At 50.0% G+C, this 57671-nt stretch carries 51 protein-coding genes and 1 other RNA gene (2 of these 52 cut by a window edge); 43 read left to right on the top strand and 9 right to left on the bottom strand.

Features of this window, described 5'->3' with window-relative positions; all coding sequences use genetic code 11:
* A protein-coding gene (locus QQL65_RS16325; RefSeq protein WP_284366188.1) for a carbon-nitrogen hydrolase family protein crosses the window boundary here: on the bottom strand, positions 1 to 475 show its 5' portion. It extends 311 nt beyond the left edge of the window; only the first 475 of its 786 coding nucleotides appear in the window; its start codon is at positions 473 to 475; its stop codon lies off the left edge, out of view.
* A 131-nt stretch (positions 476 to 606) separates the two neighbouring features.
* On the opposite strand from QQL65_RS16325, the gene QQL65_RS16320 reads away from it, so the two are divergent.
* Both QQL65_RS16320 and QQL65_RS16315 read left to right on the top strand, forming a co-directional pair.
* Entirely contained in the window at positions 607 to 1770 is a 1164-nt protein-coding gene (locus tag QQL65_RS16320; protein WP_284366186.1) for a winged helix-turn-helix domain-containing protein, read from the top strand.
* A 99-nt stretch (positions 1771 to 1869) separates the two neighbouring features.
* Entirely contained in the window at positions 1870 to 2820 is a 951-nt protein-coding gene (locus tag QQL65_RS16315; protein WP_284366185.1) for a sugar kinase, read from the top strand.
* 12 nt (positions 2821 to 2832) lie between these two features.
* Here the strand turns inward: QQL65_RS16315 and QQL65_RS16310 are convergent, their stop codons facing one another.
* Positions 2833 to 3288 (bottom strand): Lrp/AsnC family transcriptional regulator, encoded by a 456-nt coding sequence (locus tag QQL65_RS16310; RefSeq protein WP_284366183.1) that lies wholly within the window; start codon positions 3286 to 3288, stop codon positions 2833 to 2835.
* A gap of 140 nt (positions 3289 to 3428) precedes the next feature.
* Here QQL65_RS16310 and QQL65_RS16305 point away from each other — a divergent pair, with 140 nt between their 5' ends.
* Together QQL65_RS16305 and QQL65_RS16300 are read left to right on the top strand one after the other, a co-directional pair.
* Positions 3429 to 4643: a methionine gamma-lyase gene (locus tag QQL65_RS16305; RefSeq protein WP_284366182.1), complete on the top strand. Its 1215-nt coding sequence runs from the start codon at positions 3429 to 3431 to the stop codon at positions 4641 to 4643.
* A 197-nt stretch (positions 4644 to 4840) separates the two neighbouring features.
* Positions 4841 to 7228: a 1-deoxy-D-xylulose-5-phosphate synthase N-terminal domain-containing protein gene (locus QQL65_RS16300; protein ID WP_284366181.1), complete on the top strand. Its 2388-nt coding sequence runs from the start codon at positions 4841 to 4843 to the stop codon at positions 7226 to 7228.
* 35 nt (positions 7229 to 7263) lie between these two features.
* Here the strand turns inward: QQL65_RS16300 and QQL65_RS16295 are convergent, their stop codons facing one another.
* Positions 7264 to 7980: a FadR/GntR family transcriptional regulator gene (locus tag QQL65_RS16295; protein ID WP_284366180.1), complete on the bottom strand. Its 717-nt coding sequence runs from the start codon at positions 7978 to 7980 to the stop codon at positions 7264 to 7266.
* 218 nt (positions 7981 to 8198) lie between these two features.
* Here QQL65_RS16295 and QQL65_RS16290 point away from each other — a divergent pair, with 218 nt between their 5' ends.
* The 10 genes from QQL65_RS16290 to fdhD all read left to right on the top strand — a co-directional run bounded on the left by QQL65_RS16290 (position 8199) and on the right by fdhD (position 21320).
* Complete coding sequence (locus QQL65_RS16290; protein WP_284366179.1) at positions 8199 to 10007, top strand: gamma-glutamyltransferase family protein; 1809 nt, start codon at positions 8199 to 8201, stop codon at positions 10005 to 10007.
* A gap of 131 nt (positions 10008 to 10138) precedes the next feature.
* Entirely contained in the window at positions 10139 to 11257 is a 1119-nt protein-coding gene (locus QQL65_RS16285; protein WP_284366177.1) for an NAD(P)/FAD-dependent oxidoreductase, read from the top strand.
* Positions 11258 to 11266: 9 nt separating this feature from the next.
* A complete protein-coding gene (locus QQL65_RS16280) occupies positions 11267 to 11614 on the top strand; it encodes a RidA family protein (RefSeq protein ID WP_284366175.1) in 348 nt (115 codons plus the stop codon).
* A gap of 153 nt (positions 11615 to 11767) precedes the next feature.
* Complete coding sequence (locus QQL65_RS16275; RefSeq protein WP_284366173.1) at positions 11768 to 13426, top strand: electron transfer flavoprotein-ubiquinone oxidoreductase; 1659 nt, start codon at positions 11768 to 11770, stop codon at positions 13424 to 13426.
* 71 nt (positions 13427 to 13497) lie between these two features.
* A complete protein-coding gene (locus tag QQL65_RS16270; protein WP_284366171.1) occupies positions 13498 to 13878 on the top strand; it encodes a GFA family protein in 381 nt (126 codons plus the stop codon).
* 212 nt (positions 13879 to 14090) lie between these two features.
* Entirely contained in the window at positions 14091 to 15503 is a 1413-nt protein-coding gene (locus QQL65_RS16265; protein WP_284366169.1) for an MATE family efflux transporter, read from the top strand.
* Between the two features lie 166 nt (positions 15504 to 15669).
* Positions 15670 to 16113 (top strand): NAD(P)H-dependent oxidoreductase subunit E, encoded by a 444-nt coding sequence (locus tag QQL65_RS16260; RefSeq protein WP_284366167.1) that lies wholly within the window; start codon positions 15670 to 15672, stop codon positions 16111 to 16113.
* Positions 16110 to 17669, top strand: a complete 1560-nt coding sequence (locus QQL65_RS16255; protein WP_284366166.1) for a formate dehydrogenase beta subunit — start codon at positions 16110 to 16112, stop codon at positions 17667 to 17669. Before QQL65_RS16260 ends, QQL65_RS16255 begins: the two co-directional genes overlap by 4 nt.
* 10 nt (positions 17670 to 17679) lie before the next feature.
* Complete coding sequence (gene fdhF, locus QQL65_RS16250) at positions 17680 to 20532, top strand: formate dehydrogenase subunit alpha (protein ID WP_284366164.1); 2853 nt, start codon at positions 17680 to 17682, stop codon at positions 20530 to 20532.
* Positions 20532 to 21320, top strand: a complete 789-nt coding sequence (gene fdhD, locus QQL65_RS16245) for a formate dehydrogenase accessory sulfurtransferase FdhD (RefSeq protein WP_284366163.1) — start codon at positions 20532 to 20534, stop codon at positions 21318 to 21320. Before fdhF ends, fdhD begins: the two co-directional genes overlap by 1 nt.
* Here the strand turns inward: fdhD and QQL65_RS16240 are convergent.
* Positions 21317 to 21925 carry a carboxymuconolactone decarboxylase family protein gene (locus tag QQL65_RS16240; RefSeq protein ID WP_284366162.1) on the bottom strand — a complete coding sequence of 203 codons (609 nt, stop codon included), beginning with the start codon at positions 21923 to 21925 and terminating at the stop codon, positions 21317 to 21319. The genes fdhD and QQL65_RS16240 overlap by 4 nt on opposite strands.
* A gap of 173 nt (positions 21926 to 22098) precedes the next feature.
* On the opposite strand from QQL65_RS16240, the gene QQL65_RS16235 reads away from it, so the two are divergent.
* Positions 22099 to 22749 carry a GntR family transcriptional regulator gene (locus QQL65_RS16235; protein ID WP_284366161.1) on the top strand — a complete coding sequence of 217 codons (651 nt, stop codon included), beginning with the start codon at positions 22099 to 22101 and terminating at the stop codon, positions 22747 to 22749.
* Between the two features lie 95 nt (positions 22750 to 22844).
* Entirely contained in the window at positions 22845 to 23537 is a 693-nt protein-coding gene (locus QQL65_RS16230; protein ID WP_284366160.1) for a nitroreductase family protein, read from the top strand.
* Between the two features lie 106 nt (positions 23538 to 23643).
* Here QQL65_RS16230 and QQL65_RS16225 read toward each other — a convergent pair whose 3' ends face one another.
* Both QQL65_RS16225 and ald read right to left on the bottom strand, forming a co-directional pair.
* Positions 23644 to 24519 (bottom strand): LysR family transcriptional regulator, encoded by an 876-nt coding sequence (locus QQL65_RS16225; protein WP_284366159.1) that lies wholly within the window; start codon positions 24517 to 24519, stop codon positions 23644 to 23646.
* Between the two features lie 313 nt (positions 24520 to 24832).
* A complete protein-coding gene (gene ald, locus QQL65_RS16220; RefSeq protein WP_284366157.1) occupies positions 24833 to 25948 on the bottom strand; it encodes an alanine dehydrogenase in 1116 nt (371 codons plus the stop codon).
* A 130-nt stretch (positions 25949 to 26078) separates the two neighbouring features.
* On the opposite strand from ald, the gene QQL65_RS16215 reads away from it, so the two are divergent.
* Positions 26079 to 26534 (top strand): Lrp/AsnC family transcriptional regulator, encoded by a 456-nt coding sequence (locus QQL65_RS16215; RefSeq protein WP_348529151.1) that lies wholly within the window; start codon positions 26079 to 26081, stop codon positions 26532 to 26534.
* A 90-nt stretch (positions 26535 to 26624) separates the two neighbouring features.
* Complete coding sequence (gene ettA, locus QQL65_RS16210; RefSeq protein ID WP_284366155.1) at positions 26625 to 28280, top strand: energy-dependent translational throttle protein EttA; 1656 nt, start codon at positions 26625 to 26627, stop codon at positions 28278 to 28280.
* Between the two features lie 24 nt (positions 28281 to 28304).
* Here the strand turns inward: ettA and QQL65_RS16205 are convergent, their stop codons facing one another.
* Positions 28305 to 28754, bottom strand: a complete 450-nt coding sequence (locus QQL65_RS16205) for a host attachment protein (RefSeq protein ID WP_284366153.1) — start codon at positions 28752 to 28754, stop codon at positions 28305 to 28307.
* 176 nt (positions 28755 to 28930) lie between these two features.
* Between QQL65_RS16205 and QQL65_RS16200 the strand changes: the two genes are divergently transcribed.
* The 3 genes from QQL65_RS16200 (at position 28931) to QQL65_RS16190 (ending at position 31355) form a co-directional block, all read left to right on the top strand.
* The gene (locus QQL65_RS16200) at positions 28931 to 29734 is read left to right on the top strand and encodes an alpha/beta fold hydrolase (protein WP_284366151.1); all 804 of its coding nucleotides are present in this window, start codon (positions 28931 to 28933) and stop codon (positions 29732 to 29734) included.
* Positions 29735 to 29835: 101 nt separating this feature from the next.
* Positions 29836 to 30768, top strand: a complete 933-nt coding sequence (gene rarD, locus QQL65_RS16195) for an EamA family transporter RarD (RefSeq protein WP_284366149.1) — start codon at positions 29836 to 29838, stop codon at positions 30766 to 30768.
* Positions 30765 to 31355: an MOSC domain-containing protein gene (locus QQL65_RS16190; RefSeq protein WP_284366148.1), complete on the top strand. Its 591-nt coding sequence runs from the start codon at positions 30765 to 30767 to the stop codon at positions 31353 to 31355. Before rarD ends, QQL65_RS16190 begins: the two co-directional genes overlap by 4 nt.
* Here the strand turns inward: QQL65_RS16190 and QQL65_RS16185 are convergent.
* Entirely contained in the window at positions 31312 to 32256 is a 945-nt protein-coding gene (locus tag QQL65_RS16185) for a hydrogen peroxide-inducible genes activator (protein WP_284366146.1), read from the bottom strand. The genes QQL65_RS16190 and QQL65_RS16185 overlap by 44 nt on opposite strands.
* A gap of 96 nt (positions 32257 to 32352) precedes the next feature.
* Here QQL65_RS16185 and QQL65_RS16180 point away from each other — a divergent pair, with 96 nt between their 5' ends.
* Both QQL65_RS16180 and QQL65_RS16175 read left to right on the top strand, forming a co-directional pair.
* Positions 32353 to 33786, top strand: coding sequence for a catalase (locus tag QQL65_RS16180; protein WP_284366144.1), 1434 nt, complete (start codon positions 32353 to 32355; stop codon positions 33784 to 33786).
* A gap of 206 nt (positions 33787 to 33992) precedes the next feature.
* Entirely contained in the window at positions 33993 to 35126 is a 1134-nt protein-coding gene (locus QQL65_RS16175; RefSeq protein ID WP_284366142.1) for a DUF2336 domain-containing protein, read from the top strand.
* A 31-nt stretch (positions 35127 to 35157) separates the two neighbouring features.
* Here QQL65_RS16175 and QQL65_RS16170 read toward each other — a convergent pair whose 3' ends face one another.
* Positions 35158 to 35466, bottom strand: a complete 309-nt coding sequence (locus tag QQL65_RS16170; protein WP_284366140.1) for an ArsR/SmtB family transcription factor — start codon at positions 35464 to 35466, stop codon at positions 35158 to 35160.
* A 161-nt stretch (positions 35467 to 35627) separates the two neighbouring features.
* Here QQL65_RS16170 and QQL65_RS16165 point away from each other — a divergent pair, with 161 nt between their 5' ends.
* The 20 genes from QQL65_RS16165 to QQL65_RS16070 form a co-directional block, all read left to right on the top strand.
* Positions 35628 to 36578: a metalloregulator ArsR/SmtB family transcription factor gene (locus tag QQL65_RS16165; RefSeq protein ID WP_284366138.1), complete on the top strand. Its 951-nt coding sequence runs from the start codon at positions 35628 to 35630 to the stop codon at positions 36576 to 36578.
* Between the two features lie 19 nt (positions 36579 to 36597).
* Entirely contained in the window at positions 36598 to 37509 is a 912-nt protein-coding gene (metF, locus tag QQL65_RS16160) for a methylenetetrahydrofolate reductase [NAD(P)H] (RefSeq protein ID WP_284366136.1), read from the top strand.
* 99 nt (positions 37510 to 37608) lie between these two features.
* Complete coding sequence (locus tag QQL65_RS16155) at positions 37609 to 38328, top strand: molecular chaperone DjiA (protein ID WP_284366134.1); 720 nt, start codon at positions 37609 to 37611, stop codon at positions 38326 to 38328.
* A gap of 32 nt (positions 38329 to 38360) precedes the next feature.
* Positions 38361 to 38736, top strand: an RNA gene (gene rnpB, locus QQL65_RS16150) — RNase P RNA component class A.
* 164 nt (positions 38737 to 38900) lie between these two features.
* Positions 38901 to 39881 carry a 16S rRNA (cytosine(1402)-N(4))-methyltransferase RsmH gene (gene rsmH / locus QQL65_RS16145; RefSeq protein WP_284366132.1) on the top strand — a complete coding sequence of 327 codons (981 nt, stop codon included), beginning with the start codon at positions 38901 to 38903 and terminating at the stop codon, positions 39879 to 39881.
* On the top strand, positions 39881 to 40258 hold the full coding sequence (ftsL, locus tag QQL65_RS16140; protein WP_284366131.1) for a cell division protein FtsL: 378 nt from the start codon (positions 39881 to 39883) through the stop codon (positions 40256 to 40258). Before rsmH ends, ftsL begins: the two co-directional genes overlap by 1 nt.
* Positions 40251 to 41954, top strand: a complete 1704-nt coding sequence (locus QQL65_RS16135) for a peptidoglycan D,D-transpeptidase FtsI family protein (protein WP_284366130.1) — start codon at positions 40251 to 40253, stop codon at positions 41952 to 41954. Before ftsL ends, QQL65_RS16135 begins: the two co-directional genes overlap by 8 nt.
* Positions 41923 to 43407: a UDP-N-acetylmuramoyl-L-alanyl-D-glutamate--2,6-diaminopimelate ligase gene (locus tag QQL65_RS16130; RefSeq protein WP_284366129.1), complete on the top strand. Its 1485-nt coding sequence runs from the start codon at positions 41923 to 41925 to the stop codon at positions 43405 to 43407. The genes QQL65_RS16135 and QQL65_RS16130 overlap by 32 nt, the downstream gene beginning before the upstream one ends.
* A gap of 3 nt (positions 43408 to 43410) precedes the next feature.
* A complete protein-coding gene (locus QQL65_RS16125) occupies positions 43411 to 44805 on the top strand; it encodes a UDP-N-acetylmuramoyl-tripeptide--D-alanyl-D-alanine ligase (protein ID WP_284366128.1) in 1395 nt (464 codons plus the stop codon).
* 30 nt (positions 44806 to 44835) lie between these two features.
* Complete coding sequence (gene mraY, locus QQL65_RS16120) at positions 44836 to 45921, top strand: phospho-N-acetylmuramoyl-pentapeptide-transferase (protein WP_284366126.1); 1086 nt, start codon at positions 44836 to 44838, stop codon at positions 45919 to 45921.
* A 102-nt stretch (positions 45922 to 46023) separates the two neighbouring features.
* Positions 46024 to 47196 (top strand): FtsW/RodA/SpoVE family cell cycle protein, encoded by a 1173-nt coding sequence (locus QQL65_RS16115; protein WP_284366124.1) that lies wholly within the window; start codon positions 46024 to 46026, stop codon positions 47194 to 47196.
* A complete protein-coding gene (murG, locus tag QQL65_RS16110; RefSeq protein WP_284366122.1) occupies positions 47193 to 48287 on the top strand; it encodes an undecaprenyldiphospho-muramoylpentapeptide beta-N-acetylglucosaminyltransferase in 1095 nt (364 codons plus the stop codon). The genes QQL65_RS16115 and murG overlap by 4 nt, the downstream gene beginning before the upstream one ends.
* A 12-nt stretch (positions 48288 to 48299) precedes the next feature.
* Entirely contained in the window at positions 48300 to 49712 is a 1413-nt protein-coding gene (gene murC, locus QQL65_RS16105; protein WP_284366120.1) for a UDP-N-acetylmuramate--L-alanine ligase, read from the top strand.
* Entirely contained in the window at positions 49713 to 50690 is a 978-nt protein-coding gene (gene murB, locus QQL65_RS16100) for a UDP-N-acetylmuramate dehydrogenase (protein WP_284366117.1), read from the top strand.
* Positions 50690 to 51613 (top strand): D-alanine--D-alanine ligase, encoded by a 924-nt coding sequence (locus QQL65_RS16095; RefSeq protein WP_284366315.1) that lies wholly within the window; start codon positions 50690 to 50692, stop codon positions 51611 to 51613. The genes murB and QQL65_RS16095 overlap by 1 nt, the downstream gene beginning before the upstream one ends.
* On the top strand, positions 51580 to 52494 hold the full coding sequence (locus QQL65_RS16090) for a cell division protein FtsQ/DivIB (RefSeq protein ID WP_284366116.1): 915 nt from the start codon (positions 51580 to 51582) through the stop codon (positions 52492 to 52494). Before QQL65_RS16095 ends, QQL65_RS16090 begins: the two co-directional genes overlap by 34 nt.
* Entirely contained in the window at positions 52494 to 53807 is a 1314-nt protein-coding gene (gene ftsA / locus QQL65_RS16085; RefSeq protein ID WP_284366114.1) for a cell division protein FtsA, read from the top strand. The genes QQL65_RS16090 and ftsA overlap by 1 nt, the downstream gene beginning before the upstream one ends.
* Before the next feature lie 213 nt (positions 53808 to 54020).
* Entirely contained in the window at positions 54021 to 55676 is a 1656-nt protein-coding gene (gene ftsZ, locus QQL65_RS16080; protein ID WP_284366112.1) for a cell division protein FtsZ, read from the top strand.
* A 119-nt stretch (positions 55677 to 55795) separates the two neighbouring features.
* Positions 55796 to 56752, top strand: coding sequence for a UDP-3-O-acyl-N-acetylglucosamine deacetylase (gene lpxC, locus QQL65_RS16075; RefSeq protein WP_284366110.1), 957 nt, complete (start codon positions 55796 to 55798; stop codon positions 56750 to 56752).
* Between the two features lie 100 nt (positions 56753 to 56852).
* Positions 56853 to 57671, top strand: the 5' portion of a protein-coding gene (locus QQL65_RS16070; RefSeq protein WP_284366108.1) for an outer membrane protein assembly factor BamD. Its footprint extends 21 nt past the window's final position; the window shows 819 of its 840 coding nt (coding positions 1-819); the start codon lies at positions 56853 to 56855; the stop codon falls past the right edge of the window.

The raw sequence follows: 57671 nt of genomic DNA, 5'->3' as shown, positions 1-57671 counted from the left end.
ATTCCAGGAACCACATTTCGGTGCAGATTTGAACGCCGATGCGCATGTCGAGTGTTCGACATAGGTCGAAAGATTTTTCACCGCGATCATACCAAGTATGCTCATAATATCCTTCTTCATCAGGAAGATAGTATTTCTCATGAACCGGTGCTGGGATGTTGGATTCTTGCGTCCATAAATAAGCTAGGTTGCGACGCGAGCCGGCACTGTTGATAGAAGGGCGTGTGCCCATGATGGCCTTCGCGCCATATTGTGAAAGCGCTGCAATATGTTTGTTGTGGTCATCTACTGCAGTTGCCCATTTCGTCGCCGACGGTGTTTTTTCTGCTGCAACCCATTCGGCAAAGCACATTTCAGGTAAGAGCACAAAATCGCTTTTGTTTTGTGCGATATGCAGTTTCAATTCAGCAATGTAGTTTTCAATTTGAGATGCGCGCGGGTCAATTTGGCAAACGGTTACAATCATCTTTTTCATCCCTTTTTCCTATACAAAGCACCAATTGCTTTGATGTGAAAACGAATTATTTTGATGCCAAGCGTTGATTGCACTTGGATTTGTTCTTGTTTTGTACAAGACTCGCACTGTGTTCGGATCGGGGGGAATCGGTGCTCAGGATTGATAACAAACAAGCGCGTTGGCTCTGGCTGAACAAGAATTTGCTCGCCGAGCCGCCAGTCGGCAAATTTGATTTGCTACAAACGGTCAAGGATCTGGGGTTTGTGCAAATTGACACCATTCAAAACGTTGCCCGCGCGCACCACCATATTTTGTGGAGCCGAAACCATAAATATCGATCTAAAATGATCGATAAGCATCTGGGCCGTTCAGGGGATTTATTTGAGCATTTCACCCATGATGCGTCGATGATCCCGTCTGACTTTTTTCCAATGTGGCGCAGACAATTTAACAGCATGGGGGAGCGTGTTGCGCGGCATTGGTATCACGAAAAAATGCAGGGTAGTGATGAGCAACAACTCATCATTGACCGCATCAGACGAGAAGGGCCGCTTTCTACCGAGGCATTCGACACTAAAATCGAAGGTGAAAAACGGATGTGGGCGCGGCCGCCGCATAAGCAAACACTTGACTATCTTTGGTATGCGGGTGTGCTCACGACTTCACATCGGGAGAAATTTCGAAAGTATTACGATCTAATCGAAAACGTAATCCCATCCGAGACTCTCGCCATTGAGTTGGGAGAACAGGCACAGATTGATTGGCTCTGTCAGGCAGCGATTGAGCGGTTGGGTATCGCAAGTTTGAGCGAAATTAGGAAATTTTGGGAAGCTGTTAGTCCCCGCGAGACAAAAGCTTGGGCAGATAATGCTGATTTGACGACCGTTGAAGTGCAGTCGCGCGATGGAAGCTGGGTAGAGGCATTTGCCGAAGCAGACATTGAAAACAAGCTTGAGCTGATGACCAAGCCCACGTCTCGGCTTCGGATCATCAATCCATTCGACCCACTCATACGCGACCGCAATCGGTTGAAACGGTCGTTCGGGTTTGACTACACAATTGAGATCTTTGTTCCAGCTGCGAAGCGCCAGTGGGGATACTATGTCTATCCGTTGCTGCAGAATGATCGCTTTGTTGGTCGCATCGAATTAAAAGCCGACCGAAAAAAGTCATGCTTAAACGTTATCTCATTTTGGAAGGAACCTAAGGTGAAATGGGGAGATGCGCGTTTTGCCGCCCTTGAAAGAGAGTTGGTCCAATTCGCGAAATTTGGCGGCGTTGAAACTGTTAGTTGGCACTGCGACTCCATCTAGTATACTAGATTTGTAGGATCGTACCAAAATGCGTAATGTTGGCTGGTCGAGGCACTTAGACTGCGTTATCACTTCGTCTAGTTCAAAAGGGTGAAGTAGATGTCGAAATCAGTGGTCTGTGTAGGTGAAGTGATGCTCGAGCTGTCTGGTGTTCAACCGGACGGTTCTGCCAGATTTGGCTTTGGCGGTGACACTTGCAATACTGCGATCTATCTTTCCCGTTTGCTGAATCAGGATGGCGAAGTTGGCTATCTCACTCGCCTGGGGCAAGGTGCATTTTCAGACCAACTTGTTGCATCATTGAAAGATGAGGGGCTCAAGCTTTCTTCTAACACACAGTCCGAAGCCGGCACGCCGGGCCTTTATGCTATTTCAACCGATGAAGTAGGCGAGCGCTCTTTTACCTACTGGCGCAAAGACGCAGTCGCACGTGAATTGTTGACCGGTGTATCTGCCGGTAGCGAAGAAGAATTCTTGCGAGACTTTGATGCTTTGTATTTCTCTGGGATCACTCTTGCGGTGCTTTCTGATGAGGGGCGTCAGTGCCTGCTAAGAATTGCTCAACAATTTGTGGCAGAGGGCCGCACTGTAATGTTTGATGTCAATCACCGCGCTCATCTTTGGCAAAGCCATGCGCCAAACATAGATATTCAAGATATTGTGCAACAAGCCATTGCGATGGCGTCGATAGTAAAGGTCGGGCACGACGAGGCGCAGGACATTTTTGGTTGCAAAAGCCCGAACGACACGGTTCAAACACTGTCTCGATTTGGCGATGCTGCGCTGGTGGTTACTGATGGTGCCGGTCGTATTGTCTTGTATAAAGACGGCGAAATGCAGGACGTTCTGTTTGATGTTGTTGCAGACGTCATCGATAGCACCGCTGCTGGCGATAGTTTTAGCGCTGGTTTTTTGGCGGCGCAGTTATCGGGTGCTAGTTTTCGCGCGTCAGCCCTTGCGGGGCAGAGAGTGGCGGCACGCGTTATACAATTTCCAGGTGCGATCATCCCTAAACCTCAAACACCCAAGCTAAATGAAGTTCTCTCGTAATTTTTTGCCTAGCTAAACCGCGGGAAAGATGTTGACGCGCTTCACTTCACCGTAAGCAAAGCTCGTTTCAATCGCTGCAACGCCTGGGATCTTGTGGACTTTCTTGCGCGTGAAGCGCTCATAGTCTTCTAAGCTGGCAACAACCACACGCATTAGATAGTCCCAATCGCCTGTCATTAGGTGACACTCTAGAATTTCGTCGATATTTCTTATCGCGGTTTCGAAACCCATCACAGCGTCTTCCGTGTGGTGTTGCAGCTTGATTCTAACGAATACGGTTACCGGAAGCCCGTATTCGTTTTGATCAACGATGGCGCAGTAGCCCTTGATAATGCCTGCTTTTTCCAAGTTTTTGAGGCGGCGAAGGCAGGGCGATGGCGAGAGGTTTACGCGCTCAGCCAATTCTTGGTTCGTCAGCCTGCCATTCGCTTGAAGTTCTCGAATTATCTTCTGGTCTGTTTTGTCCATTTTGCGCCTACTGAAGCAATAATCTGCCAATTCACTACCCCATGTGGGTCATAAAAGCCAGAAAATGCCCGTCAAAAAGCAGTATTATGTATCCAAGAATGGCGAAGATGTCGCCAGGCAGCAAATTGGAGGTACGCGAAATGAAAGATGATGCAATGGGTCGCCCGCTAGGGTTTTCGACAAGAGCGATTCATCATGGTTATGATCCACTGGACGAAGAAGGTGCGCTTACGCCACCACTTCACCTAACCTCAACATTTGCGTTTGAGAGTGCGGAGCATGGCGGCGAGATTTTCGCCGGAGAACAACCAGGTCATGTTTATTCGCGTATCTCCAACCCCACATGTGATTTGCTGGAACGTCGAATTGCCATTCTAGAAGGCGCAGAAGCGGCGTTGGCCAACTCATCAGGTATGGGTTCGATTACCTCGGTTATGTGGACGTTTTTGTCCCCTGGGGATGAAGTCATTTGCGATGAGACGCTTTATGGTTGCACGTTTGCTTTCTTCACACACGGGTTGGCGAAATTTGGCATCAAGATCACTCATGTTGATATGACCAATCCTGAGAATGTTCGGGCCGCGATCAGCGATAAGACTAAGATTGTCTACTTTGAAACGGTTGCAAACCCGAACATGCGTTTGGTTGATGTGTCTGCAGTTTCTGATATCGCCCATGAGTATGGTGCAAAGGTTGTGGTCGACAATACATATACGACGCCATACCTGATGCGCCCCATTGAACTTGGCGCGGATATTGTTGTGCATTCAGCAACCAAATATTTGGGTGGCCATGGCGACGTGATCGCCGGAATGGTTGCTGGTTCGCTTGAAGATATCACGGAAATTCGCGTCGTTGGCATGAAGGATATGACCGGTGCGGTGATGGCGCCGTTTAATGCGATGCTGATCATGCGTGGATTGAAAACGCTAGAGCTGCGCATGGAGCGCCATTGCGCAAACGCAATGAAGGTTGCGCGGGCGCTTGAGGCTCATCCTATGGTCTCTGAAGTGTATTTCCCGGGCCTCGAGAGCTTTCCGCAACATGAGTTGGCGAAGCGCACCATGAAAGACTTTGGCGGCATGATTGCATTTGAGGTGATCGGTGGTATCGAGGCGGGCAAGGCAACGATGAATAACCTTAAAATGATCAAGCGGGCGGTTAGCCTGGGCGATGCTGAGACACTAATTCAGCACCCTGCCAGCATGACGCACTCCACTTATACGCCAGAAGAGCGTGCACAGCACTTGATCAGTGAAGGATTGGTGCGCATGTCCGTGGGGCTCGAAGATCCAGATGATATCATCGCTGATATCATGCAGGCGTTGCCGATGGCGGATCAAAAAGTCGCCTAATTGTCTTCTCCTCGAGGTGCGCTCTTTTTGTCTTTAAGATGGAAAGGGTGCGCCTCACTCCAAGGGAGAACGGAATAGGCGAGTTGCGGCTTGTCTGTCTTAGTTAATAATGTAAGATGTCTGACAACTTTATTGGTGGTCGCGGTTGTGGCTGCTTGGCAGATTGAACAGCAAAGTAACTCCGAAGGGAGATCGTCATGAAAAAAGATATTGAGCAATTAAAGCAATTGGAAAATCAAGTGCTGTGGTTGGCGTGTTGGATGATCCATAATGCCAACCATTTGCGCAAAAAAGAACATGGCGATGTCAAAGTAGGCGGCCACCAAGCGTCGTCAGCGTCAATTGTCTCGATTATGACCGCGCTGTACTTTCATATTCTCAAGCCGGAAGACCGGGTTGCAGTTAAGCCGCACGCATCGCCCGTTTTTCATGCCATTCAGTATTTGATGGGCAATCAAACGCGGGAAAAGATGGAGAATTTCCGCGGTTTTGGCGGTGTTCAGAGCTATCCAAGCCGAACCAAAGACATTGACGACGTTGATTTTTCGACCGGTTCGGTCGGCCTAGGGGTGGGCATTACGGCGTTCGCATCGATGATCCAAGACTATTTGCAAGCGAAAAAATGGGCAAAGGACAAGCCCATGGGCCGCATGATCTCATTGATCGGCGATGCAGAAATGGATGAGGGAAACATCTTTGAATGCCTTCAAGAGGGCTGGAAACACGACCTTCGCAACGTTTGGTGGATCATTGATTACAACCGTCAGAGCCTTGATGGTGTGATTAAAGAGGGCTTGTGGGAAAGGTTGGAGACAATCTTTAAGGCCTTTGGGTGGGAAGTCGTACGTATCAAGCACGGCTCGCTGCAACGTGCTGCATTTGCGGAACCTGGTGGCGATAAATTGCGCGATTGGATTGATAGCTGTCCGAACCAGCTATATTCCGCCCTCACGTTCCAAGGCGGCGCTGCATGGCGAAAGCGGTTGCTTGATGAGATTGGCGACCAAGGCGACGTAACGGCGCTGATTGAAAAGCGCACGGACGATGAGTTGTCCCAGCTAATGAACAATCTTGGTGGGCAGTGTATGGAAACATTGGTCGATGCATTTGAAAGCATCGATCATGATAAGCCAACCATGTTCCTATCCTATACTATTAAAGGTTGGGGGACGCCTCTTGCTGGCCACAAGGATAATCATGCGGGTTTGATGACACCTGCGCAGATGGAGATTTTCCGTACAAGCGTTGGCGTTGAAACTGGCAGCGAATGGGAAAAATTTGGCGCAATTGCGGATGAAAAGAAGACACAAGCATTTCTGGATAGGGTGCCATTCTTTGCGAAAGGAACCCGCCGGTACGAAGCCGAAGCGGTGCCTGTTGGTGAACAGGTCAAACTTACCGATCGTATGCAGTCTACGCAGGCTGGATTCGGCAAAATCCTTGATTCAATTGCAAAGCGTGACGACAAGCTGGCAGAGCGTATCATTACCACTTCGCCTGATGTGACAGTTTCGACAAATATTGGCGGTTGGGTAAACCGCAAAGGTTTGTTTGACCGCAAAGTTCTGCAAGACACATTCAAAGACGAGGCAATTCCATCAGCGCAAAAGTGGCAGTTCTCACCAGAAGGACAGCACATCGAACTGGGCATTGCAGAAATGAACCTGTTCCTGATGCTGGGTGCTGCTGGATTGTCGCACAGCATTTTTGGCGAACGTCTGTTACCCGTTGGCACTGTATACGATCCATTTGTGGCGCGTGGTTTGGATGCTCTCAACTATGCTTGTTATCAAGATAGTCGCTTCATGATTGTTGGCACGCCATCAGGCATAACTCTTGCTCCAGAAGGCGGCGCACACCAATCAATTGGATCTCAGTTGATCGGTATGAGCCAAGACGGGTTGGCTGCGTTTGAGCCAGCATATTTGGATGAGTTGTCTGTCGTGATGAATTGGGCATTTGATTACATGCAGCGCGATGGTGAAGGTGATCCGGATGAACGCACGTGGTTGCGCGATGAAACGGGTGGATCAGTCTATATGCGCCTGTCTACGCGTCCACTGGAACAGCCAGTTTGGCGGGAAGATGCTGAGTTTAAGCAAGGCGTGATTGACGGTGCTTATTGGTGGCGCAAGCCGGGTGCGAATTGCGATGTCGTAATTGCCTATCAAGGGGTGGTTGCGCCAGAGGCATTGGAAGCAGCTGGACGTATTGGCGAAGACCGTCGCGATATTGGCGTTTTGGCTTGTACCTCTGCAGACCGCCTAAACGCTGGCTGGACAGCGGCTCAACGTGCACGACGCCGGGGCAATGCCGAAGCGATGTCACATGTTGAACGTATGCTGGCGGAGTTGCCGCCACACTGCAAAATTATCACGGTAACTGACGGGCATCCGGCGACTTTGAGCTGGCTTGGTGCTGTGGCTGGACATGAAACCATTCCACTTGGCGTGGAGCACTTTGGTCAAACAGGAACAGTGGGTGACTTATATAGCCACTATGGAATTGACGCGGACACGATTGTGTCTGTTGCGCAAAATCTTGTGACCGGACGTCCAATTCGCAACTTGCGCGTGGTGGTCTAATCCAACTCAAATAGCCGCCGCGTGGGACGCGGTGGCTATATGACCTCTGATCTAATTTCTGAGATGTGCAGGCGCATTGCCTCCCTTGCAGCTTCGCTGTCTTGTGCCTCAAGCGCTGCGATGATGCGCCTGTGCCCTTCATTGGAAACTCTGTCTCGACGCTGCCGTTCTGTCGGCGTGGATGCAGTGGGTAGCATGCTTTTGTTTATTTCGCGCAAGACGTTATACAAGAGCTCATTCCCCGTTGCCGCGGCAATCGCTTCATGAAATGATTGATCTAGCTTTTGGCCCTCTTGGAAATCTTCCGTGGTCTCAACCTTTTCGGCAAAGTCTCTTATCGTGTTCAATTGCTCTGTGGTGGCCATTTCGGCGGCAAGGGCGCAAATTTGTGGTTCAAGCATTTCGCGAAGTTGAAACAGGTCAAATAGACGGCGTGTACTGCCTTTGCTGGTAAAGCCTAGTGCTCGAATAAGGTCTGCTTGGCTCGCAGCCTGGATGTAATTGCCGCTACCTTGTTTGGCTGAGAGGACGCCCTGTTCTTGTAGAACCCGAATTGCTTCACGCAATGAGTGTCGAGAGACCTTGAAGCGATCCGCCAGCTGGCGTTCTGGTGGCAACAAGTCACCAGGTCCTAGTTTTTCTTCTTCAATTAGCAAGCGAATTTTTGCCACAACAGATTCATAGGCGCGCACCGTATGGGTGTTTGGTGCTGCATTGTTCGAATTAGAACTCTTTGTTTTGTGCGTTTTCATCAATGTGAATGCTCAACCAATTTTGCTTTGACCCAATGTTAAAGCGTCAAAAATGCCGGAAAATCAACAGTTTTCTTTGTACTATCAGGTCTTCAATTGGTTGAGAATACTCAGTATTGCAACGCAATTTTGGATGAAATGTGGAATTGGTACAACCATTTCTTGTCAGTATTGTTTGTGTGCGTTAAGTCTGAGTTGAGTGGTATTTGGGAGGCAATATGCACAATTTCACTACGCGACCGGAGATTGTTGGCGACTTTGGCGTTGTGGCATCCACACATTGGATTGCTTCCGGTGTGGGCATGTCAGTGCTTGAGCGCGGTGGCAATGCGTTTGATGCGGCGGTGGCTGCTGGATTTACACTCCAAATTGTCGAGCCTCATCTAAACGGTCCGGGTGGGGAAGTGCCGATGCTTGTGGCAAACAAGGGCGAAGCGCCACGTGTGGTTTGCGGTCAGGGGGTGGCACCGCAATCTGCAACCTTAGAATACTATAAATCGCAGGGCCTAGGGGTTGTCCCTGGCAGTGGATTGCTTTCGGCAGTGGTTCCGGGCGCTTTCGATGCGTGGATGATGCTGTTGCGCGATTACGGGACGCTCCATTTGCGAGACGTTTTATCTTACGCTATTTCTTACGCTCAAAATGGCATTCCCGTATTGCCAAATATTGCGGGAACGATCCAGCGCGTTCAGGACTTGTTTGTGGATCACTGGCAAAGCTCGGCAAATGTCTATTTGCCTAACGGCCGGGTGCCGACAATTGGTGGTCGGTTTGCAAACCCGGCGATAGCGGACACCTATCTAAGAATTATCTCAGAGGCAGAATCCGTGGGCGGCGATCGCACGAAGCAGATCGACAAGGCGCGACAAGATTGGCGCGAGGGATTTGTTGCTGAAGCTATCGATCAATTCTTTGCACAAAATGAATTTATGGACACCACCGGCCGTCGTAATCGTGGTCTGCTATCTGGTGACGATATGGCGCGATGGAGTGCAAGCTACGAAGAGCCTTTGAGTTTCCACTACAAAGGCTACGATGTTCTCAAAACTGGACCTTGGGGGCAGGGGCCAGCATTTTTGCAGCAGCTCGCATTGCTCGATGGATTTGATTTGGACGCTTTGTCACCGACGGATCCTGAGTTTGTGCACTTGGTCATTGAGGCGACAAAACTCGCATTTGCAGATCGGGAAGCATTTTACGGTGACCCTTACTTTGTCGATGTTCCAATGGATCAGTTGTTGAGCGAAACGTACAATGTGGAACGGCGCAAGCTCATATCTGATGAAGCATCCATGAAATTGCAGCCGGGACAAATTGATGGTTTTGGCGGCCCTGTGGTAGATCGACCAAAAGGCGAAACGCCTGAAGGACGTGACAACAAAGATATTGGCGAGCCAACCGTTGCGCGATTTGACGATTTGGAGACTGCGGCAGACGGCGGCACCAAGGGTGATACCTGCCACCTCGATATTATCGATCAATGGGGAAATATGGTCACAGCGACGCCAAGTGGCGGCTGGCTGCAAAGCTCGCCAGTGGTTCCCGAGCTTGGTTTCTGCTTGACCAACAGAGCGCAGATGTTTTGGCTGGATGAGCGCTCGCCTTCGTGTATCGCGCCGGGCAAGCGCCCTAGAACAACTTTGTCGGTTTCAATGGCGGTGAAGGATGGTGATCCGGAAATGATATTTGGGACACCAGGCGGCGATCAGCAAGATCAGTGGTCTCTGCACCATTTCCTGCGCTATGTTCATTTCGGGCAAAATTTGCAAGAAGCCATTGACGCGCCAGGGTTCCACACCAACCATTTCCCAAGTTCTTTTTACCCTCGTGAAGCTGATGCAGGGCATCTTGTCGTGGAGGGGCGTTTTCCTGAGGCAACCGTTCAATCATTGCGCAAGAAGGGGCACCGCATTCAAGTTGATGGCGACTGGACCTTGGGTCGAATGACTGCTGCATCCAAAACCGGTGGTTATTTGCGGGCTGGGGCAAATGCACGGTTTATGCAAGGATATGCTGTAGGAAGATAGTTACAAAACAGTCGCTTACTGAGGATTGTCGAAAAACCGATTCAGCACCTTCATAAGCTGATTCAAGCTTGCAATTGTTGCGAAATGATGTGCACGTTGGGGCGTATTTACGTTTTTGTAGAGTGGCATTCATGGATCATCAAGTCGATATTTTGGTCATTGGCGCAGGCATCGCCGGGGCCGGTGTTGCAGCACAATTAGCAGCGGATAAATCTGTTGTCGTGCTCGATATGGAAGCGCGCCCAGGTTATCATTCCACTGGGCGATCCGCAGCGATGTTTGCTATGAATTATGGCAACGATCCAATCAAAAAACTTAATCGGGCGTCATGGCCCATGCTCAATGATTTGCCGCCAGAATACTTTCCACATCCGGTTCTGAGTGATCGTGGAGTATTGCATATTGCAGACGAAAACTCACTTGAAGAGTTTGAAGAATTAATGGCGGGAGCGGATGATATTGAGCGGATGTCGCCGCAAGAGGCTGCCGAAATTATTCCGATAATTGACCTTTCAAAATGTGTTGCCGCCGGGCTAGAGCGCGGGGCGAAGGATTTGGATGTTGCAGCGCTTCATCAAGGCTGGCTGAAACAAGCAAAACAGCTCGGAGCGAAAATAGTTTGTGATGCAAAAGTTGTTGGTGCTTCCCACATAGGTGGCTCTTGGCAGGTTGAAACCACCAATGGTGTTTACACGGCGAAAACGATCGTAAATGCGGCTGGTGCTTGGGCTGACGAGATGGCGGCGCTTTTTGGCGCGGATCAGGTCCGATTGGTGGCAAAGCGGCGAACCATCGCCACGCTGCCATCTTCTCATCCAGATATTTCACATAGTTGGCCGATGCTTTTGAGTGCGTCCGAAGATTGGTACATGAAGCCTGACGCGGGAAGCTTTTTGGTGTCACCAGCCGACGAAGACCCCGTTCCACCGCACGATGTTTTTGTGGATGACATGGTGCTTGCCGAAGGGTTGCATCGCTTTGCGGAAGCGACAGAATATGAAGTTTCTCATGTTGAAGGTAGTTGGGCCGGTTTGCGTGTTTTTGCGCCAGACAAGACACCAGTGTGCGGATTTGCACCTACGGTTGAGGGATTTTTCTGGTTGGCAGGCCAGGGCGGATATGGCATCCAAACGGCACCCGCACTTTCACTTCTTGCCGCGCAAATGGTGCAAGGCAAAGAATTGCCCACGTTTGCTGACCAACAGCTAATTGATGATTTGTCGCCAGATAGGGCGGCGCTAAAAAACTAGGAAGTAGTTATGAGCATTCAACGAATTAAACCCGGTCCGCGTATGAGCCAAGCGGTCGTGTTCGGCAATATGGTCTATCTTGCAGGTCAAGTGGGCAATGCCGGCGAGAACCCAGCTGATCAAACCAAAACAATTCTGGCAAACATTGATGCTCTTTTAGCTGAAGCCGGAACATCAAAATCAAACGTGTTGAAGGCCGAGATTTGGCTTTCGGACATGGCGTACTTTGCTGAAATGAATGAAATCTGGGATGCTTGGATTGATCCAGCTAATCCGCCCGCGCGTGCGTGTGGCGAAAGCAAGTTGGCAACCGCTGATTTTGATGTCGAAATCATGATTACAGCAGCAAAGCTTTAGCCATGAAATTGCGCGTTCATGCAGCATGATTGTTGTATGATGCGAAATGCTGATTTTGCATAAATCCATTTTGTGTTTAAAACATCGGCAAATAATACAATCGAACGGCCTGTTAGAAGCAGGCCGTTTTTGAGCATTTGAAAAGGAAACGGGATGACCGAAGTCGCGCGCGAATCCATGGAATATGATGTTGTGATTGTTGGTGCAGGGCCCGCGGGGCTATCTGCTGCAATTCGACTGAAGCAAATTGGTGGTGACGATATCTCGGTCGTGGTGCTGGAAAAAGGTTCAGAAGTCGGCGCTCATATCCTTTCTGGTGCAATTCTGGATCCATCCGGTTTGAATAAACTTATTCCGGATTGGAAGAAAAAGGGCGCGCCACTGAATACCGAAGTGACGAGCGACCACTTCAACGTATTCTCAGAGAAGGGCGGCTTTTCAATTCCGCACATTCTGATGCCACCGCTTTTGTCCAATAAGGGCTGCTATATTGTTTCAATGGGCAATGTGTGCCGCTGGTTGGCAGAGCAGGCAGAGGAAATTGGCGTTGAAGTTTTCCCCGGGTTTGCGGCGTCTGAATTGGTATACGGCGAAAATGGTGAGCTGGTTGGCGTCGTAGCTGGCGAATTTGGAAAAAATCCTGATGGTACACCTGGACCGGGATATGAGCCGGGTATGGAGTTGCGCGGGAAGTACGTGATGCTGAGCGAGGGTGCTCGCGGCTCGCTCGCAAAACAAGTAATCGCTAACTACAACCTAGACAAAGATGCTGATTACCCAAAGTTTGGTCTTGGGATGAAGGAGATTTGGGAAATCGATCCTTCTAAGCACAAACTAGGCCATGTGGAGCATTCGCTTGGTTGGCCGCTTGGCGGTGAAGCTGGCGGTGGTTCGTTTATCTATCACCTAGAAGACAATCAGGTATATGTCGGGTTCACGGTGCATTTGGATTACAAAAATCCGTATGTTTTCCCCTATATGGCGTTCCAGCAATTCAAGCATCACCCACAAGTGGCGAAGCTGCTTGAAGGTGGTCGTCGCACCGCATATGGCGCGCGCGTGATTGCGAGTGGCGGCATGCAGTCTTTGCCAAAAATGGTGTTCCCAGGCGGGGCTCTACTAGGATGTTCCGCTGGCCTGTTGAACTTTGCGCGCCTTAAGGGCAACCACAACGCGATGCTTTCGGGCATTGCGGCAGCCGATGCAGCGGCAGCGGCGTTGAAAGCTGGACGTCAGGGCGATGAGCTTACTGATTATGAAACTGAGGTGCGCACCGGTGAAATTTCAAATGACTTGAACAAGGTGCGAAACGTCAAACCAATGAGCTCAAAACTTGGGCCATTGTGGGGTACTCTGCTGTCTGGTGCCGATATGTGGTTTGCCTCTTTGTTCGGTTCGCCTTTGTTTGGCAAATGGGCGCATGGCAAGTCTGATGCCATGGCGACTGAGCCAGCAGCCAATCATCAAAAAATCGAATATCCTAAGCCTGATGGTACCTTGTCGTTTGACCGGCTGACCAATGTGTCGTTTAGCTTCACCAATCATGCTGAAGAGCAACCTTGCCACTTGAAATTAGCAGACCCAGATTTGCCGATTAACAAGAACTTGGCGGAGTTTGCAGAGCCTGCGCAGCGCTATTGCCCGGCAGGTGTTTATGAGGTGGTTGAACAAACTGATGGCTCTGGTCCAAAGTTCGTGATCAACGCTCAAAACTGCGTGCATTGTAAAACCTGTGACATCAAAGACCCGTCACAAAACATAACCTGGGCTACCCCGCAGGGCGGTGAAGGACCAAACTACCCCAACATGTAGGGCCGTTTGGAATTTGAAAGAATTCGCCCGCTCGGTAAACTACTGGGCGGGTTTTGCTATTGGAGAGAAAAATGCACAATGGAAGCTGCCAATGTGGCGCGGTTGAATTTGAAGTGACAGCCGAACTTGAGGCACCCGATGCCTGCCATTGCAATGAATGTCGCAAATCCACCGGACACTATTTGGTCTCCACGGACGTTAAAAAGGATAATCTCAAGATTAGCGGTGAAGAGAATATCAGCTGGTTCCAATCATCTGAAAAAGTCCGTCGTGGCTTTTGTTTGATGTGTGGTTCCACGCTTTTCTTTGATGCGATCTTTAAAGACTGGATCGGTGTTGCGATGGGTGCATTTGACAAACCGACAGACACCAAATTGGCCAAACATATATTCACCGCAGAAAAGGGCGATTATTACGAAATTACCGACGGTTTGCCCCAGAACGAGCATTGACCGAAGTGGTGACAAATTGGCGACACACCGGCGGCGTTTTTGATCGGATGATAAGAAGCGCTTGCCAAATTGTCGCGGCAGTGAAAATCTAACCCCAAGAATCGCGAATTCATCGCGCTGGTAATCGCATTGTTTGCGGTTGTCCTCTTGAACAGAAACGTTCAAAGACAACGATCTCGCTCTTGCCAGGATATAGCTTATTGGGGATTAAAATGTCTGACGCGACGAACGTGCAGGCTGGACGGGCCGATTGGCTGCGTGAAGCAAAAACGACTCTGATTTTGGCATGGCCGTTAATAGCGGCGCAATTGGCGCAAATCGGACTGGGTACAACCGACGTAATCATGATGAGCTGGCTTGGGCCGGAATATTTGGCTGCGGGCACGCTCTCCACATCCATCATGTTTCTGTTCCTTATTTTCGGCATCGGCATTGCAACCGCTGTTTCGCCTTTGATGGCGCAGGCGGTGGGTCGTGAGGACTATCGTTCTGTTCGACGGACCGTGCGACAAGGCTTTTGGGTGGCGATATTGTTTGCGACCATTCTTGTTCCCTTTATTTTGCAGATCGAGTGGATATTCAAGGTGTTGGGACAAGATCCCGCGCTTGGAAAGTTGGCGGATAGTTACATCCAGTTTGCAGCGTTCCAGTTCTATCCATTCTTGATGTTTACGGTGTTGCGTGGATTTTTGTCGGCGCATGAAGATACAACTGTTGTGCTCATCGCAACGCTAATTGGTATCGTTGTGAATGCGATTGGTAACTATGCGTTGATGTTCGGCAATTTTGGCTTCCCTCGCCTGGAGCTTGCGGGGGCAGGTATTTCAACGATTATTGTGCACAGCGTGACGTTCCTGTTTGGTCTTGGCTATGTCCTGACGCGCGAAAAATATCGCCACTATCAACTTCTGTTGCGGTTCTGGAAACCCGACTGGCAACGTTTCTTTGAAATCATCCGTGTAGGCACGCCGATTGGCTTTATGCTCACAGCGGAAGTAGGTTTGTTCAGCGTTGCCGCTGTGATGATGGGATGGCTAAGTACCTTAGAACTGGCGGCACACGCGGTTGCCATTCAGCTAGCATCAATTTCTTTCATGGTTCCTTTGGGGCTGTCACAGGCCACAACAATTCGAGTTGGGTTACAGTATGGTCGCAAAAATCAAGCTGGGATTGGCATAGCAGGCTGGACATCAATTGCACTTGGAACTGGCTTTATGGCGATTACATGTACGCTATTCATTTTGTTCCCGAACATGTTCGTATCTCTGTTTATTGACGCTTCGAAACCTGAAAACCTAGAGGTTTTTGCGCTCGCCGCCTCTTATTTGGCCGTCGCGGGGCTGTTCCAGCTTGTCGATGGGGCTCAGGCGATGGCCGCTGCGTCATTGCGTGGCTTGAGTGACACTAAAGTTCCCATGTATGGCGCGATATTTGGTTATTGGCTGATGGGATTGCCTATTGCGTACTATCTCGGCTTTCAAACTGAACTGCGCGGGGTCGGCGTATGGCTAGGGCTTGCTGGAGGCCTAGCTATTGTCGCTGTGATTCTGAACTGGCGGTTTGCTTTGCGGGAAAAGCTTGGGCTTGTTGATTTCTCATCGCAGGCTAAGGGCAATACAGCTTGATCTAATCCATCGGCGCGTTTAGATATTTTATGTTTAAAATAAATCTTGAATGCGGACCTTTGTTGGGCTTAGTGTTGCGCTAAGTCCAGCATGTTGGAAAATCGTGTGACTAAAGATTTATATAAACATGCTTGACCTTGATGCTTCATTGGGGGAACGATTGGGCATGGAAAAGATTATCGAGGAGGCTCTTTCCGGTCATGTTGGAGAAACAGGTGGGTTAATCACCGGCTTACGTCATGTGCAGGAAAGATGCGGGTTCGTGCCCGGCGAGACCGTTAGGATCGCGGCAGAACTATTTAACATAAGCCAGGCAGAAGTGCGTGGCGTGATTAGCTTCTATGCTGATTTTCGCGACGCAAAACCTGGTCAACATCATGTTCGCTTGTGCGTTGCAGAGGCGTGCCAATCTGTTGGTGCGCGCGCCATTGAGGCTGATTTGCAGGACCGTTTCGCCGTTAAAATGGGTGAAACGGACGCGGCAGAGTTCATTACCATCGAGCCGGTTTATTGTTTGGGACTTTGTTCCTGTGCGCCTGCTGCTGAAGTGGATGGAAAGCTTATTGCCCGTGTCGATGGTCAGCGTATTGCAGACGAGGTATCGTCATGAGCAAACAAAGGGTTTATGTGCCGCTCGACAGTGCTGCGGTAGCGCTGGGGGCGGATGATGTAGTTGATGCAATTCTCGCAGAAGCGCATTCGCGCAAAGTTGAGATTGAAATCGTGCGCAACGGCTCACGCGGTATGCATTGGCTTGAGCCGTTTGTGGAAGTTGAAGTCGACGGGAAGCGGTTGGGCTTTGGCCCCATCGAAGCCGCCGATGTCTCAAGCATGTTTGATGCTGATTTTTTGAATGGTGGTACGCATGAGAAATCAGTCGGTTTTGTGGATGATCACCCATTTATGGCCGACCAACAACGCCTGACTTTTGCGCGCTGTGGCCAAACAGATCCACTTTCATTTGAAGACTATATTGCCAATGGCGGCGTTGAAGGCGCGCGAAAGGCATCAGGGAAATCACAAGAAGAAATTGTCACTGAAATCAAGACCTCAGGCCTTCGTGGTCGCGGTGGCGCTGGCTTCCCGGCTGGGATCAAGTGGGACACGGTGCAAGGCGCATCGGGTGACCAGAAATATATCGTTTGCAATGCGGACGAAGGTGACAGCGGAACGTTTGCTGACCGCATGATTATGGAAGGCGATCCGCTGCTTTTAATAGAAGGCATGGTCATCGCCGGATTGGGTGTCGGTGCAACCAAGGGCTACATCTATTTACGATCAGAATATCCCATTGCAGGGCGCATTTTGAACGAAGCAATTGAAGTTGCGAAGGCCAACAATTTGCTTGGTGATGATGTGCTTGGTTCCGGAAAAGCTTTTGAATTGAGTGTATTCATTGGCGCAGGTGCCTATATTTGCGGTGAAGAAACATCGCTGTTGGAGAGTCTTGAAGGTAAGCGTGGCTTAGTGCGCGCGAAGCCGCCGCTGCCTGCGCTTGAGGGGCTGTTTGGCAAGCCGACATTGGTGCACAACGTGCTTTCTTTATGTGCTGTGCCATGGATATTGGCGAATGGCGGTGATGCCTACGCTCAGTATGGTCAAGGGCGTTCAAAAGGCACATTGGCATTCCAGTTTGCGGGCAACATCAAACAAGGCGGTTTGTTTGAAACTGCGTTTGGCGTTAAACTGGGGGATCTAATCAATAAATATGGCGGCGGCACGCGTTCGGGACGAGCGTTTAAGGCCGTTCAAATTGGTGGCCCTTTGGGAGCCTATTTGCCTGAAGCAATGCTAGAATTGCCTATGGATTATGAGGTGATGGCTCAAAATGGTGCCGGTGTAGGACACGGTGGTATCGTTGTATTTGATGATACAGCCGACCTTATGGCTCAAGCGCGCTATGCATTTGAGTTTTGCGCAGAAGAAAGCTGTGGCAAGTGCACCCCATGTCGCGTGGGCGCTGTACGTGGCGAAGAAGTGATCGACAAACTTGCTGCAGGCACAAACTATGACGAGAACATGGTTTTGCTGGAAGATTTGTGTGAGCTGATGGTCGATGGATCACTTTGTGCGATGGGGGGAATGACGCCGATCCCTGTCACGAGTGCATTAAAGCACTTCCCTGATGATTTTGCGCCGCGGCACGTCCGCGAAGCGGCAGAATAGGAGATAGACAATGGCTATCTTGAAAGAAAAAGACTTTGGTACGCCAAAACCCAAAGCAGATGAAACGGTAAAAGTCGAAATTGACGGTTTTGAAGTTGAGGTTGCTGCTGGCTCTAGCGTGATGCGTGCGGCTTCCGAGGTTGGTATCGATATTCCCAAGCTTTGTGCAACGGATAGTTTGAATCCGTTTGGGTCATGTCGATTGTGTTTGGTTGAGGTCGAGGGCCGAAAAGGTACGCCGGCAAGTTGCACGACACCGGTTGCCGAAGGCATGAAGATATTCACACAGACGCCAAGGCTTGAAAAACTGCGCCGCGGTGTGATGGAGCTCTACATCTCTGATCACCCGTTGGATTGTTTGACATGCGCCGCAAATGGTGACTGTGAGTTACAAGACATGGCGGGTTCTGTCGGGCTACGTGATGTCCGCTATGGATATGAGGGCGCAAATCACTTCGACGCTGAAAAAGACCAAAGCAATCCATACTTTACGTTTGATCCGACTAAATGCATTGTCTGCTCGCGCTGCGTTCGTGCTTGCGACGAGGTGCAAGGTACATTGGCTCTTACAATCGATGGTCGCGGCTTTGACAGCAAGGTGGCTGTTGGGGGGCAAGACTTCTTTTCTTCTGAATGTGTGTCATGTGGTGCTTGCGTGCAGGCGTGCCCCACTGCAACGTTGCAAGAAAACTCGGTTATTGAACACGGTACGCCCGATCGCACGGTTCTTACGACCTGCGCCTATTGTGGTGTTGGATGTTCGTTCAAAGCTGAGATGAAGGGCGATCAAGTCATTCGCATGGTGCCGTACAAAGATGGCAAAGCAAATCATGGCCATTCTTGCGTTAAGGGACGGTTTGCTTGGGGGTATGCAACCCACAATGACCGCATCACAAAGCCTATGATCCGTGAGAAAATCACTGATCCATGGCGTGAAGTCAGCTGGGAAGAAGCGATCTCATTCTCGGCGGAACGTTTGAAAAAGGCGCAGGCCGAGCATGGTGTGAAGGCAATTGGTGGTATCACATCGTCGCGTTGCACCGCTGAAGAAGTCTGGGTTGTCCAAAAGACCATCCGGGCAGCATTTGGCAACAACAATGTTGATACATGTGCCCGCGTTTGTCATTCACCAACTGGCTATGGGTTGAACCAAACTTTTGGTACATCTGCCGGCACACAAGACTTTGACAGCGTTGAAGAAGCCGATGTGATCATCGTTATCGGGGCAAACCCGACCGACGCACATCCAGTTTTTGCTTCGCAGATGAAACGCCGGCTACGCGAGGGTGCAAAACTGATCGTCGTTGATCCGCGCAAAATTGACTTGGTCAAATCGGCTCACATTGAAGCTGACCATCATTTGGCATTGAAGCCGGGAACCAATGTGGCCATCGTCAATGCGTTGGCGCATGTGATTGCTAAAGAGGGGTTGATTGACGAGGCCTTTGTTCAAGAACGTTGCGATTTGCAGAGCTTGAATGAATGGCGCAACTTCATACTCGATGAAGTGAATTCACCTGAGGCAATCGCGCAAGAAAGTGGCGTTGACGCTGATGCCATCCGGGCTGCAGCCAGACTTTACGCGACTGGCGGCAATGCGGCGATTTATTATGGTTTGGGCGTGACGGAACATAGCCAAGGCTCCACCATGGTGATGGGCATGGCCAACCTTGCAATGGCAACTGGCAACATTGGTCGACGCGGTGTGGGGGTGAACCCGCTGCGTGGCCAAAACAATGTTCAGGGTTCGTGCGACATGGGCTCATTCCCGCATGAGTTGCCGGGCTACAGGTCTGTTGCCGATGATGCGGTTCGGGGAACGTTTGAAACAGCTTGGCAACGTGAATTAGATTCTGTGCCGGGTTATCGCATTCCGAATATGTTCGATGAGGCTATCGCTGGCAAATATAAAGGCATGTATGTGCAGGGCGAGGATATTGCTCAGTCAGATCCAAACACACTTCATGTTGAGGAGGCGCTTAAAGCGCTTGATATTTTGATCGTGCAAGATCTGTTTTTGAACGAAACAGCTCGTTTTGCGCATGTGTTTTTGCCGGGTACTTCATTTTTGGAAAAAGATGGAACATTCATCAATGCTGAACGCCGCATTAACCGAGTTCGACCAGTGATGAAATCGGCCACCGGTTTGGAAGAATGGGAAGTTACCCAACGTCTTGCAAATGCAATGGGCTACACAGAGATGAACTATTCCAATGCCGCGCAAATTATGGACGAAATCGCTGCTCTGACACCTACATTTGCCGGGGTCAGTTTCAAGCGGCTAGATGAAACAGGTTCGGTTCAATGGCCATGTAATGATGCTGCGCCGGACGGTACCCCAATTATGCATGAAGAGCGATTTGTGCGAGGTAAGGGGGCATTCATCGTCACAGAATATGTGCCGACAACCGAGAAAACTAACCGCAAATTCCCGCTTATTCTCACAACAGGTCGAATTTTGAGTCAGTACAATGTTGGCGCGCAAACGCGGCGCACGGACAATGTGGATTGGTGGGAAGAGGACGTTTTGGAAATTCATCCCTCAGATGCAGAAGCAAAAGGCATTCGCGATGGGCATTGGGTTTCAATTCGGTCGCGCAAAGGGGAAACTACTTTGCGGGCGCAGATTTCTGAACGTATGGCACCTGGGGTTGTTTACACCACATTCCATCACCCTGAGAGTGGTGCGAATGTGATTACAACTGAAAATTCGGATTGGGCAACCAATTGTCCCGAATACAAGGTGACAGCAGTTGAAGTAACGCCTGCAAACCACAAGTCTGAGTGGCAGGAACACTATGCGCTTGAAACGCCTTCCTTGCGTAAGATTGCGCAAAAGGCACCCGTTGAGCCAGCCGAGTAATGGCTGCCTCTGACCGAAATGCAAAAGTCTCTCGCCAATCTAAAGTTTCAATTGGCGAGGGAACAATCCTCTGGCAAATTGCGGAAGAACGACCAATAGCGTTGGTCTATAATCAACGCAATTATGCAGTTATGCTTGCAACTCCGAGTGACTTGGAAGATTTTGCGATTGGTTTTTCAATCTCCGAGCGAATTGTCAACGCGCCAGAAGAAATTGCATCCATTGCAGTACAAGAAGTGTCATTGGGATATGACGTGAAGGTTGAAATTTCACCTGAGCGGCTGGAGCGGCTTGATGTAAGGCAGAAGCGCCGCAACATGGTTGGTTCTGCCAGCTGCGGGTTGTGTGGCTTAGAGAATGCGGACAGCTTCTTGGCTAGGCTGCCGCGCGTTGCTGAAACACAAATGACGCTTGAAGATCATGTGATTACGCGCGCTGTCGATGATCTGCCAAACCATCAAGTGTTAAATGCTGCAACTTATTCGGTGCATGCCGCCGCTTGGGTAAACCCATCGGGTGAAATTGATTTGGTGCGCGAAGATATTGGTCGTCACAATGCCGTTGATAAGCTGCTAGGTGCTCGTGTAAGGGCTGCAGGTAAAACAGATGGCTTTTTGTTGGTCAGCAGCCGATGCTCCTATGAGATTATTGAAAAGGCAGCACGCCACGGCGTCCGCGCCGTAGTGTCAATTTCAGCACCAACAGGTTTCGCGCTCGACAAAGCAAAGGAAGCCAACATTTCGCTTTATTGTTGGTCGACGGATGGTCCGGTTTCGCTTTTGACCTAGGCGTGGTTCCAGTCGTTTTCGTCATTGGAGTTGTTGGGTGATAGCCCAATAATATCTCCATCTAAAGAGCAGCCCAGGCCTAACACTGTGCGATTGGCATATGAAAAATAGGCTGTGACTTGGTTGATTTCTAAAATCTCGCCGTCGGTATAACCTACGGTTCGCAGCCTCTTTATGTCATTTTCGATCATTCGAGCAGGCGTGGTGGTCAATTTGCCGGCATATTCGAGCGCAGCCAGTTCTTTGACGTTTAACGGCGCGTTGGCAATTTGTTGGCTTGTGATCGCAGCTCTTATGCCGTCAGCTCGAATGTCATCTTTTAGGTTTCGTTTCAGCCCGACAAAATGATGTTCGAAACAATAGTCGCATTTGTTGAGGTAGCTCACATAGGTACCAATTGTTTCCAAAAACCATTTTGGGACCGTGTTGTCTCGATGATGCAGCACATATTTGTATATGGCCATGTGCCCTTCCATTGTGTGGGGACGTAGCGAATGCATCATCATGATATTGTCGACATTGTTGTCTGGTCCAGTTACGCGTTTGTACAGTTCTTTTAGCTTTCCAGTTGCACTCGCGAAGTCGATTGTGGTGATCCAAGCCATAGAAATCCATCCCCCATATTAGTTGACGGCAAGGTAGTGCATTATCAAAAACCGTGCAATGTTGTCTGACAAAGTTGTCAGTCGGGTCTGTTTTGGCTAGGTTGGACTTTGTCTAATGCGGATTTTTGCATACAACGACGAAGGTTCTTGTTGGACCGGAGGGGCAGGGCACAATGGCAGGATCAAACGTAGAGGCAGTCGTAAATATTATCACCGAGGCGGTTCGGAACGGCCGATTAGTGCCTGGGACTAGACTGGTTGAGGCAGACTACACACAAGGGCTGGGGTACAGTCGCAGTACCGTGCGGGAAGCTTTTCAACGTTTGATTTCTTCTGGTTTGTTGGCATTTGAGCGACATCGCGGTGTCTCTGTTTGCAAGCTTACAAGAAAACAAGCGATTGACGTCTATCGTGTGCGAGCAACGTTAGAAGGGTTGGCGGCACGCCTTGCAACTCCAGCAGCACATGAAAAAGCCCAACAGTTCATAGAGCTGCAGGAACGTTTAGATGCTGCCGTTGCGAAATCCGATTTGAGTTTGTTTTCCAAGCTCAATACTGAATTTCACAGCATGATTGCTGATGCAGCTGATAACGATTATTTGCTGCAAGCGATTAAGCGCTTTGAAACATCCATCTTCTGGCTGCAGTTTCGTGTGCTTGTTGGCCAAAATGCCGTTTTCACTACCAATGATGACCACCAAGAGATTGTACGGGCGTTTGTCGCTGGGGACGCGGCCGCGGCTGAAGCTGCTATGGTCCGGCATATCTTGAAGGCGAGCGATTTGGTTCAAGATTTGGACGACGACTACTTCCAATCTGACTAGCAGCACAGTAGTTCGCGTGCGGGCATTCATGCGCCAGTTGACTCTTTATTGAAAAGTTATATTGTCTGACAATCTAATCAGACAATAGGCGAATTATGAAAGATCAATTTGGTGAGGAGTTTGAAGCGGTTCCGCTCCCCGATTTTGTAGAGAAGTCGGTTGATGAGATGCGTGCTGCTGCTGATGCATTTTATCAACGCGTGAAAAAGCGGCACACTGTTCGTGACTTTTCAGATCGTGCTGTGCCACGCGATATAATTGAGAAATGCATTTTGGCCGCAGGGACTGCGCCAAATGGAGCAAACCATCAGCCTTGGCACTTTAGCGCGATTTCAAACCCAGAGATGAAGTCAAAGATCCGCGCTGCTGCTGAAGAGGAAGAGCGAACGTTTTATGAGGGGCGGGCAGGAGAAGAGTGGCTTAAGGCGCTTAAACCAATTGGTACCGATGCCGAAAAGCCGTTTCTGGAAACCGCGCCCTGGTTGATCAGTATATTTGGGCAAAGGCGCTCGATTGGCGCTGATGGACGTAAATACAAGAATTATTACGTCCCGGAATCTGTTTCCATTGCCACCGGTTTCCTATTGCTTGCATTGCACGAAGCAGGACTGTTGACGCTGACGCATACGCCAAATCCAATGAGCTTTTTGACAGAGATATGCGGTCGCCCTGCGACGGACAAGCCATATATTCTTTTGGTAGTTGGTTATCCTGCCGAAGGGGCAAAAATTCCCAAGCATGCACAAATCAAAAAACCTCTCCCTGAAATCTCGACGTTTTTTGAATAGAGCGCATTCAATGAATTGTTGGGATTGACGCGAAAAAGGTCAGCTCTGGACAGCTGACCTTTTTTGCATGATGCCTGTGGTCTTGGGGGAGAAGTGACCAGACAAGCTACATGTTCGAAAACTTTTGCACCATGAAGTCGATGAAAACGCGTGTTTTGAGCGCTAGCCGCCGACGATGTGGGTAAAGGATATAGAGCGGCGTAGACTCTTGCGCGATGCCCGGCAGTAACACCTTCAGTTTGCCCGCCTTGATCGAGTCTTCCATGATAAATGTCGGAATATACGCTAGTCCGACGCCGGCCTCAGCGAGCCGAAGGATTGCTTCGCCATTGTTGGATCGTGCGCGCTCGAGCTCAGGATTTACCCGTGATGATTGCCAAGACGGCGCCGCGGTGCGCAGGCTATAGGCGACAGTTGGCCAAGACTTTAAGTCTTCAACTGTTTTTGGCATGCCGCCCATCTTTTCGATGAGCTCCGGTGATGCTGCGACCTGATGTTGTGTTTCAGCGAACTTGCGCACAATGAGTGAATCTGAGCCGGTCGCGCCAATGCGAATGGCCAGGTCCATTCCCTGTTCGACGATGTCGACAAAGCGATCAGTCATTTGAATATCGACTTGAACTTTGGGATATTTGTCGATGAATTCAGGCAGCACAGGGGTAATGTGCTGTGTGCCAAAAGTCATGGGTGAGCTGATGCGCAAATGCCCCTGCGGTTCCAAGCCTTTTTCGGCAAAGCGGCTTTCAATCTCGGCGTTTTGCTCCAACATTGCGCGGCAATGCTCGAGATACTCGGTCCCAGCTTCTGTTAGTGAAACTTTACGTGTCGTTCGATTGAGGAGGCGGACGTCTAAACGTTCTTCCAGCAAGCTGAGTGTTCGTGACACAATTGCTTTCGAGCACCCTAGCTTATCTGCGGCGGCTGTAATGCCGCTGTTTTCAGCAACTGCGACGAAAGTTTGCATTGCATTGAGCATGTCCATTTTCTTACCCCTTCAAACAATTCTCCGCATCTAACAGTATTATCAACAAAATTATGAACGATCGTCAATTAGGTAGTTTGACCGATTCTCTTCGCGCTGAAGATTTTCTTAAATAATTATAATTGGTTGCGCGAAAAGCGTTCGTTTGTCGTTAAACTGAAGACGGTCTGTAACACTTTAAGTAAGTAGAATCCAATAGTTTATTTAACTGTCTGGTCAATTAATTTTAGTTATCTATTTCTTTAGTATACTACAAAAATGGCGCGCTGGATCACCAACGCGCCATTATTCGCAAATAAATTTGCGCTGCAGCCTAATTCAAGAAGCTGTCGGCTGCCACATATTCGTAGCCAAGGTCGTTTGCAACTGGCTCACATGTGATTTTGCCTTCACAAACGTTCAGGCCGTTTTTCAGGTGTGCGTCGTCTTTTAACGCCTGTTTCCAGCCTTTGTTGGCGATCTTTACGGCATGATGCAGTGTTGCATTGTTCAATGCGTATGTTGAGGTGCGTGCGACGGCGCCTGGCATGTTTGCCACGCAATAGTGCACGACTTCGTCAACGACGTATGTTGGGTCCGCATGAGTGGTTGCTTTTGATGTTTCAAAACATCCACCTTGGTCGATCGCAACATCAACCAGAACTGCGCCTGGTTGCATGGTTTTCAACATGTCGCGTGTGACCAGTTTCGGCGCTGCTGCACCAGGAACCAATACGGCACCCACGACCAGATCAGCTTCCGCGACCAAATCCGCAAGTGCTGCCTTTGTGGAGTACACAACCTTGGCGCTGGCTTCGAAGTGGTTTGAAAGTTTTTCAAGCGTAGCTGGATTACGATCAAGGATCGTCACATCAGCGTGCATACCTACCGCCATCTGCGCCGCGTTGAAACCAACAACACCACCGCCAACGACGACAACTTTGGCTGGTGCAACACCTGGCACGCCGCCCATAAGTACGCCACGGCCACCATGTGCTTTTTCAAGCGCGGTTGCGCCGGCTTGTACGGACATGCGTCCTGCGACTTGGCTCATTGGCTTGAGCAAGGGCAATCCGCCTTGGTCATCAGTCACTGTTTCGTATGCGATGCAAACAGCGCCACTATCTACCAAGTCTTTTGTTTGTTCTGGATCGGGAGCAAGGTGAAGATAAGTGTATAGGATCTGACCAGGCTTGAGCATGGCACGTTCAACAGCTTGTGGCTCTTTCACCTTTACGATCATCTCAGCCGTCTCGAAGACTTCTGAGGCAGTTGCCAGAATTTTGGCGCCCGCTGTTTCGTAAATGTCATCTGCAGCGCCAATACCAGCGCCCGCTTGTGTTTCAACAAACAGCTCATGACCATTTGCAACAAGTTCAGCCACGCTCTCTGGCGTTAGGCCGACACGATATTCGTGGTTTTTAATTTCTTTTGGAACACCAATACGCATTTTTGGACCTCCTCACGCGTTATTTGATCAAATTCTAGCGCAATCGCTGCTGGAGAAATTTGCAAATATCATGTACGTTGGTTCGATAATGGGATTAAATCCGACAAATTCGCAGAATTAAGGGATAAAAGTGCTTGATCAGTTGGATAAGCGAATCTTGCGAGCGTTGCAAAAGGATTGCCGCACGCCGATGCAGGAGCTCGGTGATCAGGTGGGATTGTCATCCTCTGCTTGCCATCGACGGGTTAAACTGTTGGAGGAACGTGGGTTGATCTCTGGATATCACGCGCATCTTAATCCTGATCGTTTGGGTTTCGGTATGGCGTTTTATGTGGAGATAAGTTTGACCGATCAGAGCGAGGCAACATTGAAAGAATTTGAGGGAGCCGTACGTGATGCACCCGAAATTTTGGAGTGCGCACTGGTTGCGGGTTCTGCGGATTATCTACTTCGGTTGGTTTGCGCAGATGCTGAAGATTTTGAACGCGTGCACCGGACTAGGCTTTCGAGATTGCCCCATGTAACGAAAATCCAATCAAACCTTGCCATTAGAATTGTGAAACCGCTTAGCGGATTGCCCGTATAGGCAAAATCTGGTGCTTGCGTTGCGGCGCACAGCTAGGTACATGAAGGGCTAAATTTTTATCACGCCTTTCCGACATTTGAAGGATCCCAAATGGCCCGTCAATTCATCTACCACATGCACGGCATGTCCAAGACCTATTCTGGTGGCAAGAAGGTATTGGATAATATTCACCTTAGCTTCTACCCCGACGCAAAAATTGGCGTATTGGGTCCAAACGGCGCTGGTAAGTCGACGCTGTTAAAAATCATGGCAGGTCTGGATACTGATTTCCAAGGCGAAGCGTGGGTGGCCGAAGGCGCAAAGGTTGGCTATCTACCACAGGAACCTCAGCTGGACCCAAGTCTTGACGTCAAAGGCAATGTGATGCTTGGCGTTAAAGAGAAGCAGGCCATCATAGATCGCTATAACGAACTAATGATGAACTACTCGGATGAAACCGCAGAAGAGGGTGCTGCGCTTCAAGATCAAATTGACGCGGAGAACCTTTGGGATCTCGACAGCAAAGTCGAAATGGCGATGGAAGCCCTTCGGTGCCCACCGGGCGATGCTTCAGTTGAAAACCTATCAGGTGGTGAAGCACGTCGCGTTGCTTTGTGTCAGCTACTATTGGCAGCTCCTGACTTGTTGTTGCTCGACGAACCGACCAACCATTTGGACGCCGAAACAACATCATGGCTGGAGAAGCACTTGCGTGAATATGCAGGCTCTGTGCTGATCATTACTCACGATCGTTATTTCTTGGACAACGTTACGGGCTGGATTTTGGAATTGGACCGTGGACGCGGCATTCCATATGAAGGCAACTACTCTGCCTACCTTGAGCAAAAAGCTAAACGATTTGCTCAAGAGGGTCGTGAAGATGCCGCGCGTGAGCGCGTGTTGAGACGTGAGCAAGAATGGATTGCAGCGTCGCCAAAAGCGCGTCAAACTAAATCAAAAGCACGTGTTAAAGCTTATGATGAGTTGGTGAAGATCAACGAAGCACGTACCCAATCAAATTCTGCCCAGATTATTATCCCGCCGGGTGAGCGTCTTGGAGATCAAGTAATTGATGTTGAAGGTCTGAATAAGGGCTTTGGCGATCGGTTGTTGATCGACGACTTGAATTTCAAGCTGCCTGCAGGTGGGATTGTTGGCATTATTGGTCCAAACGGTGCGGGTAAATCTACCTTGTTCAAAATGCTCACCGGGCAGGAACAACCTGATAGCGGCACGATAAAGATTGGCGACACTGTTAAGCTTGGCTACGTTGACCAAAGCCGTGACGCGCTTGATGCCAACAAAACCGTTTGGGAAGAAATCTCAGAAGGCAATGACATCATTACGTTGGGCAAGCGCGAAATGAACAGTCGCGCCTATACATCTGCGTTTAACTTTAAAGGCGGCGATCAACAGCAAAAAGTTGGCTCGCTTTCCGGCGGTCAGCGCAACCGCGTGCACCTCGCAAAAATGTTAAAGTCTGGTGCAAACGTGTTGCTACTCGATGAGCCGACAAACGATTTGGATACGGAAACACTTTCTGCACTTGAGGAAGCGCTCGAAGAGTTTGCGGGCTGCGCCGTGGTGATCTCTCACGATCGGATGTTCCTTGATCGACTTGCTACACACATGCTCGCCTTTGAAGGCGACAGCCATGTTGAGTGGTTTGAAGGTAACTTTGCGGAATACGAAGCGGACAAAATCCGACGTCTTGGGCCCGATGCGGTTAACCCAAAACGTGTGACCTACAAACCACTCACTCGATAAGCGTTTTTTTGTGGCACAAGGCAACTAGACGAAAATTACTTCGTCCAAATGTTTGCCAATTTCTGAAGGTGGAATGTGAGTTAGGTCTTTACTGATCTCATGCTCCACCTTTTTTGCGACTGCGTCGGGCATCGCTTTTCGCAAATCTCCCATTAGAGAGGGGGAGGCGACAATCACCAAACGCTGATATTCGTCGTTTTTTTCGTCTTTCTGCAATTGTGCGCATATGCTCGCAGCAAAATCAGCTTGTGCCTTTTCTGTTGGCTCTGTTCTTGGGGCCATGGCGCTGCGTCCATCACCCTGAGAAGCAAACGTTCGACCTGGGGCGTCACTTTGAATATCTTGCGCGCGCAAGTGTTCCCTCTCAAGCACTTTAGATTCGATTTCTGCGAGGGCCTTGCCTGTACCTTTGTGATCGAAGAAACGCGCTTTTGTGCCGCTTGCAACGAGTATGCGCCTATTTTGAGGTTTCATGAGCTGTCTCCTTTCAGAAGTGCAGGCTAACATGGTGTTCTGTCCAACGACTTGATGTGCGTCAGCTTGCCTGTACGGCGGTTGGCATCTAGCTTTTGAGCGTTGTGCCCTGATTATTTGAATGCAATTAGCGGCGACTCGCGTATCTTGGTTTGGAATTAGCGAGGGAGCGCAAAATGGCGGCTTTTGACATTCCAGTAGACGGTGGTTCACTGCACGGTATCGAGCAAGGTAATGGTTTGCCTGTGGTGTTTCTTCATGCAGGGGTGTGCGATCACCGTATGTGGTTGAGCCAATTTGAAGCATTGGATGAAAACATTCACGCCATCGCCTACGATCGCCGTGGCTTCGGCAAAACACAATCTGAGAATGTCGAATTTAGCGAGCTGGATGACCTAAGTATCGTTCTTGATCACTTTGGTATTCGTGCCGCCGTGCTTGTTGGCTGCTCTATGGGCGGCGCGCTTGCGATTGATTATGCGCTCGCCTATCCCGATCGTGTTGCTGGGATGGTTCTTGTGGGTAGTGCGCTAACTGGTGCGCCAGACTTTGAACTCCCTGAAGAAATGTCGCCAGTTTTGCAAGCAGCCGATGTTGCACGCGAAATGGGAGACCCAGATATGCTCAATTCCGTTCAGGCGCATCATTGGCTGGATGGGCCCCTTCAACAAAGTGGTCGCGTCGGTGGGGAAATACGCCAGCTGTTCTATGATATGAACATGATCGCGCTTAGGGCGCCTGAGCTGGAAAAGGAGATTGTTCCTCCACCGGCCCACGATAAGCTTTCATCTGTTACTCAGCCTGCCTTATTGATTTGTGGAAGTTTTGACTCGCCAGATATTCTTGAGATTCATCAGGTTTTAGAAGACGAATTGCCAAATGCTGTTTCCATCATGATTGAAGGCACAGCGCATTTGCCAAACTTTGAACGGCCAGATTTGTTCAACCCGTTTCTGTCGCAGTTTCTTGGCTCATACTAGAAATCAATCGATTTTGGTGATGCCATACATGACCAGCTTTTGTTGGTCGCGAATGCCAATTGCTGTTATGGTCATGGTCCAACCAATTTGACGAGTTCGACATGAGTGAAGATGATAACGCACGCGAAGCAAGGCTTGGCGGAATAAGTGCTATTTCAGCCTATATTTTGTGGGGTGTTTTTCCACTCTATTTCAAACTCGTTGGCGATATAAATGTCTATACCATCATTGCGCACCGCGTTGTTTGGTCTGCCTTGTTTGTTGCACTGTTTTTGTTGGTACTCGGGCGCTGGAACGAAATTGTACCGGTTTTCAAATCCAAAAAGTCGATGGGATGGCTTGTGCTTTCGACGCTAACAATCACTGTCAATTGGACATTGTTTGTTTGGGCGATCGACAACAACATGGTTCTCGCGGTTAGTTTTGGCTACTTCATTAATCCTTTGGTGAACGTCTTACTTGGGATGGTCTTGCTGGGCGAGCGTCAGAACAAACTTCAGGCGACAGCAATTGGCATTGCATTGGTGGCTGTTGCAATCCAAGCGTTTGGTTTGGGCGGGTTGCCATGGGTTTCGTTGGCCCTGGCATTTAGCTTCGCTTTCTACGGCTATTTCAGGAAAACGGTTGGTGTTGGCGCGGCACCTGGATTGTTGATTGAAACGACCTTATTGGTGCCATTCGCACTGGCCTTTTTGGTGTGGGCAGGGCCACTCAACCCGTTGCTCGCGTCTGATGCGAGTATCAACTATTGGTTATTGCTGATGCTGTGCGGGCCAATTACAGCGGTGCCTTTGATCTTATTCTCAATTGGCGCACGCCGCTTAAGGCTCACAACCATCGGCATATTTCAATATATCGCGCCATCAATTCAATTCGTTTTAGCTGTCTGGATGCTTGGCGAGCCGCTAAGTCAAACTAGACTAATTAGCTTTGTTTTGATTTGGGTTTCGTTGGCGGTTTTCACATATGATTCCCTGTCTTCGAACGCAAAAAACAGAAAAGCTGCGAAAGCACGAAAAGAGAAAATGGCATGAGCAATTCAATTGGTGCGCAGAAATTAGTCGGTGAATTGACACAACTTTTCTTGGCGGACGGAAACGACTTCGTTTCACGCCCAGTCGACAGCATTGAGTTAGACTTTGAAGGCATAATCGGCGACTACCATTACGGAGCGACGCGTAAATCGGGTGGACGAGAGCCGTGGTATAAGCGAGGCACTCAAATGCGCAACGAGCGTCATGTTTCGATTTTGTCCGAAGAAGAACTCGCGGGAATTGCAGACGCGCTCGACATTTCTGGACTAGATGCAGGTCGGATTGGGGCCAACTTTGTTACCAAAGGCATACCCCATCTTTCGCGGATCCCACCGCGAACTCAGTTCTTTTTTCCGTCGGGGGCAGTGGTGCGCATTGATGGGTACAATGCACCTTGCAAGATTTCAGGCAAAAGCCTGCAAGACGTGCATGATGGTCGTGACGACATTGAGTTTGGATTTGTTCAAGCCGCCAAGGAGACGCGTGGTCTTGTTGGTTGGGTAGAGCGCCCCGGTAAGATAAATGTTGGAGATGAGATTAAGGTTAGGATTTGGCCACAGGAATTGTATGTGGTTGATGGGCACTAGCATCTTCAATCAACAATCCTTTGCCAACCTGTTTGGCAATGTCGCTCACTCGTTCGAATAAATCATGCAAAGGCGATGAGCGCCGCCACACCATATATACTGTGCGTCCCGCGCCGGGGCTTTCAAGGCTTATGGTTCTGACACGCCCTGAGACGGTCTCCCGCCGTAAGCTGATCGCTGGAAGTAGCGTCATACCCATATTGTTGGCAACCAATTCAACAATTGTAGAAAGCGACGTCGCAGCAAAAGTTTTTTGTTTCAACTCGCTTCCAATGTGGCACGCATCCATTGTTTGATCGCGTAAGCAATGCCCTTCTGACAGAAGCAATAGTTTCTCTCGTTCAATTTTCGACAAATCCACCGGGCCCCAGATTTCATCATGTGCGCCGACCGCAAGAACAAATGGGTCAGCGAAAAGGGGCGTCGAAACAAGGCGTTCGTCGTTGGTATCGGTCGCCAAAATGCCGACATCGCATTTTCCGCTTCGAATTGAATCCACAAGCTCGTCCGTAGTGCGCTCGCCCACAGCAAATGAAACCGAGCTTAGTTGCTTGTTGAGCTCTGGTAGGAGGTTGGGCAAAAGATAAGGGGCAATAGTTGGAATCAATGCCATCGAGATTTGGACGTTGGTTTGTCGGTCTTTTTGCGCAAACTGTTCTTCGACGTCAGCCGTAGCTTGTACAATTTTGTCAATCTCGGCGAGAAAAGCTCTGCCGCGGGGCGTGGGGATCACGCTTTTTCCCATGCGCTCAAAAATCGACCAACCCAAATGCTCTTCGAGTAATGTCATTTGCTGGGAAAGTGCGGGCTGAGTTACGAACGATGCTTCCGCCGCTTTGCCAAAATGTTGGTGATGTTTGAGCGCGAGCGCGTAACGCATTTGTTTCAATGTGATAGCCATGATTAGTTTTTCTAATGGAAAATGAAAGTTTAATCAATTGGACTGTTTGGGATTGTGTGGGTACCCTTTCCTCAAAAATAAGGAAGGGACCACATCATGACCAAACCACCAAGAATGACGACAAGCGCTGGGGCGCCGATTTCAGACAATCAAAACTCGCAGACTGCCGGGGAGCGTGGACCGGTATTAATGCAGGACTATCAGTTGATTGAAAAGCTGGCGCATCAAAACCGAGAGCGTATTCCTGAGCGTGTGGTGCACGCAAAGGGCTGGGGTGCATATGGCACGCTCACGGTTACTGAAGATATTTCAAAATACACCCGTGCGGCCGCTCTTCAAAAGGGTAAGCAGACAGAAATGCTTGCGCGTTTTTCAACCGTGGCTGGCGAGCTGGGTGCTGCCGACGCGGAACGTGACGTGCGTGGTTTTGCGCTCAAATTCTACACCGAGGAAGGCAATTGGGATCTAGTTGGCAACAATACTCCGGTCTTCTTTGTTCGGGACCCGTTGAAGTTCCCAGACTTTATTCACACACAGAAGCGTCATCCAAAAACAAATCTTCGGTCTCCGACGGCGATGTGGGATTTTTGGTCTTTATCACCTGAGAGCCTTCATCAGGTTACGATATTGATGTCAGACCGTGGTTTGCCCACAGCACCAATGTTTATGAATGGCTACGGTTCACACACATATTCGATGTGGAACAGAGATGGTGAGCGCGTTTGGGTTAAGTTCCACTTCAAAACTATGCAGGGTCACAAGCATTTCACGAATGACGAGGCCGTGCAGGTGATCGGTGAAAGTCGAGAAACTTATCAAGAAGAGCTTTTTGGCACTATTGATAGGGGTGAATACCCAAAATGGCGCGTTTGCATTCAGGTGATGACGGAAGAGCAGGCTAAACAAACGCCCTACAATCCATTCGATCTGACGAAGGTATGGCCTCACGGCGACTTCCCATTGATTGACGTTGGGGTTATGGAGCTAAACCGGAACGCTGAGAACTATTTCGGTGAAATTGAGCAAGCCGCATTCTCACCTTCTAATGTGGTTCCCGGTATTGGTTATTCGCCAGACAAAATGCTGCAAGCACGTGTGTTCTCCTATGCGGACGCTCACCGTTATCGCTTGGGGACACATTATGAGGCTCTGCCGGTAAATCAGCCGAAATGTCCAGTTCATCACTATCACAAGGACGGGCAAATGAACTTCATGGGTGCGAAAACCGGAAATGTTGACGCCTATTATGAGCCGAATAGTTTTGGCGGTGCGCAGGAAGACCCGAATGTGGCTGAGCCGCCTTTGCCGGTAGAAGGTACGGCAGATCGACACAATCACCGCAACGGTAACGATGACTTTTCACAGCCTCGGGCATTGTTTGAGTTGTTCGATGAAGGAGAGAGACAACGCCTGTTTAGCAACATCGCGGCCGCAATGCAGGGCGTGCCGGCAGATATCGCTGAGCGTCAATTGGCACTGTTTGATCAAGTACACCCTGAATATGGGGCAGGGGTGCGTGCAGCGCTATAGGTGTTGTTCGATTTGTTGAAAATGGCTCTTGGGGCATTAGTGCTCCAAGGGCTTTTTTTGTGGCTACCTCTTGGTTAGCAAATCGTTGAGATTGTCGGTCGCCATTGAGGCAGTTTTGATTTAATTCGACTCTAAAAGTTTCAACTGGCTCGCACACTTGTTCGGCATACTCGGCGGTTAATAGCTCGGACTGTGGAGGTGAAGCTGTGGATAGTGTTACTGGTAAAGGGTCGGCGTTCTCGAGTTTCAATGCCTTGAATAACGATCCCGATAGCGCGGAATGCGCCGAACTTATGCGCAACATGGCGAAACTGTTCCGCCATGTGGTAGATCGCTGTGATGACGAACAAATCGCAAAGTATGACGAAGTGCTATGTCAACTCGCTGAGTTGGTGGAAGCAGAAGCGCGAGCGGATGTGGCTGAGCTTTTGGCGCCACTAAGCCGAGCGCCTGGTCATGTGGTGATTAAGCTTGCAAATGATGAGATTGAAGTGGCGGCTCCTTTATTGGAGTTTTCTTCTGTTTTGTCAGATGATGATTTGATTGAGATTGTGCAAGAACAATCAAACGACCATCGTTTTGCGATTGCGGGTCGAAGCCCGGTCACTGACCGCGTAGGTTCTGAACTCGTGAAGCGCGCTGACAGCCGCACAGTACTACGTCTGGTGAGCAACAAAGATGCGGTAATTGGACAGAATACCGGTACGGGTCTTTTGGCTCGCGCTGCTGGCGATAAGAATATTGCTGCTAGCCTCGGCAACCGTAAAGATGTGGATTGGCAACAAATTCATGCGCGGTTGTCCGAAGCGGGCAAGCGTGCCCTCAAGAGCCTTGCGGCTGCAAATGTGCCAGTTGATGAAGAAAAACTCGCGGATGCAAAAGCTGTTGTGTTGAACCGCGCGAAAAACGAGGCTGGCTTTAGCGCCACCGAATGGAAAGTCGCTTGGGGGCAAGTCAAAGCGCTTGCAGATCGTCGACAGTTTAATCTGTCATCAATCGAGCGGTTCTGTCGGTTTGGATACGGCCACCATGTGGCAAGTTCGCTTGCAATCTTGTTACGCATTAAGCCGGAAGTCTTGGTGAAGTGGCTGGCCACTCAGGATACCGGGGCGATGATCGTTGCTATTCGGGCGATGAACTTCAAGCCAGAATTGTTTCAACGGGTGTTTTCATCTTTGCCTTGGCGGGACAAGGTCGACGCCGAGGAAGCAGGCGTTGCAGTTAAGAAGTACGACAGTCTGTCGCAAAAAGATGCGCACGACATATTCGAACTATGGCGTTCCCATTCGTTCGCAAAAAAGGGCAATCCTGAGCGACAACAAACGGTCAACGTCGCTTAGGAAAACAATCAGGGCTAGGTCTTGCCGAGATCTAGCCGTTTTCACCCAGCCAATCTGAAACTCGTCCAAGCGCATCTTTGTTCAAGGAACAGATGCGCCATTGGCGATCTATGCGTCTTTCAATCAATCCAGCGGCTTCTAGAACCCGCAAATGTCGAGAGATTGCTGGAGCTGTAATCGCGTAAGGCTCACTAAGCGTGCCTACCGATAGCTCTCCGTGTGATGAAAGTTGCTCGACAATCGAAATCCTTACAGGATCAGAAAGTGCATTAAGGATGGCGCAAAGCTCAAGCTTGTTTGCCTCCCTTTCCTCCACCGTGGCGTGACCTTTTTTTGTCATCTTTTTTACGACTCTTGTTTAGTTCTTGATTTAATTGCGGTTTTGGAAAACCAGGTCGTCTGTTCGAACGGTGTAAGTGCTTTAACCTATTTCGTTGCTAAATTCTGTATTTTGGATATAAAGATAGCTTTATATCCTCCATTGTGTGATTTGAGGCTAGCGTGGCTGAATTAAGAGAGTTTGTAGACATATTGCGCGCCGCGGGTGAAATCACCCGGCTACGGCTGCTTTCGCTGCTGTCAGCAGGAGAACTTTCGGTAAAAGATCTTACCGAAATTCTTGACCAAAGTCAGCCCCGCGTGTCCCGACACTTACGTCTTTTGACCGAATCAGGGTTGGTCACTCGCCACGCAGAAGGCGCATGGGCTTTCTTTCGTCTGTCCGATGAATCAAGTGCTGCAACATTGGTGCAGCATCTGTTGGAACAATTGGACGAAAGCGATCCGGTTATGCAGGCTGACGTTGCACGATTAGAGGCTGTGCAACGTGATCATCAGATGCGTGCAGCCTCTTATTTCTCTAAAGTTGCTAAAGATTGGGATCGCGTGCGGTCTTTGCATGCGCCCGAGTCTGCGGTGGAGCAGGCCATTGTTGATATGATGGCGGGCATCGATGTTGATCTGTTTATCGATCTTGGCACTGGTACAGGCCGAATGCTTGAATTGTTAGATGGGCATTTCAAAAAAGGTGTTGGGATTGATTCTAGCCGAGAAATGATCTCGGTTGCGCGTTCAAAGTTTGAGCGCAGTGGCCAGAAGCATGTTTTCGTTCGGCTGGGGGATATTGGTCAGTTGGACGAATATCAATCGAGTGCCGATGTAACCATGTTGCACCAAGTGTTGCACCATTTTGTAGATCCGGGACAGGCACTTCAGAGCGCTCGACAAACTTTGAAACCTGGCGGTCGGATCGTCGTGGTCGACTTTATGCCGCACAAGCTAGAGTTTTTGCGAGAAGAACAAGCTCACAAGCGCCTTGGCCTTTCTCATGAACAAATGGACGCGTGGGCCAACGCGGCGGGACTGAAAGTCTCGAATGCTAAAGAAATTCCTCACAACAAGCCAAGTGGCGGTCTGACCGTTTGCATTTGGCACTTAACAGACCAATCCTGAAACGGACCGGAACAGAACCATGAGTGATACACCTATATCGAGCCAACCAGAGCGCTTGTCGCGTCAATCAGACTATGAGCTAGAAAAGCTACAATTGTCTTTTGAATTCTTCCCTCCGAAAAACGATAAAATGGAAGAACGCTTCTGGGTGGCCATGGACAAATTGGCGCCGATGAGTCCGCGCTTTGTTTCAGTTACCTACGGTGCCGGCGGCACAACGCGCGACAGAACAACCAAGATTGTGTCGCGTATTGAAAAAGATACTGGTGTGAATGCAGCAGCGCATTTGACATGCGTTGGTGCTTCGAAAGAAGAAGTTGGCGATGTTATTCGCGGCTATCAAGAGGCTGAAATATCACGCATTGTTGCCCTTCGCGGTGATCCACCGGAAGGTGTCGGGATGCCATTTCAACCCCATCCGCAAGGTTACAAAAATGCCGCGGAGTTGGTTGCAGGCATTCAGGAAATCGGCGATTTTGACATATCAGTAGCGTGCTACCCAGAAATGCATCCGCAAAGTCCTGATTGGCATGGCGACATCGAGAACCTGAAACGCAAAATCGACGCAGGTGCAAGTCGCGCCATTACGCAAATGTTCTTTGATAATAGCGATTACTTGCGGTTCGTCGATCGTGCGCGCAATGCGGGCATACATGCGCCGATTGTTGCAGGCATCCAGCCAATTCACAACTTTACCCAAGTTGCGAATTTTGCGAAACGTTGTGGCACATCAATTCCGGCGTGGTTGGCGGATCGCTTTGAAGGACTTGAAGATGATCCTGAAACCCATGCTCTGGTTGCTGCAGCGGTTGCAGCGGAACAGGTGACTGAACTAGTAGATCGCGGTGTCACGGAATTCCATTTCTACACAATGAACCGCTCGTCTTTGGTATTTGCTTTGGCGCGATTGCTTGGTCGGCGGCCCGCATAAAGTGACGCGGTTTTCACTTTCACCCTAGAAAGCGCACACTTTTGTTCTATATCTTAAGCCAATCCAGCCCGAATTGCTGGATTGGTGAGGGCGGTGCACATGTCGGTTTGGCAAATCATTTCGGAAAAAATAGGCTCATTTTCGCAAGGAACGGGCATCGCGGGTTCGCTTGCGCAACTTTTTGATCCGGAAAATTGGTTGCTTGGCGGCAAAGACGCAGCGTTTACGCTGTCACTGGTGGCGCTATCTGCAAAAATGGCTGCTGCCGATGGTGTTGTGACTGCCGATGAAATTCGGGCCTTTCGTCAGAATGTTCAAATTCCGGTTGGGGCTGAAGAACAAGTCGAGCGGATTTTTGATTTAGCGCAGCAGGATGTTGCTGGCTTTGAATCCTACGCCAAACGAATTGAGCGGCTGTTCCATGAAGATCGTGACGCGCTTGAGCACGTGTTAGATGGTTTGTTTCATATCGCTGAGGCCGATGGACTCGTACATGAGGACGAACTTGAGTACTTGCAGGTTGTAGGTGAGATATTTGGTCTCACAGATGAAGAGTTTGCCCGCTTGGCGGCGCGTCATGTGGTGATGGCAGACACAGATCCTTATTTTGTTCTGGGCGTTGATAGAAATGTTTCTGAAAAAGAGCTCAAGATTGCCTATCGCAAGCTGGTCAGCGAACATCATCCGGATCGCTTGATAGCCAAAGGCGTGCCAAGTGATTTGGTGCAGGTGACCTCGAAAAAAATGGCTGCCATCAATTCAGCATATGATGCGATTTTGGATGGTCGCAAACAGCATCAAGATAACTCACTCGCTTGACCTTTTACGCGCCACCGCATATGCCACATCTGCCAGTTGGTCGGGCAGCCGCTGCAGCGCAAGCTGGAGAGGAAAGTCCGGACTCCACGGAATGACGGTGCCGAGTAACGCTCGGCGGGGGCGACCCTAGGGAAAGTGCCACAGAAAGCAAACCGCCGCGCTTTGGCGTGGTAAGGGTGAAAGGGTGCGGTAAGAGCGCACCGCAAGGCCAGCAATGGCGTTGGCAAGGTAAACCCCACCGGGAGCAAAACCAAATAGGGATAACGTGGTCGCAAGACCGGCCATTTTCCAGGCTAGTTATCCGGGTAGGTTGCACGAGGCGTTTGGCAACAGACGCCCTAGATGAATGGTTGCCGCGTATAGCTCTGCTATGCCCTACAAAATCCGGCTTATAGACCAACTGGCTTTTTTCCTTACCGACTTCAAAAGCAACACAAAATTAAGCCTCATCATAGAAAATGCGGCTTGGAATTGTTCTGCGTTAAAGATCAGTTTCTTTGAGTAGCACCGCCTGAGTATTGGGCGCATAGGGAGTACAGCTAGTTGTGTTTTGGCACGCTGCGTAGAATTGTTTGACGCAAGAATCCCCCCACATTTCAGTGCTTTTGGACGAAGTCGTTCAAGCTGTGTCGCCCCTTGATGGGCGTCACGTGGTCGACGGCACGTTTGGTGCGGGTGGTTATACGCGGGCATTTTTGCGCGCAGGAGCGAAGGTCACTGGCATAGATCGAGATCCGAATGTGCAAGCCTTTGTCGAAGAAATCTCGAAAGAGTTTGGTGAAACCTTTAATTTCGTAAGGGGCCGCTTTTCCGATCTCGAAAAACTTGCTTCAAATAATGCGTTTGCGCCAATCGATGTTGTTGTACTCGATATTGGCGTCAGTTCAATGCAGCTAGATGAAGGCGAACGTGGCTTTTCATTTATGCGCGATGGACCGCTCGATATGCGCATGGAGCAAGCAGGTGAAAGCGCGGCCGATCTGGTGAATGAGCGTGAAGAACGTGAAATTTCCGACATTCTATTTGAACTAGGCGAAGAACGCCGTGCACGGCAAGTTGCCAGCGCTATTGTCGCTCGGCGCGCGGAAAAACCATTTGAGACAACTGCAGAATTGGCCGATTTGATTGAGGCAAAACTTGGTCGCAAGGCCGGGGCATCTCACCCTGCAACAAAGAGCTTTCAGGCGCTGCGCATTGCCGTAAATGCGGAATATGGGCAACTTGTGCGTGGTTTGTATGCTGCCGAAAAACTGTTGACCGAAGGTGGCGTTTTAGCAGTGGTTAGCTTTCATTCGGTTGAAGACCGGATCGTGAAACGTTTCTTTAAACCGCAAGTAAAAGGTTCGCGCCACGCGCCAATGCAACAAAAAGCTGCGTTGCCATGGGACGATGTCTCAAAACCAATTCGCGCAGGCAAAGAAGAATTGGAGCGCAATCCACGCGCTCGTTCTGCAACCTTGCGCTTTGCTACTCGAAATGCTGAACCTGCGCGCGAGTTGAGTATTGAAGGACTGGGTGTGCCTGGTTACGCAAGACGGGAGTTTGTTTCCTGATGCGCGCGTTCAATTTTTTCCTATTATGCACAAGCTTCTTAGCGCTGATCATGGTGTACGGACAAAAGTACCGAACCGAAGTTGTGCAATCCAATGTCATTGAATTGCAGCAAGAAATTGCTGGGCAAAAGCAGATACTTAGTGCGTTAGATGCCGAATGGGCCTTCCTAAATCAGCCTGCACGATTGCAAGCGATTGTAGAGCGACATGCTGAGGCATTGAATATCGCGCCGTTGGTTGTGGAACAATATGGTTCATTAGATGATGTGCCGATGCGGCCAAAAGAGCCAGATGTTGATGGTTTGGACGCGCTTTTGATGTCACTTGGCGCCGGTGTTGATCCAAGTAATTTAGATGGGTTGTCGGCAAATGAGTGATGTGATGCACGAAAACACGCCAAGCATTGCCATTGATGGCGCGCGTAAGTCGCGTGGACATATGACCAAAAGCCGTATTCGGCTAACGATCGCAATTGCTATGGTCGTTTTTGCGGTTGTTGCCATTCGCCTTGTGATGCTGGCGACCGTTCAAGTCGATGACGTGACGCTTGGGCAGGCGCGTCCGGCGCTGACGGCGACTCGTCCTGCGCTGCTGGATCGAAATGGCAGTCCATTGGCGATTGATATTCAAGTGCCATCATTGTTCGCAGAACCTCGTCGGATCATCGACGTTGATGAGGCGGTTGAAGCACTTTCTGCTGAATTTCCCACCATGGATCGCAAATGGCTTCGCGAGCGCCTGGATGGCGATGAGGGTTTTGTTTGGCTCAAACGCGAACTTACGCCACAGCAAAAAGAGCGCATATTACGCTTGGGCATTCCTGGCATCGATTTTGTTTCAGAATCTCGGCGCTTCTATCCAGGCGGAAATGTTGCTGCGCACATCCTTGGTGCGGTGAACGTCGACAATGTCGGAATTGCAGGGTTGGAGCGCCACTTGGATCAACGTGAGGTTGCATTGCTGCAAGATTTGGGGTTTGCCCGTGACAGGTCGCTACAACCTGTTGAATTATCTATTGATTTGCGTGTTCAGCACGCAATGCACCGCGAGCTTGAAGATGCGCTGACCCGGTACCAAGCAATTGCTGCTGCTGGTGTTATGATGAATGTGCAGACCGGCGAAATTGTTGCGTTGGTTTCGCTGCCTGATTTTGATCCAAACATGCCTGCAGGCGCGCTGGAAGAGGGGCGGATCAATCGTATTACGGCAGGCAAATTTGAACTTGGTTCGACTTTGAAGCCAATTACCGCCGCTGCTGCGCTCGATTCCGGTTTGGTGCAAATAACTGATGAGTTTGATGCAACGAAACCGGTGCAATTTGGCCGCTTTAGAATTGGCGATTTTCATGCCAAAAAACGTGTTCTTAGTTTGCCGGAAGTGATCAAATACTCATCAAACATCGGCACCATCAAAATGATGCAGGCGATGGGCAAAGAGCGTTTTCGTGCGTTTCTAACCAACGTTGGAATGGATGGCTCACCGGTCATCGAATTGCCTGAAAAGACACAAAGCCAAATCAAAGATAAGTTCTCTGAGGTCGGGGCCGCCACCGCCTCTTTTGGGCATGGGCTTTCAATTACGCCACTGCAACTTCTTACTGCATATGCAGCACTTGTAAATGGTGGTGATTTGATTGCGCCGACATTGCTGCCACGCGACAGAATTGCCGCGCTTGCGAACAGCAAAAAGGTTATAAATGAACGCACTAGCGATCAAATTCGCTATTTGCTGCGTCTTAATGCGATTGAGGGGTCTGGCCGCAAAGCTGCGCCGGATGGCTATCGTGTTGGTGGCAAAACCGGAACCGCCGAGAAGGTGGTAGATGGCAAGTATTCTGATGACAAACTACTAAATGTTTTTGCCTCGGCATTTCCGATGGATGCACCTCAATATGCGATGGTCATCTTGGTGGATGAGCCGAAAAAAGAAGATGAACGCAGTGGTCATACTGCTGCTTGGAACGCCGGTGCTGTGACGGGCCGGATCATTGAAAGGGTTGCACCAATGCTAGGAATTGTGCCTAATCTTGATCCAGAACTCGATGCACAACTGGTACCAGTTGAATTACGATAAGGGGCACAATATGGGCTTTTCCCTCAAAATGCTTTTGGAAGGCGCGAGCGACGCTCAAGAGATCCGCGACATGGACGTTGCAGGTATCACTTCGCATTCGCAAAAGGTATCGAGCGGGTTTGCATTTTTTGCTTTACCCGGTGCCAAGGCACACGGAAACGAATTTGTGCGGGATGTCATACGGCTAGGTGCTGCCGCGATCATTACAGATCGGGGATTGGACTTTGATGCGGGCGTGCCTGTGTATCTTGTGAATGATGTACGCGCGTGCTTTGCCCGCGCTGCACGTCGAGTATGTGAGCCGCAACCAGAAGTTGCAGTTGCGGTAACAGGCACCAATGGCAAAACATCTGTCGTTTCGTTTATTCGGCAAATCTGGGAGTTGAACAATGTGCGCGGTGCCAGCGTTGGCACGCTTGGTGTTACCGTTGATGGTCACACAACTGGTGGCGAATTGACGACACCGGGCGCCATGAGTTTGCATCAGACGTTGCAGCAACTCAAAAGCGCGAACATCGACCACGTTGCGATGGAAGCGTCTAGCCATGGTCTGGATCAACGCCGTTTGGATGGGATGGAGTTCAGTGTTGTCGGTTTTACAAACCTCTCACGTGATCACCTTGATTATCATGAAACGATGGAAGCCTATCACGACGCTAAACTTCGACTGTTCAAAGACTTGATGGCACCAGGCGGCACCTGCGTGATCAATATGGATGACGAAGAAGCGACGCCATTTATGTTTGCTGGTCTTGAGCGTGAGGCAACTGTGATCACTGTGGGTGAAAATGGTGCCTATTTCGAAGTCACAAATATTGAACCTGAAGGTTACGGACAGCGCGTGACAGGCCGTTTGGTTGGCGAAGATGCTGAGTTTTATTTGCCATTGGCTGGTAAATTTCAGGTCACCAATGCCTTGGTTGCTTTTGCAATGGCTGTTTCAACAGGCATTGATAAAGATGATGCCCTTGAAAGCCTTTCTAAACTTGAAGGTGCAAAGGGGCGCTTGGAATTGGTCGCTGAACATAATGGGGCTGCAATTTTCGTCGATTACGCGCATACACCGGATGCACTTGAGACCGCTTTGCAAGCACTTCGTCCATTTGCCAAAGAGAGACTGATATCTGTTTTCGGTTGCGGGGGCGATCGGGACAAAGGCAAACGCGGCCCAATGGGCGCTGCGGCGGGCAACAATTCAGACATTGCCATTTTGACTGATGACAATCCGCGGACTGAAGACCCTGCTGCAATTCGTGCAGACGTCTTGGCGGAAAACTCTAATCTTGTGCAAATTGCTGGTCGCGGCGAGGCGATTCAACACGGCATTTCGTTACTGGGACCTGGTGATGTTTTGCTAATCGCGGGGAAAGGCCATGAGGACTACCAGATTATTGGTGAAACGAAGCACCATTTCTCTGATCATGAAGTGGTGCTGAAGGCGGTTGGTACCTAACCCATGTCCTTATGGCAACTGAATGAGATTGTGGCGGCCACCAATGGGGTGGCCTCTTCTATGTGTGCTGATGAAATTGTTGGCATATCGATCGATACACGTGATATCGTGCCCAGCGAACTATTTGTTGCCATTAAAGGCGAACAATTTGACGGCCATGACTTTGTCGCCCAGGCAATTGAAAAAGGCGCAGGTGCCGCGCTGGTTGCAAAAGAATGGGCACAAACCGCGTCGACTGACTTGCCGCTAATTGTTGTTGATGACCCGCTTCGTGCTCTAGAACGTCTGGCTGTGGCAGCACGTGCCCGTACTGATGCCAAGATTGTTGCGATTACGGGCAGCGTGGGCAAAACATCTACAAAAGAAGCTGTGCGGATTGGGCTTGAGTGTGTCGGCCGCACCCACGCATCCATTCGATCCTTCAATAACCACTGGGGGGTGCCACTTATGCTTGCACGCATGCCCAAGGACACTGAATTTGGTGTGTTTGAAGTGGGGATGAACCATGCCAATGAAATCCGCCCGCTAGTGAAATTGATCAGGCCACACATTGCTGTGGTGACCAATGTTGGCGCTGTGCATCTCGAGCACTTTGATGACGTACTGGGTATTGCTGCCGCGAAAGCGGAGATATTCGAAGGGCTTGAGCCCAACGGCAAAGTGCTGCTTGGTGCAGATCATGACTGTTTGGACGCCTTAATAGATCGCGCTTCAGAACTCGAAATAACCAGCATTGCGACTTTTGGTTTTGATGCTGAAGCAGACATATCGCTGCACAATGTCGAGCGCGTAGCAACTGGAATGCGTGGTGATTTAAGAATCGGAGAGTTAACTCTTCAAATCCGCGTGCCTCAATTCGGTGCGCATGCGATGTCAAATGCCGCTGCTGCAATTTCCGTTGGCGATGCGCTGGGTCTGGATGTGCGTGTCTTGGCTGATGCGATGCTGGAATTCATTGCGCCGCCTGGTCGTGGGCAAATCATTAAACTGAATTTGGCGGAAGGTGACGCTATGCTTCTGGACGAGAGCTTCAATGCAAATCCAGTATCAATGCGAGCTGCACTTGGTATCGTTCAAGGCTTGAGCCGGGAGCACCGGAAAATTGGGGTTTTGGGTGACATGCTGGAACTGGGAGATAGTTCGCCTCAGCTGCACGAAGAACTCGAAGACGCGGTGTTGTCTGCAGGTTTCTCCAAAGTCATCTTGGTTGGGCCGCTTATGGACAATCTTGCGCAAAGACTCGAAGGTAAACTGGACACAATTCACCACGCAAGCGCGGAGCATGTTGCTGATTTGTTGACCGAAGAGCTTGCGCCAGGTGACCTTGTTATGGTCAAAGGATCAAAAGGCACCAAACTTAGCCCTGTTGTTGATCAGCTGCGTGGGCGCTATTCTTGAGTTTGAGCAAGACAAAAGGTTGAAACCTGCATGTTCTATTTTTTGCAGCAATTTGGCGATCAGTTTGCAGCGCTAAATGTATTTCGGTATCTAACGTTTAGAACCGGTGGCGCTACAATAACGGCGTTGTTTATCGTCTTTATCTTTGGACCTCAGGTGATTTCACATCTCAAAGTGCGCCAAGGGCACGGTCAGCCGATCCGCGAAGATGGACCTCAAAGTCATTTGATTACCAAAAAAGGGACGCCAACAATGGGCGGCCTGATGATTTTGGTAAGTGTGATTGTTTCAACGCTTTTGTGGGCCAACCTTTCAAACCCCTATGTATGGATAGTTTTGGGTGTAACCGTCGGATTTGGCGCGATTGGCTTTTATGATGACTATCTGAAAGTTAGCAAAGCCACCAATTCTGGTTTTGGCGGACGACAGCGATTGGTGCTTGAGTCTGTAATTGCGGCCATTGCTTGCTACGCAGTTTCTCAGCTTGGCGAAGCACCATTTGCGACTTCACTGGCCTTTCCGTTTATCAAAGACTTTGCTGTCGATCTTGGCATTTTCTTTGTCGTTTTTGGCGGGTTCATAATCGTAGCTGCGGGAAATTCGGTGAACCTTACCGATGGCCTTGATGGGCTTGCAATCGTGCCGGTGATGATTGCTGCAGGATCGTTTGGATTGATTGCTTATTTGGTTGGTAACGAGGTTTTCTCAAATTATCTGTTGATCAACTTTGTTCCCGGAACAGGTGAGCTGGCTGTGTTGTGTGGTGCGCTAATTGGGGCCGGGTTGGGCTTTTTGTGGTTCAACGCACCCCCCGCATCAATCTTCATGGGTGATACCGGGTCACTCGCGCTTGGTGGTATGTTGGGTGCAATTGCGGTCGCGACAAAACACGAAATCGTTCTGGCAATTATTGGTGGGCTGTTTGTGTTGGAAACGGTTTCTGTAATTGTGCAGGTGATTTCATTTAAGACGACAGGAAAGCGCATCTTTAAGATGGCGCCAATCCATCACCATTTCGAACATCTGGGTTGGACTGAGAGCCAGATCGTTATCCGCTTTTGGATTATCTCGTTCGTGTTGGCAATGATTGGTCTATCGTCGCTCAAACTGCGGTAGACAGTACTCAGATAAATTGTCAAATCGTTGCGAGTTGGTAACCAAATTTGGTGTAGTTTTATATACCAAGTTTGAGACCAATTGTGTTGTGCGGTTAACTACATGTTTTTACGCGAGTTTTCGAGAGAACGTAAAACCCCATTAGCGGAATGGTGGTGGACGGTAGATCGTCCATTGCTCGCCGCGTTGTTTGGTTTGTTGGCGGCTGGTGTCATGATGTCGTTTGCCGCAAGTCCCGCTGTTGCTGTTCGGATTGGTCTGAGCGAGTGGCATTTTACCATCCGTCACATCATCTTTTTGGTCCCAACAATTGGTGTTTTGATCGCAGGCTCGTTTCTTTCTTCAAAACAAGCACGGCGGCTGGCATTCGTCGTTCTCATTGTCATGTCGGCGCTGATGGTGTTGACCCTGTTTATTGGTACTGAGATTAAAGGCTCACAACGATGGATTTCGTTGATGGGTTTTTCTTTGCAGCCTTCTGAGTTTGTAAAACCGGCATTTGCGATCATTGCCGCGTGGCTCATTTCTGAGCAGATGCGCGCACCAGAATTGCCAGGGCATTTGCTGACAATTGCAATTTTGATTGGCATTGCTGGGGTGCTTTTGTTGCAGCCCGATATTGGGCAAACCGCTCTCGTTGTTTTGACCTGGGCGGGGCTGTTGTTCATTTCCGGCATATCGTGGTGGGTAATTTTGGTGCTTGGCGGCATATCGCTTGCTGGAATAACGGCTGCCTATTTCATGTTCCCGCACGTTACCCGGCGCTTTGACGCTTTTTTGAACCCTGAGACGGGCGACAACTACCAGGTGGAGAAAGCGCTGCAGTCACTACTTGAAGGTGGTTGGTTTGGTCTAGGTCCGGGTGAGGGTATGGCAAAGCGTGCACTGCCTGATGCGCATGCCGACTTTGTGTTTTCTGCCGCGGCTGGTGAATTCGGTATACTGTTTTGCCTTGGTTTGGTCGCTTTGATCGCATTTGTTGTAGCGCGCTGCATGTATTTGGCGCAGTTGCAGCAGAATCTGTTTTCACGTTTGGCGATCAGCGCAATTGCCGTTCAGTTTGGTATGCAGGCCTGTATTAATTTACTCGTTAATCTCAACCTTATTCCACCAAAAGGGATGACCCTGCCGTTTGTATCTTCGGGCGGCACGTCGATGATCGCGATTGCTTTTGGCATGGGCATTCTGCTTGGCCTAACTCGCCGCAAACCTGAACACACAATTCAATCTGGGTTGCCCACTTTCCGTATGGCAGCTGGTCAAGAGGTTGCATGAGTAAGTTTATCGTATCTGCTGGCGGTTCAGGTGGCCATTTGTTCCCAGCCCAAGCTCTTGCGCAAGAATTCATTAAGCGCGGGCATTCTGTCCAACTGATGACAGATGGCCGCGCGAATGATTTTGCGGCAGATTTTCCAGCGGAAAAAGTGCATGTGATACCATCGGCGACACCTAATTTTCGACGCCCGATTAAGGCGCTCGAAGCAGGGATTTCGATTTTGCAGGGCATTGCAAAATCACGTCGAATTTTAAAGAAAGAAGACCCTGACGCGGTCATCGGATTTGGTGGCTATCCAACATTTCCACCATTGATTGCGGCAACGCTGCGTGGCATTCCAACAATACTGCATGAACAAAATGCTGTGCTCGGTAGAGCAAATCGAGCCACCGCACGTTTCGCGGATATTATCGCGTTGAGCTTTGATTGCACCAAATATGCCGATAAGTTCGAGGACAAATGTACCGTGACAGGCAATCCTGTGCGCGAAGTCGTCCACGAGATGGCGGAGGTGCCATACCCTGCGATTGATCCTGATGGCCCGATCAACGTCTTGGTGACTGGTGGATCGCACGGTGCGCGCGTGTTTTCTGACATGCTGCCGGGCGCGATGATGAACATTCCAGACGAGTTGCGCCAGCGCATTCGATTGGTGCAGCAATGTCGCGAGGAAGACTTGAAACGTGTGACTGCTGTCTACGCGGAAACACGTTTGAACGTCGAGTTGGCACCATTCTTCAAGGATTTGCCAAGACGAATTTCAAGATCGCATTTGGTGATCTGCCGATCTGGCGCAAGTACAATTTTTGAATTGGCGCGCATAGGGCGACCGGGTGTTTATGTTCCACTGCCGGGATCGTTGGATCAGGATCAATTGCACAATGCAAAGAATATGGTTGATGTGGGAGGCGGTGTTATTCTAGAGCAAGGCACGCTTTCACCTCATTTGCTGGCTAAAGAGCTTACCATCATTCTGAGTGATCCAGAAAAATTGAAAAACATGGCGGCCAACGCCAAAAAGCTAAGCTTGCACGATGCCGTGCAAAAGCTTGCATCGGTTGCCGAACAAGCAGCCAATGAAGAAGAATAGGAGAGCATCGATATGAAGATGCCACAAAATATCGGGCCAGTTCATTTTGTTGGAATTGGCGGCATTGGCATGAGCGGCATAGCCGAGGTTTTGCACAATCAGGGTTATGAGGTGCGCGGTTCGGATTTGTCTTTGAACCCAAACGTGCAGCGCCTGCAGGAAAAAGGCATTCACGTCGACATTGGTCAGCGCGCGGAAAATTTGGACAGCGCCGCAGTTGTGGTGATTTCATCGGCAATCAAATCAGACAACCCTGAGCTTATTGCAGCGCGCGAGCGCTCTTTGCCCGTGGTGCGTCGCGCTGAAATGCTTGCAGAGATCATGCGGTTCAAGAACGCCATTGCGATTGGCGGTACCCACGGCAAAACAACAACCACTTCTTTGGTGGCTAGCTTGCTTGATGCTGGCGGTGTCGACCCTACCGTTATCAATGGTGGCATCATCAATGCATATGGCACCAATGCGCGCCTAGGTGATGGCGACTGGATGGTCGTTGAAGCTGATGAGAGCGATGGTACATTCGTCAAACTGCCAGCGGACGTCGCAATTGTGACCAACGTCGACGCGGAGCATTTGGACCATTATGGTGATTTCGAAGCGGTTCAGAACGCATTTTTGACGTTTGTTGAAAACGTACCCTTTTATGGGTTTGCAGTGATGTGTCTGGACCACCCGACCGTGCAAGACCTGGTTGGCAAGGTAACTGACCGTCGGATCATCACATACGGACAGAACCCACAAGCTGATGTGTTGCTCAAGGATGTGCGTAACAAAGACGGCAAGTCCGTGTTTTCTGTTGAAATTCGTGATCGCTTAGCCGGAACATCTGAGGTCATCAAAGACTTGGTGTTGCCGATGCCGGGCATCTACAATGTTTTGAACGCAACAGCTGCAATTGCGGTGGCGCACCAGTTGCATGTGGATGCGGACGATATTCGTGCAGGCCTTGATAAATTCTCGGGCGTCAAACGTCGCTTTACAACAGTTGGTGAAGTCGCGGGAACGCGGATCATTGATGATTACGCGCATCACCCAGTTGAGATTTCTTCGGTTCTAAAAGCTGCGCGATCGGCGACGAAGGGCGATGTGATTGCGATTGTGCAGCCCCACCGCTATTCGCGTTTGGATGATTTGTTTGAAGAGTTTGCGAGCTGTTTCAACGATGCAGATACTGTGCTTGTGGCGCCGGTTTTTGCCGCGGGAGAACAGCCGATTGATGGCGTTAGCCATGAAAGTTTGGTGGAGCGACTTCGGGCTAAGGGCCACCGCGATGCGCGGGTTGTCGATCGACCAGAAGCGTTGGCGCCAGTTTTGGCGGCACGCATCAAAAAAGGGGACTATGTGGTGTGTCTGGGGGCAGGCTCAATCACACAATGGGCAGCCAAGCTGCCAAGTGAACTTCAAGCTCTTATTGGAGATAAATAGATGAGTTTTCCCGACCTTTTGCCCCAATTCTCAGACTGGATTGATGGCGTCCGTGGCCGTTTGGTGCCAAATCAATTGCTATCAGAGATTACGTGGTTCCGTGTTGGTGGACCGGCGCAGCTTTTCTTCCAACCTAAAGATGAAGAAGACCTGCAATATTTCCTCAAGCATTTGCCAAAAGACATCAAAATCACCGTTATCGGTTTGGGTTCAAACCTTTTGATCCGTGATGGCGGGTTGGATGGTGTGGTTATTCGCCTGTCTGCAAAGGGGTTTGGTTCCACAGAAGTACTTGACGATTACAAAATTCGAGTAGGGACGGCGCTTCCAGACGTAAAAGTGGCGACAGCCGCTGCGGATGCCGGGATCGATGGCCTAACTTTCTACCGCGGCATTCCGGGTGGAATTGGCGGCGCGTTATATATGAATGCGGGTTGTTATGGCACTGAAACTAAAGACCGAATGGTTGAATTGCGTGGCGTCAAACGTGACGGCGAAATCGTTAAACTGACCAATGCGGATATGGGTTACAAGTACCGCAAAAATAATGGCCCACGCGGCATCATCTTCACCTCAGCCGTTTACCAAGGCTTTGCGGGCGACCCTGAAGACATTAAGTCTCGGATGAAGGAAATCACCGAGCGGCGCGAAACATCGCAGCCGACGCGTTCGCGCACTGGTGGTTCAACATTCAAAAACCCTGAAGGGCATTCTAGCTGGAAGCTCGTCGACGCTGCTGGCGGCCGCGGGTTGCAGGTGGGCAATGCGCAGGTGAGCGAATTGCACTGCAACTTCTTGCTCAATCTTGGAGATGCAACGGCACACGACATTGAAACGCTTGGCGAAACCGTGCGGAACAAAGTTCGCGAGAATTCTGGCATCGAATTGAAGTGGGAAATCCGACGGATGGGGCACTTTGTGCCAGGAAAAGAAGTGCGTGAATTTCTAGATGGTGACGTGTTCACCGGTCAGGTTTGATCATGACAAAGCATGTTGCGGTTCTATATGGCGGCTGGTCAAACGAACGTGAGGTTTCGCTCTCCACGGGCCGCGAATGCGGCGCAGCACTTGAACGTGCGGGGTATCAAGTTAGCCTGATCGATGTGGGCCGCGATATTGCGACGCAATTGGCCGACGTTAAGCCGGATGTTGCGTTTAACGCACTTCATGGCCGCTATGGCGAAGATGGGATGGTACAGGGTGTCTTAGAAGTGATGGGTATTCCATACACCCATTCTGGAGTGCTCGCCTCTGCACTTGCTATGGACAAGCATCAATCCAAGATGTTGTTTAAGTCTGCGGGTATCCCTGTTACAGACCACATTATCGCTCACCGCGACGAAATCGCAGGCAAGCACCAAATGCCGCCGCCATACGTCATTAAACCTTACAATGATGGATCAAGTGTCGGCGTATTTATAGTTAAGACCGGAACGACGCATCCACCGCAAGAAATCTTGCGATCTGATTGGAAGGGCGACGATCATCTGATGGTCGAGCGCTATATTCCTGGTCGGGAGCTGACATGTGCGGTAATGGGCGGCGTCGCGCTTGGGGTGACGGAGATTGTCACGGACTTGCACTTCTACAATTACGAAGCAAAGTATGAAGTTGGCGGATCAGAGCATTTATTGCCTGCGCCTGTTTCACCGAAAATTTACCAGACTGTTCAAAAACTAGCATTAAAAGCGCATGAAGTACTTGGCTGTCGCGGCATCACGCGTACGGATTTCCGTTATATGGAACATGCCGGGCGAGAAGGCGAGTTGATCTGTTTGGAAATCAACACGCAGCCAGGGATGACCCAAACGTCATTGGTGCCAGAGTTGGCAAAGCATGCCGGGCATGGATTTGAGGAACTTGTATCGTGGATCGTGGAGGACGCGAGTTGCAACAGGTAAAGGCCGACAAGCCGTCACAAGCTATTGTTGTTGCAAAGCCGCTCGGTGCTGACCTGGTGGTGCGTCGAGCAACTCATTTGATCGCTGCTCAGTCACGCAACTTATGGGTGCTCCACAAACAATTGGCTATTCGGCTTATCGCCTTGTTTTTGGTTGCAGGAATTGGCGCAGCAGGTATTGCCAATCGCACCCATATTGCGAATTACTTTGAAGATTTTTCTGGCCGTGTTTCTTCCTTGTTCGCACAGGCAGGACTGTCGGTTGCAGAGCTTTCATTGTCTGGCTACGCGTTGACAAACGAAGAGCTTTTGTTTGGTGCAGTGGGGCTGGAGCCCAATCTGTCTCTCGTAAACTTTGATGCTGAAGCTGCGCGGGTTCGTCTTGAAGCTCTGCCGAGCATCGAAAGTGCCACCATTCGTAAGGTCTATCCAAATTCTTTGATCGTAGAATTGGTTGAAAAGCAGCCGGTAGCCATTTGGACAGTCGATGGCGTGAATTTTGCAATCGACGGTGCAGGCAATCGGATCGCGCCTGTTGAAACACCAATCGAAGGCTTGCCTCTGTTTGTGGGTGATGGCGCAGCCGATGATGTGCCTGCAATGATTGAGTTGTTGAGACAATTTCCAACGCTAAATGAGGGGCTGTTGGCTTCAAGCCGTATTGGTGATCGTCGTTGGGATCTGATTTACGATACCGGTTTACGTATCATGCTGCCTGAAGTGGGCGCTGATGCTGCACTTGCACAAATTGTAGCGATGGAAAATCAGCACCAGCTATTTGAGCGTGACATCGCTATTCTGGATATGCGCTTGAAAGACTATATCGCTATTCGCCCCGTTGATCGCACACCTGTTGAAGCTCCAGAAGGGGAACAGCAATAATGCTAAATGAAGCCATGACTGCAAGATTGAAGCCGCTACAACCGGGCCGCTCGAGTCTAATCACTGTACTGGACATTGGCTCCACAAAGATTTGTTGTGTGGTTGCACGGCTTAGCCCACGCGATGAAGGCAAGGCCTTAAAAGGGCGCACGCACAGCGTTGAGATTTTGGGGTTCGCCTATGGGCCATCTGCTGGCGTCAAAGGTGGCGTGGTCACCGATATTGACCAAGCAGAGCATGCTATTCGTTCTGTCGTTGGTATGGCTGAACGCAACGCAGGTGTCACCGTTCAGTCTATCGTGGTGAATATTTCTGCAGGTCGCCTCGGCTCCGAGACATTTTCGGCAAGTGTCTCACTAGATGGGCATGAAGTTGAAGACCGCGACTTGGAGAAGGTTCTGCGCACGGTCAATGAACGTTCGGTACGCGAAGATCGTGCGGTGTTGCATGCCTTGCCTATCGGCTATTCGCTTGACGGGCATAGTGGTATCCGCGATCCCCGCGGCATGGTGGGGCAAACACTTGGGGTGGACGTCTCGGTCGTTACTGCAGAAACGCTGGCTATGCGCAACGTGGAATTGGTTTTGAACAAATGCCACCTGCAGGTTCAGGCTTTTATGGCTACGCCTTACGCGAGTGGTTTGTCTGCCCTAGTTGATGACGAAGCCTCGCTTGGTGTGGCGGCAATTGATTTTGGTGGTTCAACCACAACTTTGAGCGTCTTTAAGGATGGCTATCTGGTTTACGCCGACGCCATTGCTGTGGGTGGCCATAACATTACGTTGGACATCGCTCGACAGCTTTCTGTCGGCATCGAAGATGCAGAGCGATTGAAGACACTTTATACCAGCGTTCTGCCCGGCCAAAGCGATGAGCGTGATCTCGTGCCCATTCAGCCGGTTGGTTCTGAAGAGAACGAAGCGCCAACTCAAATACCACGTTCGACACTGACACGAATTGTGCGCCCGCGGGTTGAGGAAATCCTGACCGTGTTGCGCGACCGAATGGTGGCAACAGGCATGATGGATGTCTGTGGTCGTCGGTTTGTACTCACAGGAGGCGGCAGCGAATTGACTGGTCTTTCTGAGCTGGCACGACGCATTCTTGCGCGCAACGTGCGGCAGGGTCGTCCGTTGGGCGTGGCCAATTTGCCGACCGTTGCAAAGGGTCCCGCGTTCTCAACCGTTGTTGGTATGTTGATCTATCCGCAGGTTTGCGAACTGGAATATGTCGAGCCTGTGGTGCAACACAAATTGACGGGCACAGACGGCTACTTTTCACGTATTGGCAACTGGCTGCGCACTAGTTTCTAGCTGGCAACTCAATCTCATCGCAGAACTAAATATGCAGTACTTCGCGCTGTAGGGTTTGGTGCGCCTTAAGGTTCTGTTAAGCTAAACACATTGTTTAACAACGTGAATTTGTGATGCAAATTGCACGAAAGTTAATGAAAATGATCCAATTGTTAGGGATGGCTTAACGATCTAGGCGTAATTCTGGAGTTCAGGAGCACAATGGGGCCAGAAATGAGCATCAAACTTCAAATTCCAGATATTCACGAACTCAAACCACGCATCACTGTGTTTGGTGTTGGCGGTGCCGGCGGAAACGCCGTGAACAATATGATCGATTCCGGCCTTGAGGGTGTGGAATTTGTTGTTGCCAATACAGACGCGCAAGCACTGGCTTTGTCCAAGGCAGAGCGCGTTGTGCAGCTTGGCGTGGGAGTTACCGAAGGTCTAGGCGCAGGTTCGCACCCAGAAGTAGGGCGAGCAGCAGCCGAAGAGACAATCGACGAGATCAACGATCACCTAAGTGGTTCGCATATGGCGTTTATTACCGCCGGTATGGGCGGTGGTACAGGGACTGGCGCTGCGCCAGTTGTTGCACGCGCTGCACGTGAACAGGGGATATTGACCGTTGGTGTTGTTACCAAGCCATTCCAGTTCGAGGGCGCGCGACGCATGCGCCTTGCTGACGACGGCATTGATGAGTTGCATCGCCACGTCGACACACTCATTGTGATCCCGAACCAAAACCTATTCCGTGTTGCCAACGACAAGACAACATTCGCTGATGCGTTTTCAATGGCTGACGAAGTGCTCTTCTCAGGTGTTGCGTGTATCACCGACTTGATGGTCAAAGAGGGCCTAATCAACCTCGACTTTGCTGACGTTCGTGCTGTAATGCGCGGTATGGGTAAAGCCATGATGGGTACAGGTGAAGCCGAAGGCGAAGATCGTGCGCGTCACGCTGCTGAAGCGGCAATTGCAAATCCATTGCTGGATGATGTGTCAATGCAAGGTGCTCGAGGTCTCTTGATCTCGATTACCGGCGGTAAAGATATGACGCTTTATGAAGTGGATGAGGCTGCAAGCCGCATTCGTGAAGAAGTAGATTCAGACGCCAATATAATTCTAGGTGCAACATTCGATGATAGCCTTGAGGGCAGAATTCGGGTCTCAGTTGTCGCGACAGGCACTGATGCTGCAATGGTGCAGGCCATGGATCCAGTTCAACCAAATGCTGATCGTGCGATCCATGTAAAACGTGAAGTGAAAGCTTCTGAGCCAGTGACTGCTGCGCCAAAAATGGAAACGCCACGCGCAGAGCCCGTGAAAGCTGCGGCACCAAGCCCTGTAGATCAGCTTGATGCGGAAATGCAGAAGGCCGTAAATGCAGCACTTGAAGAAGGTCATGCTCACCTTGCAAAAGAAAGCGAAGTGACTGTCGAGCCATACATCCCATCTGCCGACCCTGTGCAGGCAGAGATTGATGAACGGCCACAAGTGAAAGACGTTGAGCCAGTAAAGACTTATGTGCCCCAATCTGCACAACGTCCTACAGGTCCACGTCGCATGCCACGAGCTGATGAACTGCCAGCGCCCGCGCGTGAAGCCGTAGCCCAATCACAAGCAACAGAGACAGAGCCACGAAACGCCCGTGCATTGTTCCGTCGTTTGGCAAGCAATGTTGGCCTACAGCCAAAAGAGGATGAGGCGATTGAAGCTTCAGCTGACGATGCTGCAGCTCGCAGTGCTGTTGAGGCAAGTGCGCCAAGCCGACGGGTGGAAACACCAGGTGCGCAAGGCAATCTTGATCGTACCGGTCGCGCACCTGCTGCGGATGCGCCTAAGAAAGAACAGCTTGAAATTCCGAGCTTTTTGAAACGGCACGGATAGAATCTTGGGAATTTTCTAAAAAAAGCACCCAATGCGACTTTCGCATTGGGTGCTTTTTGTTTACTAGTACCAAGAAAAAGGGCAACGCGCTCGGGGCGCGATAGGCTGGGGTTATCAGTATGAAAAGACTTGCCACCAAACAGTGCACAATTGCAGAGGCACTGAGTTTTACCGGCATTGGCGTGCATAATGGGCAGCCATCCAGTCTTATTATCCAACCAGCAGAGCCAAATAGCGGCTATTCAATTTGCCGAAAATTCGAAGATGGGCGCGTTTCGGACGTTTATCCACTGATCCATGATCGTGTTGCACGCACCTATTTGTGCACCGCTGTTGATCTTGGCGATTCTGGCACAATTTCAATGATTGAACATGTTGTGTCGGCGCTTTCTGGTTTGGGCATCGATAATGCCATGTTGGTTGTTGATGGCCCAGAATGTCCGGTCCTTGACGGCAGTGCGTCTGTTTATGTAGACGCAATTGTTGAGGCAGGCGTCGCTATACAACCTGCAGAAAAGAAGTTTATCAAGATCAAGCGGTCTATTCTGGTGCGTTCAAATGATGCATTTGCGGCGCTTGAGCCATATAATGGTCGTGCATTCGACGTTGAAATCGACTTTGAAAACGACGTCATTGGTCGCCAGCGGATGATTTTTGATTGGACGCCTGCGCGGTACGCGGAGGATATCTCCAAGGCCCGCACATTTGGTTTTTTGCGGGATGCTAAAATCTTGCGTCAGGCAGGGTACGCGTTGGGTTCATCTCTTGAAAACTCTATTGCGGTTGATGAAGACAAAATCATGAACCCAGGCGAATTGAGATTTGAAGACGAGTTTGTGCGGCATAAGCTATTGGATGCTGTAGGTGACCTAGCGTTGGCTGGTATGCCGATCTATGGCAAATTCCGTTCATACAAAGGCGGTCATGGGCTTAACGCTTTGGTGCTAAACGGTTTGTTTGCCAGTGAACAAAACTACGATATTGTCGATGCTTCGGACTTGCCACTCGAGTTTGACGCTTTGGAAGATGTGCCTGTTGGTCTAACAGCTCAGGGCTATATTCGCTCGGTTGGCTAATTTTATTCATTGTGCCATAGTTTCGTTCGTTTTGCGGGCTATCTCGCTTGGCGACAATTTTGATTTTGCCGAGTTTTGTTGAAATGAAGGCGTTTTGGGTATGGGAATAGAACGTATGTTGCGTGCACTAAAGTCTTCATTTCGATTGACTTCGGTCTTGTTGTTGGCGCTCGCGCTTTCTGGCTGTTCAGCGTTTAGCCTCTTCGGCGAAAAGAAGATCGTTGAAGAAGAAATCATCCCTGCTGAAGAGCTTTATGACAAAGCCATTAGTCAGGTGGAAGATCAGCGCTATCTATCTGCACAAAAGACATTCGACAAGCTAGAGCGTCAGCATCCATATTCGGAATATTCAGAACGTTCACGTTTGATGACTGTTTATATCGCAGCACGCACCGGCCAGTACCAAAAGACAATATTGGCTGCCGATCGTTTCTTGGCGCTTTACCCTTCATCTCAGGACGCCCCATACGCGATGTACATGAAGGGCGCTGCGCAATATAATCAGATGAAAGATATTACGCGGGATCAGCAAACTGCTGAAGACGCGATTGCGACTTTCCAAGCGATCATCAATAACTTCCCAAATTCTCGTTACGCCAAAGATGCAAAAGAACGCATTTTGATCGCCAAAGACCAATTGGCGGGCAAAGAGATGTCGGTGGGCCGCTATTACCTGGGTAACAATAACTACACTGCCGCGATCAACCGCTTCCGTACTGTTGTTGAAGACCATCAAACGTCAACTCATGTGGAAGAAGCGCTATTGCGCCTCACAGAAGCCTATTTGGCGCTCGGTTTGGTCAATGAAGCAAAAACCGCTGCGGCTGTGTTGGGGCATAACTACCCATCTAGCCGTTGGTACGAAGATGCTTACAAGCTTTTGCAAAAGCAGGGGCTCGCGCCTGAGGTTGAAAGCGGC

Origin of the sequence: Maritalea porphyrae, assembly GCF_030159895.1 — a bacterium.
GTDB lineage: Bacteria > Pseudomonadota > Alphaproteobacteria > Rhizobiales > Devosiaceae > Maritalea > Maritalea porphyrae.
The sequence above is the reverse complement of the archived record's forward strand: the minus strand, read 5'-3'. Positions and strand labels throughout refer to the sequence as shown.

What these genes read in the sequence shown, in the direction of transcription:
- QQL65_RS16315 (WP_284366185.1), top strand. Translation starts at nt 1,870, where the DNA reads ATGTCGAAATCAGTGGTCTGTGTAGGTGAAGTGATGCTCGAGCTGTCT.
- QQL65_RS16310 (WP_284366183.1), bottom strand. Translation starts at nt 3,288, where the DNA reads ATGGACAAAACAGACCAGAAGATAATTCGAGAACTTCAAGCGAATGGC.
- QQL65_RS16305 (WP_284366182.1), top strand. Translation starts at nt 3,429, where the DNA reads ATGAAAGATGATGCAATGGGTCGCCCGCTAGGGTTTTCGACAAGAGCG.
- QQL65_RS16300 (WP_284366181.1), top strand. Translation starts at nt 4,841, where the DNA reads ATGAAAAAAGATATTGAGCAATTAAAGCAATTGGAAAATCAAGTGCTG.
- QQL65_RS16295 (WP_284366180.1), bottom strand. Translation starts at nt 7,980, where the DNA reads ATGAAAACGCACAAAACAAAGAGTTCTAATTCGAACAATGCAGCACCA.
- QQL65_RS16290 (WP_284366179.1), top strand. Translation starts at nt 8,199, where the DNA reads ATGCACAATTTCACTACGCGACCGGAGATTGTTGGCGACTTTGGCGTT.
- QQL65_RS16285 (WP_284366177.1), top strand. Translation starts at nt 10,139, where the DNA reads ATGGATCATCAAGTCGATATTTTGGTCATTGGCGCAGGCATCGCCGGG.
- QQL65_RS16280 (WP_284366175.1), top strand. Translation starts at nt 11,267, where the DNA reads ATGAGCATTCAACGAATTAAACCCGGTCCGCGTATGAGCCAAGCGGTC.
- QQL65_RS16275 (WP_284366173.1), top strand. Translation starts at nt 11,768, where the DNA reads ATGACCGAAGTCGCGCGCGAATCCATGGAATATGATGTTGTGATTGTT.
- QQL65_RS16270 (WP_284366171.1), top strand. Translation starts at nt 13,498, where the DNA reads ATGCACAATGGAAGCTGCCAATGTGGCGCGGTTGAATTTGAAGTGACA.
- QQL65_RS16265 (WP_284366169.1), top strand. Translation starts at nt 14,091, where the DNA reads ATGTCTGACGCGACGAACGTGCAGGCTGGACGGGCCGATTGGCTGCGT.
- QQL65_RS16260 (WP_284366167.1), top strand. Translation starts at nt 15,670, where the DNA reads ATGGAAAAGATTATCGAGGAGGCTCTTTCCGGTCATGTTGGAGAAACA.
- QQL65_RS16255 (WP_284366166.1), top strand. Translation starts at nt 16,110, where the DNA reads ATGAGCAAACAAAGGGTTTATGTGCCGCTCGACAGTGCTGCGGTAGCG.
- fdhF (WP_284366164.1), top strand. Translation starts at nt 17,680, where the DNA reads ATGGCTATCTTGAAAGAAAAAGACTTTGGTACGCCAAAACCCAAAGCA.
- fdhD (WP_284366163.1), top strand. Translation starts at nt 20,532, where the DNA reads ATGGCTGCCTCTGACCGAAATGCAAAAGTCTCTCGCCAATCTAAAGTT.
- QQL65_RS16240 (WP_284366162.1), bottom strand. Translation starts at nt 21,925, where the DNA reads ATGGCTTGGATCACCACAATCGACTTCGCGAGTGCAACTGGAAAGCTA.
- QQL65_RS16235 (WP_284366161.1), top strand. Translation starts at nt 22,099, where the DNA reads ATGGCAGGATCAAACGTAGAGGCAGTCGTAAATATTATCACCGAGGCG.
- QQL65_RS16230 (WP_284366160.1), top strand. Translation starts at nt 22,845, where the DNA reads ATGAAAGATCAATTTGGTGAGGAGTTTGAAGCGGTTCCGCTCCCCGAT.
- QQL65_RS16225 (WP_284366159.1), bottom strand. Translation starts at nt 24,519, where the DNA reads ATGGACATGCTCAATGCAATGCAAACTTTCGTCGCAGTTGCTGAAAAC.
- ald (WP_284366157.1), bottom strand. Translation starts at nt 25,948, where the DNA reads ATGCGTATTGGTGTTCCAAAAGAAATTAAAAACCACGAATATCGTGTC.
- ettA (WP_284366155.1), top strand. Translation starts at nt 26,625, where the DNA reads ATGGCCCGTCAATTCATCTACCACATGCACGGCATGTCCAAGACCTAT.
- QQL65_RS16205 (WP_284366153.1), bottom strand. Translation starts at nt 28,754, where the DNA reads ATGAAACCTCAAAATAGGCGCATACTCGTTGCAAGCGGCACAAAAGCG.
- QQL65_RS16200 (WP_284366151.1), top strand. Translation starts at nt 28,931, where the DNA reads ATGGCGGCTTTTGACATTCCAGTAGACGGTGGTTCACTGCACGGTATC.
- rarD (WP_284366149.1), top strand. Translation starts at nt 29,836, where the DNA reads ATGAGTGAAGATGATAACGCACGCGAAGCAAGGCTTGGCGGAATAAGT.
- QQL65_RS16190 (WP_284366148.1), top strand. Translation starts at nt 30,765, where the DNA reads ATGAGCAATTCAATTGGTGCGCAGAAATTAGTCGGTGAATTGACACAA.
- QQL65_RS16185 (WP_284366146.1), bottom strand. Translation starts at nt 32,256, where the DNA reads ATGGCTATCACATTGAAACAAATGCGTTACGCGCTCGCGCTCAAACAT.
- QQL65_RS16180 (WP_284366144.1), top strand. Translation starts at nt 32,353, where the DNA reads ATGACCAAACCACCAAGAATGACGACAAGCGCTGGGGCGCCGATTTCA.
- QQL65_RS16170 (WP_284366140.1), bottom strand. Translation starts at nt 35,466, where the DNA reads ATGACAAAAAAAGGTCACGCCACGGTGGAGGAAAGGGAGGCAAACAAG.
- metF (WP_284366136.1), top strand. Translation starts at nt 36,598, where the DNA reads ATGAGTGATACACCTATATCGAGCCAACCAGAGCGCTTGTCGCGTCAA.
- QQL65_RS16155 (WP_284366134.1), top strand. Translation starts at nt 37,609, where the DNA reads ATGTCGGTTTGGCAAATCATTTCGGAAAAAATAGGCTCATTTTCGCAA.
- ftsL (WP_284366131.1), top strand. Translation starts at nt 39,881, where the DNA reads ATGCGCGCGTTCAATTTTTTCCTATTATGCACAAGCTTCTTAGCGCTG.
- QQL65_RS16135 (WP_284366130.1), top strand. Translation starts at nt 40,251, where the DNA reads ATGAGTGATGTGATGCACGAAAACACGCCAAGCATTGCCATTGATGGC.
- QQL65_RS16130 (WP_284366129.1), top strand. Translation starts at nt 41,923, where the DNA reads ATGCACAACTGGTACCAGTTGAATTACGATAAGGGGCACAATATGGGC.
- QQL65_RS16125 (WP_284366128.1), top strand. Translation starts at nt 43,411, where the DNA reads ATGTCCTTATGGCAACTGAATGAGATTGTGGCGGCCACCAATGGGGTG.
- mraY (WP_284366126.1), top strand. Translation starts at nt 44,836, where the DNA reads ATGTTCTATTTTTTGCAGCAATTTGGCGATCAGTTTGCAGCGCTAAAT.
- QQL65_RS16115 (WP_284366124.1), top strand. Translation starts at nt 46,024, where the DNA reads ATGTTTTTACGCGAGTTTTCGAGAGAACGTAAAACCCCATTAGCGGAA.
- murG (WP_284366122.1), top strand. Translation starts at nt 47,193, where the DNA reads ATGAGTAAGTTTATCGTATCTGCTGGCGGTTCAGGTGGCCATTTGTTC.
- murC (WP_284366120.1), top strand. Translation starts at nt 48,300, where the DNA reads ATGAAGATGCCACAAAATATCGGGCCAGTTCATTTTGTTGGAATTGGC.
- murB (WP_284366117.1), top strand. Translation starts at nt 49,713, where the DNA reads ATGAGTTTTCCCGACCTTTTGCCCCAATTCTCAGACTGGATTGATGGC.
- ftsA (WP_284366114.1), top strand. Translation starts at nt 52,494, where the DNA reads ATGCTAAATGAAGCCATGACTGCAAGATTGAAGCCGCTACAACCGGGC.
- ftsZ (WP_284366112.1), top strand. Translation starts at nt 54,021, where the DNA reads ATGAGCATCAAACTTCAAATTCCAGATATTCACGAACTCAAACCACGC.
- lpxC (WP_284366110.1), top strand. Translation starts at nt 55,796, where the DNA reads ATGAAAAGACTTGCCACCAAACAGTGCACAATTGCAGAGGCACTGAGT.